General features: G+C 44.4%; 42 protein-coding genes (1 of these 42 running past the window's edge). 23 read left to right on the top strand and 19 right to left on the bottom strand.

Features of this window, described 5'->3' with window-relative positions; genetic code table 11:
* The 5 genes from CS948_RS20425 to ppdK form a co-directional block, all read right to left on the bottom strand.
* Window positions 1–1,068: the 5' portion of a hypothetical protein gene (locus CS948_RS20425; RefSeq protein ID WP_099294114.1), read on the bottom strand. It extends 9 nt beyond the left edge of the window; the window shows 1,068 of its 1,077 coding nt (coding positions 1–1,068); the start codon lies at window positions 1,066–1,068; its stop codon lies off the left edge, out of view.
* A gap of 40 nt (window positions 1,069–1,108) precedes the next feature.
* Window positions 1,109–2,575 (bottom strand): DUF3868 domain-containing protein, encoded by a 1,467-nt coding sequence (locus tag CS948_RS20420; RefSeq protein ID WP_099294112.1) that lies wholly within the window; start codon window positions 2,573–2,575, stop codon window positions 1,109–1,111.
* A gap of 14 nt (window positions 2,576–2,589) precedes the next feature.
* Window positions 2,590–3,162, bottom strand: coding sequence for a DUF3575 domain-containing protein (locus CS948_RS20415; RefSeq protein ID WP_099294110.1), 573 nt, complete (start codon window positions 3,160–3,162; stop codon window positions 2,590–2,592).
* Window positions 3,163–3,802: 640 nt separating this feature from the next.
* A complete protein-coding gene (locus tag CS948_RS20410; protein ID WP_099294108.1) occupies window positions 3,803–5,002 on the bottom strand; it encodes a site-specific integrase in 1,200 nt (399 codons plus the stop codon).
* Window positions 5,003–5,149: 147 nt separating this feature from the next.
* The gene (gene ppdK, locus CS948_RS20405) at window positions 5,150–7,882 is read right to left on the bottom strand and encodes a pyruvate, phosphate dikinase (RefSeq protein ID WP_099294751.1); all 2,733 of its coding nucleotides are present in this window, start codon (window positions 7,880–7,882) and stop codon (window positions 5,150–5,152) included.
* Window positions 7,883–8,156: 274 nt separating this feature from the next.
* Here ppdK and CS948_RS20400 point away from each other — a divergent pair, with 274 nt between their 5' ends.
* The 14 genes from CS948_RS20400 to CS948_RS20335 all read left to right on the top strand — a co-directional run bounded on the left by CS948_RS20400 (window position 8,157) and on the right by CS948_RS20335 (window position 30,404).
* The gene (locus tag CS948_RS20400; RefSeq protein WP_099294106.1) at window positions 8,157–9,083 is read left to right on the top strand and encodes a TIGR01212 family radical SAM protein; all 927 of its coding nucleotides are present in this window, start codon (window positions 8,157–8,159) and stop codon (window positions 9,081–9,083) included.
* Window positions 9,084–9,211: 128 nt separating this feature from the next.
* On the top strand, window positions 9,212–9,709 hold the full coding sequence (locus CS948_RS20395) for a prolyl-tRNA synthetase associated domain-containing protein (protein ID WP_099294104.1): 498 nt from the start codon (window positions 9,212–9,214) through the stop codon (window positions 9,707–9,709).
* 48 nt (window positions 9,710–9,757) lie between these two features.
* A complete protein-coding gene (locus CS948_RS20390; RefSeq protein WP_099294102.1) occupies window positions 9,758–10,417 on the top strand; it encodes an aspartate kinase in 660 nt (219 codons plus the stop codon).
* Window positions 10,418–10,533: 116 nt separating this feature from the next.
* Complete coding sequence (gene ffh / locus CS948_RS20385) at window positions 10,534–11,859, top strand: signal recognition particle protein (protein WP_099294100.1); 1,326 nt, start codon at window positions 10,534–10,536, stop codon at window positions 11,857–11,859.
* Window positions 11,860–11,954: 95 nt separating this feature from the next.
* On the top strand, window positions 11,955–12,830 hold the full coding sequence (folD, locus tag CS948_RS20380) for a bifunctional methylenetetrahydrofolate dehydrogenase/methenyltetrahydrofolate cyclohydrolase FolD (RefSeq protein WP_099294098.1): 876 nt from the start codon (window positions 11,955–11,957) through the stop codon (window positions 12,828–12,830).
* Window positions 12,831–12,919: 89 nt separating this feature from the next.
* Window positions 12,920–14,152 carry a nucleoside recognition domain-containing protein gene (locus tag CS948_RS20375; RefSeq protein ID WP_099294096.1) on the top strand — a complete coding sequence of 411 codons (1,233 nt, stop codon included), beginning with the start codon at window positions 12,920–12,922 and terminating at the stop codon, window positions 14,150–14,152.
* Window positions 14,153–14,274: 122 nt separating this feature from the next.
* Window positions 14,275–14,817, top strand: coding sequence for an RNA polymerase sigma-70 factor (locus tag CS948_RS20370; RefSeq protein ID WP_141561002.1), 543 nt, complete (start codon window positions 14,275–14,277; stop codon window positions 14,815–14,817).
* A 279-nt stretch (window positions 14,818–15,096) separates the two neighbouring features.
* Window positions 15,097–16,260 carry a FecR family protein gene (locus tag CS948_RS20365; protein WP_099294092.1) on the top strand — a complete coding sequence of 388 codons (1,164 nt, stop codon included), beginning with the start codon at window positions 15,097–15,099 and terminating at the stop codon, window positions 16,258–16,260.
* Window positions 16,261–16,419: 159 nt separating this feature from the next.
* The gene (locus tag CS948_RS20360) at window positions 16,420–20,091 is read left to right on the top strand and encodes a SusC/RagA family TonB-linked outer membrane protein (protein ID WP_255302095.1); all 3,672 of its coding nucleotides are present in this window, start codon (window positions 16,420–16,422) and stop codon (window positions 20,089–20,091) included.
* A gap of 10 nt (window positions 20,092–20,101) precedes the next feature.
* Window positions 20,102–21,571, top strand: a complete 1,470-nt coding sequence (locus CS948_RS20355) for a RagB/SusD family nutrient uptake outer membrane protein (RefSeq protein ID WP_176555150.1) — start codon at window positions 20,102–20,104, stop codon at window positions 21,569–21,571.
* A gap of 23 nt (window positions 21,572–21,594) precedes the next feature.
* A complete protein-coding gene (locus tag CS948_RS20350) occupies window positions 21,595–22,512 on the top strand; it encodes a hypothetical protein (protein ID WP_099294086.1) in 918 nt (305 codons plus the stop codon).
* Between the two features lie 119 nt (window positions 22,513–22,631).
* Complete coding sequence (locus CS948_RS20345; RefSeq protein WP_099294084.1) at window positions 22,632–25,220, top strand: zinc-dependent metalloprotease; 2,589 nt, start codon at window positions 22,632–22,634, stop codon at window positions 25,218–25,220.
* Window positions 25,221–25,231: 11 nt separating this feature from the next.
* Window positions 25,232–27,742 carry a zinc-dependent metalloprotease gene (locus CS948_RS20340; protein ID WP_099294082.1) on the top strand — a complete coding sequence of 837 codons (2,511 nt, stop codon included), beginning with the start codon at window positions 25,232–25,234 and terminating at the stop codon, window positions 27,740–27,742.
* Window positions 27,743–27,749: 7 nt separating this feature from the next.
* On the top strand, window positions 27,750–30,404 hold the full coding sequence (locus tag CS948_RS20335) for a zinc-dependent metalloprotease (RefSeq protein WP_099294080.1): 2,655 nt from the start codon (window positions 27,750–27,752) through the stop codon (window positions 30,402–30,404).
* Between the two features lie 40 nt (window positions 30,405–30,444).
* Here CS948_RS20335 and CS948_RS20330 read toward each other — a convergent pair whose 3' ends face one another.
* Entirely contained in the window at window positions 30,445–30,972 is a 528-nt protein-coding gene (locus CS948_RS20330) for a DUF4251 domain-containing protein (protein WP_099294078.1), read from the bottom strand.
* A gap of 136 nt (window positions 30,973–31,108) precedes the next feature.
* Here CS948_RS20330 and CS948_RS20325 point away from each other — a divergent pair, with 136 nt between their 5' ends.
* Together CS948_RS20325 and CS948_RS20320 are read left to right on the top strand one after the other, a co-directional pair.
* Entirely contained in the window at window positions 31,109–31,465 is a 357-nt protein-coding gene (locus CS948_RS20325) for a BlaI/MecI/CopY family transcriptional regulator (RefSeq protein ID WP_099294076.1), read from the top strand.
* Window positions 31,466–31,476: 11 nt separating this feature from the next.
* Window positions 31,477–32,997, top strand: a complete 1,521-nt coding sequence (locus CS948_RS20320) for a M56 family metallopeptidase (protein ID WP_099294074.1) — start codon at window positions 31,477–31,479, stop codon at window positions 32,995–32,997.
* 63 nt (window positions 32,998–33,060) lie between these two features.
* On the opposite strand, the gene CS948_RS20315 is transcribed toward CS948_RS20320, so the two are convergent.
* The 9 genes from CS948_RS20315 to CS948_RS20275 all read right to left on the bottom strand — a co-directional run bounded on the left by CS948_RS20315 (window position 33,061) and on the right by CS948_RS20275 (window position 42,643).
* Window positions 33,061–34,329, bottom strand: coding sequence for a pitrilysin family protein (locus CS948_RS20315; protein ID WP_099294749.1), 1,269 nt, complete (start codon window positions 34,327–34,329; stop codon window positions 33,061–33,063).
* A 7-nt stretch (window positions 34,330–34,336) separates the two neighbouring features.
* Window positions 34,337–35,578 (bottom strand): pitrilysin family protein, encoded by a 1,242-nt coding sequence (locus CS948_RS20310; protein ID WP_099294072.1) that lies wholly within the window; start codon window positions 35,576–35,578, stop codon window positions 34,337–34,339.
* Window positions 35,579–35,580: 2 nt separating this feature from the next.
* Window positions 35,581–36,528, bottom strand: a complete 948-nt coding sequence (locus CS948_RS20305) for a nitronate monooxygenase family protein (RefSeq protein WP_099294747.1) — start codon at window positions 36,526–36,528, stop codon at window positions 35,581–35,583.
* A gap of 16 nt (window positions 36,529–36,544) precedes the next feature.
* A complete protein-coding gene (locus CS948_RS20300; protein ID WP_099294070.1) occupies window positions 36,545–37,738 on the bottom strand; it encodes an ATP-binding protein in 1,194 nt (397 codons plus the stop codon).
* A 112-nt stretch (window positions 37,739–37,850) separates the two neighbouring features.
* On the bottom strand, window positions 37,851–38,429 hold the full coding sequence (locus CS948_RS20295; protein ID WP_099294068.1) for a GrpB family protein: 579 nt from the start codon (window positions 38,427–38,429) through the stop codon (window positions 37,851–37,853).
* A gap of 64 nt (window positions 38,430–38,493) precedes the next feature.
* A complete protein-coding gene (locus CS948_RS20290) occupies window positions 38,494–40,152 on the bottom strand; it encodes an MFS transporter (protein ID WP_099294066.1) in 1,659 nt (552 codons plus the stop codon).
* A gap of 68 nt (window positions 40,153–40,220) precedes the next feature.
* Window positions 40,221–41,168, bottom strand: coding sequence for a glycosyltransferase family 2 protein (locus tag CS948_RS20285; RefSeq protein WP_099294064.1), 948 nt, complete (start codon window positions 41,166–41,168; stop codon window positions 40,221–40,223).
* Between the two features lie 2 nt (window positions 41,169–41,170).
* Window positions 41,171–41,710, bottom strand: coding sequence for a DUF4199 domain-containing protein (locus tag CS948_RS20280; protein WP_099294062.1), 540 nt, complete (start codon window positions 41,708–41,710; stop codon window positions 41,171–41,173).
* Between the two features lie 15 nt (window positions 41,711–41,725).
* Window positions 41,726–42,643 carry a glucosaminidase domain-containing protein gene (locus CS948_RS20275; RefSeq protein ID WP_099294060.1) on the bottom strand — a complete coding sequence of 306 codons (918 nt, stop codon included), beginning with the start codon at window positions 42,641–42,643 and terminating at the stop codon, window positions 41,726–41,728.
* Window positions 42,644–42,693: 50 nt separating this feature from the next.
* Here CS948_RS20275 and cdd point away from each other — a divergent pair, with 50 nt between their 5' ends.
* The gene (cdd, locus tag CS948_RS20270) at window positions 42,694–43,170 is read left to right on the top strand and encodes a cytidine deaminase (protein WP_099294745.1); all 477 of its coding nucleotides are present in this window, start codon (window positions 42,694–42,696) and stop codon (window positions 43,168–43,170) included.
* Window positions 43,171–43,399: 229 nt separating this feature from the next.
* On the opposite strand, the gene CS948_RS20265 is transcribed toward cdd, so the two are convergent.
* Together CS948_RS20265 and CS948_RS20260 are read right to left on the bottom strand one after the other, a co-directional pair.
* Window positions 43,400–43,879, bottom strand: coding sequence for a DUF3990 domain-containing protein (locus tag CS948_RS20265; RefSeq protein WP_099294058.1), 480 nt, complete (start codon window positions 43,877–43,879; stop codon window positions 43,400–43,402).
* Entirely contained in the window at window positions 43,876–44,325 is a 450-nt protein-coding gene (locus CS948_RS20260) for a DUF3791 domain-containing protein (RefSeq protein ID WP_099294056.1), read from the bottom strand. The genes CS948_RS20265 and CS948_RS20260 overlap by 4 nt, the downstream gene beginning before the upstream one ends.
* 456 nt (window positions 44,326–44,781) lie before the next feature.
* On the opposite strand from CS948_RS20260, the gene CS948_RS20255 reads away from it, so the two are divergent.
* From CS948_RS20255 to CS948_RS20230, 6 genes are all read left to right on the top strand, one after another.
* Complete coding sequence (locus CS948_RS20255) at window positions 44,782–45,594, top strand: hypothetical protein (RefSeq protein ID WP_099294054.1); 813 nt, start codon at window positions 44,782–44,784, stop codon at window positions 45,592–45,594.
* A gap of 16 nt (window positions 45,595–45,610) precedes the next feature.
* Window positions 45,611–48,571 (top strand): FimB/Mfa2 family fimbrial subunit, encoded by a 2,961-nt coding sequence (locus tag CS948_RS20250; protein WP_099294052.1) that lies wholly within the window; start codon window positions 45,611–45,613, stop codon window positions 48,569–48,571.
* Between the two features lie 36 nt (window positions 48,572–48,607).
* Window positions 48,608–49,756, top strand: a complete 1,149-nt coding sequence (locus CS948_RS20245) for a FimB/Mfa2 family fimbrial subunit (RefSeq protein ID WP_099294050.1) — start codon at window positions 48,608–48,610, stop codon at window positions 49,754–49,756.
* A gap of 417 nt (window positions 49,757–50,173) precedes the next feature.
* Entirely contained in the window at window positions 50,174–50,974 is an 801-nt protein-coding gene (locus tag CS948_RS20240; RefSeq protein ID WP_099294048.1) for a hypothetical protein, read from the top strand.
* 17 nt (window positions 50,975–50,991) lie between these two features.
* Window positions 50,992–53,892, top strand: a complete 2,901-nt coding sequence (locus CS948_RS20235) for a FimB/Mfa2 family fimbrial subunit (protein ID WP_099294047.1) — start codon at window positions 50,992–50,994, stop codon at window positions 53,890–53,892.
* Between the two features lie 39 nt (window positions 53,893–53,931).
* Window positions 53,932–55,071 carry a FimB/Mfa2 family fimbrial subunit gene (locus tag CS948_RS20230; protein ID WP_099294045.1) on the top strand — a complete coding sequence of 380 codons (1,140 nt, stop codon included), beginning with the start codon at window positions 53,932–53,934 and terminating at the stop codon, window positions 55,069–55,071.
* Window positions 55,072–55,156: 85 nt separating this feature from the next.
* Here the strand turns inward: CS948_RS20230 and recR are convergent, their stop codons facing one another.
* Together recR and recJ are read right to left on the bottom strand one after the other, a co-directional pair.
* A complete protein-coding gene (gene recR / locus CS948_RS20225) occupies window positions 55,157–55,774 on the bottom strand; it encodes a recombination mediator RecR (RefSeq protein WP_099294043.1) in 618 nt (205 codons plus the stop codon).
* 2 nt (window positions 55,775–55,776) lie between these two features.
* A complete protein-coding gene (gene recJ, locus CS948_RS20220; protein WP_099294041.1) occupies window positions 55,777–57,498 on the bottom strand; it encodes a single-stranded-DNA-specific exonuclease RecJ in 1,722 nt (573 codons plus the stop codon).
* Window positions 57,499–57,671: the final 173 nt, after the last annotated feature.

The raw sequence follows: 57,671 nt of genomic DNA, 5'->3' as shown, positions 1-57,671 counted from the left end.
TTCAACGGTTACATCCTGGATAACCCAAGGTTCAACCACAATCGTGGCGTTAACCGCGATTGAGGTATTACCGGTGATATCTCCGGTGATATTTTCATCTGTTACTTCTAATTTGGTGATTCGATATAGCTTCCCGGCTTCGAATTTGAAATTTTCTTTTCCGTTATATTTCGAAACTACGGCAAAACGAATCGGTGAGCATGAGCCTGCTTTTAAGGTTGCGTCGGTAAAGGCTAATGTGATGATTGGTTTGTTGTTGTCTGCATTTACAAAGAAGTTGTATGCATAGCATTTTTCTGTTGTAGGGAAGGTGGCGTCAAAAATTGTTGCAGGTGTTTCTAAAAAGTCTCCCATGGACAATGCTTTGGCTGCGGTTAAAACAGTTTCCGCATCATCTGATTCAATGACTTGTGGGTTACTCGCTGTTACGATGTTATTCGCTAATGTACCATTTTCGCAGTATCCATTCAGGAAAATTCCGGCGAAATTAAGAGTGGCATATTTTGAAGTTTCCGTTGTTGCCGATAGGGAGGGATTTTTTGTTTGCATTAGTTTGATCCCGGATGCTTCAATACGGGCCACGATGGGTTTAACGGTAACTGTTGTTTTGTAGAGGTCATATTGAAGAGTTCCGTTTTCTTTCGTTGCTACCCCGTCGGGGGTTAGTGTTGTTGAAGAGCCGTAGCAAGTAACATTTGTTTCTTTGGCGGTTTCCGCCGTGGCGGTGGAGTTATAAGCGGAGTAGTTATTGATGATAACTTCCACTCCGGTACAGCTTGTCGGTACATCAAAGAACGTGTATGTATTGGCTTCCTCAAGGCTTGTGAAAGTTGCTGACATAACCGGCTCCGTCCCTAATAATTTTACGAAAATGTGAGAGGGGGTAATTGCTAATGTCCCTCCATGCTCTCCGGTCGTGGGAGTCTGTTCAGCTCTCGACAATTCGGGATTTACGATGTTTAAAGAGATTGCTTTCAGACCGCTGGGAGTGGCTTCTTCTTTGTCATTGTTGCAGGCAAATAGTCCTAGACTGGCAACTGCGATTAATAAGTACTTGTTTAATTTCATAATCTAAAAATTTAATGTAATTTGATGTCAATTCAATCTTTTATGGTTCTTGTATATATGTTTCTAGTTTTTGAAGATTCTCTCGAGCCTCGTTATCGCCTTGCGTAGTGGCTTTGACGAGGTACTGTTTGGCAAGTTCCCATTGTTCGTCCCGGGCATAAACCACGCCGAGCGCACCCCACGTGTCCGGATCGGCTTTGGCTTTTTCAAGACGGTTGATTGCTGCCCGGATATTGCCTTTTTGCAAATCGAGCCGGGCGGCATTACTCGCCGCGATTCCGTTCTCCGGATAGGCCTCGGCTGCCGTGTGGATAATTTGTTCTTGGAGGACAGGGGCGTTCCCGTATGCTTGGGCTACGAGGTATATCTCGTACAGGCTTAATAGTTTCGGGTTGGTTTTAATTACTTGTTTCGCCTCTTCCAAGTTGAAATTTCGGACTTCGTATTGTACGCGATAGTCGTTTTTCCGTAACGGAGGATAGCATTCATTTAGCAACCGTTTGTAGATTTCCCCGTTATCATCCAATTCTTTGAAGATTTCTTCACATTTATCCGGATCTGTACAATTATCGATGATAGCGAGCACTTTGTTCTGGTGCAGGAGTTTCGGGCGTTTTTCTACCTCTTCGCGCAGTCCTTGCCAGTCTTCACCTTTCCAGTCTGCGTGAATCTGTTCCGGAGCGATTTTGAGTTCGTCTTGCAGGTATCGGGCAAGTGCTTCGGCTCTGGCCTTGGAGATGGTGAGATTATATTCGCGGCTACCTTCCGGGGAGGCGTATCCCGTGATGTAGATAGCCTTGATCATGACGTTCTTATCATCTTGGACTTCTGTTATAGATTGTTTGATGGCAGCCAGTTCTTTATGATTGTTTTTGTATTCCGGTAGAATTTTCCGGCTGTCTTGACGGAACTGTAATCTGGCTTCGCGGCTCTTTTCCCTTGTTTTGATGATTTCCTCTTTCGGTTGCTTGAAATCGAGGGTAAATATCGGCAAGGGCGAAGCGAGGCAAGACGAAGCGATGGTATCTGTCGCACCTTGATTGTAACCGGCTGCCATGCAATCGGTACACCCGCTTACTTCTTCCCGGATGATTAATTTGCTGCCTCTCATCCATTGTTGGAAAGGGATTGAGGCGGTGTAGTTTATTTCCTGTTTTTCCCGGTTGTAACGGCGTATAACAGTTTGTGCCTTGTAAGGATAAGGTTGCCCTGTGAGCCGCTCTATGCGTTGATGCACCAGAGCACGTGTACGCCCGTTGATGATAATAGCCGGTAATTCCTGACTCTTGCTTTCGTTTTTCGAAATAATGACAGGAATCAGCCGGATGCTGTGTTGTCTGCGGACTTTTATTTGGCTTACATCGAGATTTATACAGACGTCCACATCGGCTTTATTTTTTTTCATTTCGTTATTCAATACCCGAATATTTCTCAGGTATTCTTTCTGACTCCACGCGCTGCCACTTCCTAAAAGCAATATTAGTATGGTATATATCATTCTTTTCATGGTCGTGTCTTCTATTATTTAATGAGGTATATAATGGATATGGCGACTTTGGTGATTCCCCAGTAGTTTTTATGTCCCTTGTATTTCCACTCGCCACATTTTTCGCAATTATATTTGTCATAGTTCACGCGGATGTAACCGCCCCCGATGCAGGTTTCAAGGTTTAGGCGTTTGCTTAACAACCATTGATAACCGTAAGTTAATCCTCCTCCGTAGAATCCTCCCTCGTACCTTTGATGTTTCAGCCCGGGGAGTAGCCCGAACGGAAGTTTTACATTGCCGGCATTGAGTTGTCCGCCAAGCAGATGTGTGCCGAAAAAATGACCGTTGAAATTCTCGCAAAGCCAATAGCGAAATTCGGGTTGAACGAGCCAATGTTTCCACTTTTTATTATTAGAAAAGGACCATGGGTTATAATTCCCTGATAAATCAAACGTGGTCTTTTTACCTAATTTGAATTCTATGCCGATATTGGCGGTTGCTGTAGCCCAATAGACAGCATTTGTCTTTATCCCGACTTTTTGAGAGAAAGTTTGCCCGCTACTTAAAAGTAATAGACCTGTTACTAATAATAACCATCTTTTCATTTCCTGTATTTTTAATCTAATGAACTTTGCGATTATCTTCTGGACGATTTTGATGCAACCGAAAAAATGACCATACTGCCTTGTGATATGTATAAATACATATCATTGCAAATAATAAACTTTCGGTAAACATATAGCTGATTCTCATATAGTTAAATTAAATAAATTTTAAACACCGCATTATTAAAATCATTCCGACTCTTTGTAAGAGGCGGAATAGATAGTTGTGTTTGTTTTAATACACTGTAAATTACATATTTATGAATTTGAATAGAAGTGTTGATTCCGGTATTGTAAACAATCTGGTATTTATTGGATTGTTTGAGGATATAATGATTTTGTAATACGCTATATTTCAGTGTAATATATAGTAATGATGAATTTCATGATATTAAATCATGAAACTATATTGCAAACGTGTTGATACATAGTAGATAATGATTGTTTGCTGCTCTTTTTTTTACAGTTGTATCAAGAAAAGTTAGGTTAAATAATATTAAATCACAAGAGTATTTATCATATAATGATGAAAAATATTTATTTTTACACCACAGAAAAGGAATATTCCGCCTCTTACAAAGAGGCGGAATGTTAATATATATGAAGAGCAAAATGTTGCTGTAAAAGAATGGAAAGCAGGCTACAGGGCGATAATCTCTTCATTTGCCTTATCTATCACGGAATGGTCAAGTGATGCAAGATAGATATTTGTTGTATGTGTGGATGTATGTCCCATGCCTTGACTGATGACCGATAAAGGAATCCCCTTGTGATGTGCAATTGTGGCCCATGAATGACGCGCAACATAGGATGTTAGTGCAGGAGATATCTGAAGGATATCTGATAATATTTTGAGTCGTTTATTGTATAAACGTTGTGCGCTTTCATACTGACGATGAATGGGAATATGAGTTTTGGTTATGATGGGTAACAAATAATGTTTATCGGTTATTGCCGAGTATTTTTTTATGATATCTAAAATTTCCGGGACAAGCTTGATTGTTAATGTTTGGCGTGTCTTATGTCTGGTGTATACGAGATAATTATCTTGTATAGAAGATTTCAATAAGAAAGCCATATCAATAAAAGCCATACCGCGAGTGTAGAAGCTAAAAAGGAATAGATCACGGGCAAATGAAAGACTCTTGTTGCTGGATAGATGCAGTTCTATTAACTGTTGAATTACAGATGCATTAACCGCCCTTTTTTTTGTTTTGGGTATACCGGTATAGACGAAACGAAACGGATTTTCATCTTTTAACAGGTGATCCTCAACCAGAGCTTTGTTATAGACAGCGCGCAAAGTTCTCATGTAAAAAGAAATCGTGTTTGGTTGGATGTTTTTTTGTTTGAGGTAGTTTTCAAATTTCTTAATCATGTTTGAGTTTATATCCTTGAAGTAAATTTCCGACCGTTCACAAAAAGATTGAAATGTACGTAAGGTGGTTTGATAATTTCGTGCCGTATGATTTTTTCCTCGTTGGAGCAGTTCCTTGATTTGTTTTTGCATAAAGGGGAAGAAATTGCCACTCTGACGGTTATTATAGTGTGAAAGAATGTCGTTTGTCGTGAAAGAATGTCGTTGCTCAAGTTGATAAATGATGGAGTGTAATAATTGTTTTGATTTAAGAATTTCTTGTTGGACTTCTTTTAAATAATTGAATCGCGTATTATCGTTTTGTAATATGATCTCTTCATTTAAAGGTTCCCATTCATGAGAATACAATTTGTAAGGGAGGGTGATTGTTTTCACTCGTCTTTGGTGAATAAGTTGAATATAGAGAGAGGCTTGTTTCCCTAGTTTTATTGATGTCCTGAGTTTGAATTTTATTGATGCCATGGTTATTACTTGTATTAGTTAATATGTATACGGGAAAATAATTGTACTGATTTGATAATCAGGTTAATTTTGTTGAAAAGATGCTTTTTGAAAGCATAAAAAAAAGCTTGGGGTTACCCAAGCTTTTAGAAATATGTCGTTTAGACTTTATTTTTTCGCATGCATAATTGCAGCCTGCGCCGCAGCCAAGCGGGCGATTGGAACGCGGAAGGGTGAACAAGACACGTAGTCCATTCCCACTTTGTCGCAGAAGATGACGGAAGAGGGTTCTCCCCCGTGCTCTCCACAGATTCCGAGTTTCAGTTTGCTGTTAGCTGAACGTCCTTTTTCGGCACCCATTTGAACTAATTGACCAACACCTTCTTGATCCAGTACGGCGAACGGATCGGTTTTCAGAATGCCTTTCTTGATGTATTCGGGTAAGAATTTACCGGCGTCATCACGAGAGTATCCGAATGTCATCTGAGTCAAGTCATTCGTACCGAACGAGAAGAACTCGGCAACTTCGGCGATCTGATCGGCTGTCAAAGCAGCGCGAGGTATTTCGATCATGGTTCCTACCATATAATCTACCTTGATGCCCTTTTCAGCGAATACTACGTCGGCAGTGCAACGGATGATGTTAGTTTGTTGTTTCAATTCTTTCACGGTACCAACCAGCGGAACCATGATTTCCGGTTTCGGGTTCAAGCCTTTCAATTTGAGGTTACAAGCGGCTTCGATGATGGCACGAGCCTGCATCTCGGTGATTTCCGGGTAGGTAATACCCAAACGGCAACCGCGGTGACCTAACATCGGGTTGAACTCGTGTAGGGCGTCTACTTTTTCTTTCACCACTTCTACAGAGATACCCATTTTCTCTGCCATGTATTTTTGTGATTCCGGCTCATTGGGAGTAAACTCGTGCAATGGCGGGTCTAACAAACGAATGGTAACACCAAATCCGTCCATGGCTTCAAGGATTCCCTCGAAGTCGCTTCTTTGCATCGGGAGGATTTTTGCCAATGCGATACGGCGTTCCTCGACAGTGTCCGAAAGGATCATCTCGCGCATAGCGTCGATACGGTCACCTTCGAAGAACATGTGTTCCGTGCGGCACAGACCGACACCTCTAGCCCCGAAATCACGAGCGACTTGCGCATCGTGGGGAGTATCGGCATTTGTTCTCACGTACATACGCGTGTGTTTCTCTGCCAGTTCCATGATAGCCTTGAAATCCTTGTCCAAAGATGCTTCTGCTGTAGCCACTTTACCCAAGTAAACTTCTCCCGTGGAGCCGTTCAATGAAATCCAGTCACCTTCATTGATGGTAATGCCTTTCACTGTGAACGTGCGTTTGTGGTAGTCTACCACGATTTCTCCGGCACCGGATACGCAGCATTTACCCATACCGCGGGCAACCACGGCAGCGTGGGAGGTCATACCCCCGCGAGCGGTAAGGATACCTTCGGATACGTTCATACCGCGCAAGTCTTCCGGAGAAGTCTCCAGACGAACCAGAATTACTTTTTCTCCTTTGGCTTTCCATTCTTCTGCCTCGTCGGCGAAGAATACGACACGTCCTGTCGCGGCACCCGGGGACGCGGGTAATCCTTTGGTTAATACTTTTGCTTTTGATTGTGCTTCTTTGTCGAATACCGGGTGAAGCAATTCATCCAGTTTGGCTGCTTCCAGACGGAGTAGTGCAGTCTTCTCGTCGATCATTCCTTGTGCCAACATATCGACGGCCATTTTTACCATGGCAGTACCGGTACGTTTCCCGTTACGGGTTTGCAACATCCATAATTTACCGTCTTGGATGGTAAATTCAAGGTCTTGCATATCGTGGAAATAGTCTTCCAGTTTTTGTTGAACGGCGTCCAACTCCGCGTAAGCGGTCGGCATAGCCTCTTCCAATGAAGGATATTTGGATTTACGATCTGCCTCGGAGATATTTTGCATTTTTGCCCAACGGCGAGAGCCCTCGATCGTGATTTCCTGCGGGGTACGGATACCTGCAACCACGTCTTCTCCTTGTGCGTTGATCAAGTATTCACCGTTGAAGATGTCTTCTCCGGTAGCGGCGTCACGAGTGAAGGCAACCCCGGTAGCGGAATTGTCACCCATGTTCCCGTAAACCATAGCCTGCACGTTCACGGCAGTTCCCCATTCCTCCGGGATTTGATTCAATTGACGATACAGGACGGCACGTTCCGTCATCCATGAGTCGAACACGGCACAGATTGCTCCCCATAATTGCTCCCACGGGCAGGTTGGGAAATCTTTACCAGTTTTTGCTTTAACGACACTTTTGAAGCGGCGAACCAGTTCTTGCAGGTCTTCGGCGGTGAAGTCCGTGTCGTTGGTAATATTTTTTTCTGCTTTTAATTTATCGATCTCGACTTCGAACGGGTTGTGTTCTCCTTTTCCGGCAGCAACGCCCATTACCACATCTCCGTACATTTGCACGAAGCGACGATAGGAATCCCAAGCGAATCTGGCATTACCCGATTTCTCGGCAACGATTTTAACGGCGTCGTCATTCATACCCAAGTTAAGCACCGTGTCCATCATACCCGGCATGGATACTCGGGCTCCCGAACGCACGGAAACCAAAAGAGGGAATGCTTCTCCCTTTGATCCGAATTTGGCGTTCATTAACTTCTCGGTGGCCTCGATACCGGCTTTCACGTCATTTTCGATTAATTTGATAACAGAGTCGCGTCCTTCTTGGTTGTAAAGGGTACAAACTTCTGTCGTGATAGTGAATCCTGCAGGTACAGGAACTCCGATGAGATTCATTTCGGCAAGATTGGCGCCCTTACCTCCAAGCAGGTTTTTCATGTCTGCTTTTCCTTCTGCTTTTCCGTCGCCAAAGGTGTAAACGTACTTCGTACTCATAGTTCTGTTAGATTTTTTGCGTTTACCTCCTGACATTCAGGAGAATTTGTTTATATGATCATTCTTTGTTAAATATTCCTATCTTGGGGGTGCAAAGATAGTTCTTTTTCTTGAATAATGGAATAGAAGATTTTAGTTAAAATTTACGCGAACGTTTGTTATTATTCATAAAGTGAAAGAAAATAATTGTCGTGAATAAAAAATAGTGTCCGATGTTAAATTCTAAACAAATAAATGTTTATTTTCGCGGGCTGTTAATTATTGCGATAAACTAATGTTTGAACGAGATCAAAAACGATATAATGACTACCCGACCTATTTCCGAACGCTTTTTGGCGAAAGGGTTCAGAAATTGTCGATCGACGGGGGATTTACCTGTCCTAACCGGGACGGGAGTAAGGGTATCGGGGGATGCTCGTTTTGCAATAATGACAGTTTCAATCCTGATTATTGCCGTGCCGTGGAGGGTATTACCCGACAGATCGAGGAAGGTATCCGTTTTTTTGGCCACAAGTACAATAAACAAAAATATCTAGCTTATTTTCAGGCATATTCGAACACGTACGCACCGTTGGAAGTGTTGAAACAACGGTACGAGGAGGCTTTGGCGCATCCGATGATAGCGGGGCTTGTGATTGGCACGCGACCGGATACGGTGAATGATGAAGTGTTGGATTACTTGGAACTATTGGCCCGGGAATATTATGTTTGCGTGGAGTACGGGGTGGAGTCGGTAAACGATGAAGTGTTGCAAAGGGTGAACCGGGGACATGGTTTCGCGGCTTCCGAAAGGGCGATACGTGGCACGGCGGGACGGGGAATTGCCATTGGCGCTCATTTGATATTCGGTTTGCCGGGAGAGAGCCGGGAGTCTATGTTGGAGGGAGCCATACGGTTGTGTGAGTTACCGATACAAGTGTTGAAATTGCATCAGTTGCAGATCGTGAAAGATACCCGTATGGCGGAGGAGTACGCCGAGAATCCGTCGGCATTCCAATTATATACACAAGAAGAATATTTGGATTTCGTGGTGGAGGTGATTGAACGGATACGTCCGGATGTGTATTTGGAGCGATTTGTTAATCAGTCCCCTCCGGAATATTTAATTGCTCCCAAGTGGGGAATTAAAAATTTCGAGTTCACGGCGAAGTTGGATAAACGGTTGAGGGAGTTGGATACGTGGCAGGGGAAAGAAAGATAAAAGTTAAAAACTAAAAAAATGAGAAGATTCTGTGAATGCCGATGGAATGATTCAGTGATGATGAAAAAAGAGTGTAAGAATTGTGCGGTCGGAATCTAAAATCTAAAATCTAAAATTTAAAATCTAAAATGGATAAGGTTGGACAGGAAAAAGTGTATGAAACGTTGGCGGCATTGGGAATAGAGTATGATTACGAGGAACATCCTGCAGCTCCGACAATAGAGATCGCGAAACAGTATTGGAAAAATTTGGATAGTACGCATTGTAAAAATCTGTTTTTCCGGAATCACAAGGGGAATAGGCATTATCTGATTATTTTGCATTGCGACCATGCAATGGCAATTCATGATATAGAAAAAATGCTGAAACAGGGGAAGTTAAGCTTTGCCTCAGAAGCACGTATGGAGAAATACTTGGGGGTGCGTCCCGGTTCTGTAAGCCCTTTCGGGTTGCTGAATGACGAGGAGCATCACGTGTATGTCTTTCTGGATAAACATTTGCAGGAAGCAAAGAAGTTATCCTTCCACCCAAACGATAACCACGCGTCTTTAGCGATAAAACTGGAAGATTTTGTCCGTTACATGGATTACACGGGTAACTCTTACGAATGGATAGAATTATATTAATTATGGAAAGAATCATTTTCAATTTTCAACTTTCAATTTTCAATTAACATGATGAGTGTAGCACAAGCAGTAGAAGGAATCATAAAACATAAACCTTATTTGTCGGAGGCTTTGGCATCCGGGATTATTAATATTTCGGCATTGGCGAGGCAGATTCAGCCGGAATTGGAGAACGTGTTGGGGAAACCGCTTAACGCGGGAGCGATCGTGATGGCATTGAATAGATTGGCTCCTTACCTGCAGGTACGGGAGCAGGTGCAATTGAAAAAGTTGCTGAACAACATGGGGGATATTATTTTGCGGAGTAACCTGTGCGATTACACGTTTAAAAATTCCAACACGTTGGTTGATTGTCATATCCGGGTACTGAAATCCATATCCCGTCGGGAGGAAGTGTTCTACACGATGGTGCAGGGTGTTTTTGAAACCAACCTTGTCGTGAGCGAGGTGATGGGGGAGCTTGTGGACGAGTATTTCAAGGAGGAACAATGTATTTTCAAGCAGAACGGTCTTTCGTCCGTGACGTTGAAATTGCCCAAGGGAAATATCCTGCAACCGGGTTTTTATTATTGCATCATGAAAGAGTTGTCGTGGGAGGGTATCAACCTGACTGAAGTTATTTCTTCAACGAACGAATTTACCGTGGTGGTGGATAACTCTTTAATAGATAAAACGTTTGTGGTTTTAAAAAATATCAGCCGGAAGTAATTGAAAATTGAAAATTGAAAATTGAAAATGAAATGCAATGTGTTTTCCGTTAAAAATACTAATTTTGCGGGGAATGAATAAATTAGGAGTAAAGAAATAATTTTCAATTGATAATTATGTTTGAGAATCTATCAGATAGGTTAGAGAAATCGTTTAAGATTTTAAAAGGGCAGGGAAAGATTACCGAAATTAACGTGGCAGAAACGTTAAAGGAGGTAAGACGTTCATTGTTGGATGCCGACGTGAACTATAAGATCGCGAAGGAGTTTACCAACACGGTGAAAGAAAAGGCTTTGGGAATGAATGTGTTGACTGCCGTGAAGCCGGGACAAATGATGGTGAAGATTGTTCACGATGAGTTGATCCGGTTGATGGGCGGTACCCATGTCGATATTAATATAAAAGGGAATCCTGCGATTATTTTGATGTCAGGTCTTCAAGGTTCCGGTAAAACGACGTTTTCCGGTAAATTGGCGAATCTGTTGAAAACGAAACGGGGGAAACATCCTTTACTGGTTGCCTGCGACGTGTACCGTCCGGCTGCTATCGAGCAGTTGAAAGTGTTGGGAGAGCAGATTGGGGTGCCGGTATACAGCGAAGTGGGAAATAACGATCCCGTGAAGATTGCCCAAAACGCCGTGAAAGAAGCTCGAGCTACCGGAAAAGACGTGGTTATCGTCGATACTGCCGGACGTCTTGCTATCGACGAGCAGATGATGAACGAGATTGCGGCAATCAAAAAAGCGATTGAACCGGAAGAAACCCTTTTCGTGGTGGATTCCATGACCGGACAAGATGCCGTGAACACAGCGAAGGAGTTTAATGACCGCTTGAATTTTGACGGGGTTATACTGACGAAATTGGACGGTGATACTCGCGGTGGTGCCGCTTTGTCGATTCGTACGGTTGTAAACAAACCGATCAAGTTTGTCGGAACGGGCGAGAAACTGGAAGCCTTGGATGTATTCCATCCCGAGCGTATGGCAGACCGTATCTTGGGTATGGGGGATATTGTTTCTTTGGTGGAGAAAGCACAAGAGCAATTTGATGCTGAAGAGGCTATGAAATTGCAGAAGAAGATAGCCAAGAACCAGTTTAATTTTAACGACTTCCTGAGCCAGATACAGCAGATCAAGAAAATGGGTAACATCAAGGATCTGGCATCCATGATTCCCGGTGTGGGCAAGGCATTGAAAGACGTGGATATTGATGACGATGCGTTCAAGGGTGTCGAAGCAATCATTCACTCCATGACTCCTGCCGAACGCGAGAACCCCGAATTGCTGAACGGCTCTCGCCGAAAACGTATTGCCATGGGTAGCGGAACCACTATTCAAGATGTAAATCGCCTCTTGAAACAATTTGACGAATCGAAGAAGATGATGCGTATGTTGTCCAAAGGCGGTAAGATGATGGGAAAGGCGCCAATGAGGAGACGCTAGGAATTTTAGATTTAAGATTGACGATTTCAGATCATGTAAGTGGTTGAGATTGGAAATCATAAATCGTAAATCATAAATCATAAATTTAAAAATTGATGGAAATTATTGACGGTAAAAAGATTGCAGCACAAATAAAACAGGAACTTGCGGACGAGGTGGCTCGTTTTGTGGCGGAGGGAAAGAAAGTTCCTCATTTGGTGGCTGTGCTTGTAGGAAATGACGGTGCCAGTGAAACTTACGTGGCTAGTAAAGTGAAAGCCTGTCAGGCGGTTGGGATGAAAAGTTCGGAACTGAGATACGGTAATGATATTACAGAAGAGCAGTTACTGGAAGTTATAGACAAGTTGAACGATGATCCGGATGTAGACGGGTTTATCGTGCAATTGCCTCTCCCGAAGCATATTTCCGAAGAGAAAGTCTTGAACCGTATCAATCCGGATAAGGATGTCGATGGTTTTCATCCCTGCAACGTGGGACGTATGGTGTTGGATTTACCAACCTATCTGCCTGCTACTCCGGCGGGAATCGTGGAGTTGTTAGCCCGCTACAATATACCGACGGAAGGAAAACATTGCGTGGTGGTAGGACGAAGTAATATCGTTGGCACCCCGATGGCTATATTGATGTCACGCAAGTCCAAGCATGCCAATTGCACGGTAACCCTGTGCCATAGCCGCACGGCAAATTTGAAAGAGATTACTTTGCAAGCCGATATCTTGGTTGTCGCGATCGGTGTGCCTCATTTTTTGAAAGAAGACATGGTTAGAGAGGGAGCCGTGGTGGTAGACGTGGGTATTCATCGTCTGCCGTCCGAAACGAGCAAAAACGGCTGGCAACTCGTGGGGGACGTGGATTACGAGCACGTGGCTCCTAAATGTTCTTATATAACTCCGGTTCCCGGTGGCGTGGGACCGATGACTATTGTAAGCCTGTTGCAAAATACGGTGAAGGCTTGCAGGGCAAAACATTAAACAATTGAAGATGGAGAATTGAAAGTTGAAAATGGCTTCCCTAGTCATTCCAATTTTCAATTTTCAACTTTCAATTTTCAATTCGTGTTATGGTTCTCAATTATATCTGGATATTCTTTTTTGGTGCGGCATTTCTGGTGGCTCTCTGCAAGTTGCTCTTCATGGGTGACACGGAAGTTTTTTCTGCTATCGTGAAAGCTACTTTCGATATGTCGAAAACGGGTTTTGAAATCTCGTTAGGTCTGACAGGAGTATTGACTTTGTGGATGGGAATCATGAAAATCGGAGAACGAGGAGGGGCGGTGAAAGTGATGTCATGGTTGATCAGTCCTTTCTTCCGGAAATTGTTCCCGGAGTTACCGCCTGATAGTCCGGCATACGGTTCCATCATGATGAATATAGCTGCGAATATGCTGGGACTGGATAATGCGGCTACGCCCGTGGGATTGCGGGCAATGCAACAGATGCAGGAGGTGAACCTGCGAAAGGACAGGGCGTCCGATGCACAGATCATGTTTTTGGTGTTGAATACTTCCGGGCTGACGATTATTCCCGTGTCGGTGATGGTCTACCGGGCACAGATGGGAGCAGCCAACCCGGCGGATATATTTATCCCGATTCTTTTAGCCACGTATGTTTCCACAATTGCCGGGTTGATTGCGGTGGCGATTTATCAGAAATTGAACTTGTTCAACCGGGTAGTAATGGCTTATCTCGGGGGAGGTACTTTGGCCGTAGGTGGCTTGATTTGGTACTTTTCGGGTTTGGATAAAGAAACGATCACTACTGTCTCAACGGTAGCCAGTAATGTGATTTTGTTTTCGATTATCGTGTCTTTTATCGGCATGGGGGCATGGCGTAAAATTAATGTATACGATGCTTTTATCGACGGGGCGAAAGAGGGATTTTCCATTGCGGTAAAGATTATTCCTTACCTCGTGGCGATACTTGTCGCCGTGGGTGTGTTCCGGGCAGCCGGGGCAATGGATATGCTGATGGGCGGTTTGGAGCGTTTGTGTTTGGCGTGTGGCTTGGATGCTGATTTTATCCCCGCTTTGCCGACAGCGTTGATGAAGCCTTTAAGCGGTAGCGGGGCGCGGGGATTAATGATTGATACGATGAACACTTTCGGGGCGGATTCTTTCGCGGGAAGACTGGCTTCGACTTTTCAAGGTGCCACGGACACAACCTTTTATATTATAGCTGTTTATTTTGGGGCAGTGGGAATCAAGAATACCCGATACGCCATTCCCTGCGGGTTGATAGCCGATTTGGCAGGCATTATAGCAGCTTTGGTGATGGCATATTTGTTTTTTGCATAATTCGCAACAATCGGGTAAATAAATTACATTTGTCGTAATGATTTTATGACTTATTTGTATTATTATTGTATTGCTAATTTTATATACACGAAAAAGTGGCTTTGCATTGGGATGAACAATTTATGAGACAGATCAACTCGAAAGAGCCGAAAGCTTACCGGGAGGTGTTTAATGAATTTTACAATTCATTGGTCTACTTCGCCATGCGTTATGTTGAGCGGGTGGAGATAGCCGAGGATCTGGTGCAGGAACTTTTCGTGAATTTATGGGAGAGTAAGACCGTTCATACTTCTTACAATGGTTTCAAAACTTTTCTTTACACGTCCGTGAAACACGCTTGTCTGGATTATTTGAAACACAAGAACGTGGAAGGGAAGTATATTTCATATATGTTGGAGCATCCCGAAACGGAAGAGGAACTGGCGACAAAGATTACCGAGGAGGAGATATATCGCTTGTTCCTAAAAGTGCTGGAGGAATTGCCGGAGCGTCGTAAAATTGTTTTTAAATTACATCTTCAAGGGAAAAAGAATGAGGAGATTGCCCGCTTGTTGCGAATATCGATAGAAACGGTAAAAACGGCAAAAAAAGAATCTATACGCTATTTCAAGAAGCGTTTGGGCGATGCTTTTTACATGTTGGGCTTTCTAGCAGGAGGAATATAAATTTAATAGGAGAACCTAGGGGATTTTTCTCGAAAACGATTCCCGATCGTCTGTTACCGGAAGCGTACACGGGGAATAAACCATGAATAAAGCCGATAGGAGTCGGCTTTAACTCGGTTTTGACTTGACTTTAACTCGGCTTTATACGATGATCGCGGGACGTCTTCTTTTAGATTCCGGTAGAAAATGAGTATAAAGATAAGTTGTAAATGTTAAATTTTTGCCTTTCCGATCCCCCTAAATTGAATGGTTGTCGTTCTAAGTATAAAATAAGCGAAAATGGATAATAGTAATTACAGAATAGTAGAACTTATTCAACGGTATTTTGCCGAGGATTTGGATGCCGCCGAGAGAGAGGAGTTGGAGAAATGGTTGGCTACACATCCCGAGGACAGAGAGATGTTTGAAAAGATCCGGGAAGGGAAAGCTTTGGAGGCGAGAGAGGTTGCATGGGACAAGATGGATCGAGTGAAGGCTTTGCGGCAATTCGAGAGAAAGGTCGGATACAGAAAACGTTCTTTGACTACGCGTGTGATGAAATACGCGGCTGTGATTATGATTCCGTTGTTGGGAGTGTTGGCTTGGAATCTGACGAGGGAGGTGAAACAGGTGAACTCGTCGGTGTCGCTGGCAATTGTGCCGGGTGCATCCAAGGCTGTCCTGATACTGGAAGACGGGGAAGAGGTTGCCTTGGAATCTATGGAGGGCGATCGTTTGGATATTTCGCAATCCGGGGTAAGGGTACAAAGTATGGGAAGCGGTATAGTGTATTCCGATACGGTCAAGAAAAGGAGTGGTAAGAGTTTTAACCGCTTGAATACGCCGAGAGGTGGAGAGTATAACGTGATACTGGCTGATGGTACGCGGGTGTATTTGAATGCGGCGTCGAGTTTGAAATATCCGGTCGTGTTCGACGAAAAAGAACGAACGGTATATCTTTCGGGAGAGGCTTATTTTGATGTGGCGAAAGATGCTAAGCGACCATTTTACGTGATAACGGATGTCACGAAACTGGAGGTTTACGGGACGTCGTTCAACGTGAATACCCGGTACGGGAACGGGGTACAGACAGTTTTGGTTTCCGGCTCGATAGGGGTAGAGGGGCGTATGATAAAACGGGTGTACCGGGTTGAACCTTCCGAGTTAATCGAGTTTTCGTCAGACGGGGAGTTTGTTAAACGGGAGAAAGTGGATGTGGCTCCTTACGTGGCTTGGAGATACGGGCAGTTTATGTTCGAAAACGAGAGCTTGGAGCATATCATGAATACGCTTTCGTTGTGGTACGACGTTGATGTGTTTTACTCGAACGAGAGTGTTAAAAAACATCGTTTCACGGGGCATATGAAGAAATACGAAGATATTGATACGATTTTGGATGCGATAAGTAAAATTATGGGAGTTACGTTTATAATAAAGGACAAAACAATTACAGTGATGGAATAAAAACGGAAGGTGTTCCACCACCTCCCGTTGAAAGTATGCCTTAGTTATTGTTCCACCAATGCGTAAGGCTAGTATTAATGATTAATCTACAAATTTATGAAAAAAAGTCGATTATGCCCTCACCCCTATCCGGGAATAGGACGAAAAATTTTTCTGATTATGAAGTTATGTCTATTTCTATTGGTTTTCTTTACTTTCTCGTTGACCGCTAACGTGCGGGCACAGAAGGAAAAGGTGAACTTGAGTTTGAAAGAGGTATCGATGAAAACTTTGTTTGAAGAGATACAACGGCAAACAAGTTTTTATTTCGTGTTTAGTGCAGAACAAACCCAAAGATTGGGGATGTTTACCGTTGAGGCAAAGAACGAGAATCTGGAAAATGTATTGAACCGGATTTTTGCCAATACAGGATTTGTTTACGAGTTTAATAAGGATTTAATTATAATACGCCCGAAAGCTGATGTTGCGCAAGCGAAGAAAGAGATTCGGGTAGTAGGGAAAGTTACGGACGAGAAAAAGTTTCCGTTACCCGGTGTGACCGTGCAGTTGAAAGGTTTGCAACTGGGTACGGCGACGGACAAGGACGGGAATTATTCCATCCGTTTCGTCGAGTCGGACAAAGGCATGATTCTGGTATACTCGTTTATCGGAATGGAAACCCAAGAAATTAAGTACACGGGCAAGGACACGATCAACGTGGTGATGCGGGAAACCGTGGCGGAATTGGAGGAAGTGGTGATCAACACAGGATACACGAGGGTGGATGCCCGCAAGAATGCCAGTGCGATCACAACGATTAAAGCGGAAGATATCATTACTCCCGGTTTGCAGACGATTGACCAAATGTTGGAGGGATATGTCCCCGGTATGATCTTTATGCAGAATACCGGACAGATTGGTGCGGCTCCCCGTTTGAGAATCCGTGGTACTTCTACCGTGTTGGGTTCGCAGGAACCGCTTTGGGTCGTGGACGGGGTTGTGGTGAAAGATCCGGTGGATATAGACCCGCAGGATATTAATGACCTTGATTTTGTGAACTTGTTAGGTAACGCTATTTCCGGATTAAATCCGGAGGATATCGAACAGATCGACATCTTGAAGGATGCTTCTGCCACGGCTATTTACGGTAAAGAGGCTGCGAACGGTGTAATTGTGATTACGACCAAAAAAGGTAAGCAAGGACCTCCGACGGTGAGTTACTCGCTTTCCGGTTCATTTACACAACGCCCGAGTTATAATGACAGGAGCGTGAATATGATGAACTCGAAGCAGCGAATAGATCTTTCCCGGGAGATGATTGAAAAAAAGATGGCTTATCCTTCTAACACGATGTGGGTGGGGTACGAGGCGGCTTACCGGGAGTATCTGAATGGCCGGATCAGCTACGAAGAGTTTGAACGGCAAGTGAATTATTATGAAACGCTGAACACGGATTGGTTTGATATTTTGATGAAGAATGCTTTCTCTCACAAGCATACTTTAAGTCTTTCGGGAGGTTCGTCCGCGTTGCGTTATTATGCTTCTTTGGGGTTGAACAACACGGAAGGAAATGTACGCGGAGAGTTGAACCGGGGGTACACCACGAATCTGAATTTATCAGGGAGTTTCGATAAGTTTACCGTGAGTTTCGGGTTGCAGGGGAACGTGTCTAAGAAAAAATACACACCGAATGATGTGGGTGTTACCGAATTTGCTTATAACACGAGTAGGGCGGTGCCTGCGCGTAATCCTGACGGGAGTTACTGGTATTATGGGAAAGAAGCTACTATTGACGGGGAGGATGCTTCCTCGTATTTCCCGGTGAATATTTTGGAAGATCGTGATAATTCTTCACAGGAGATTAACCAGAATGGGTTGACTTTTCAGGCAACTGTGGATTACCAGATTTTGCCGACCTTGAAATTAGGCGTGTTGTTATCATATGCTTTCTCGAATTCCAATTCGGAAGTTTGGCACGGGGAGAATTCTTATTATTCTCGGAGCTTGGCGAAGTTTGAAGGAACTACCGAGACGTATTTTAAAAATAATAGTACTTTGCCGATCGGAGGTGAACTTAAAGAGAGCCGCACGGATCGGAATGCTTATACGGCTCGCGGACAGGTGGAATACCGGGAAGCATTGGATAAGGATGAGTTCCACGTGTTGAATGTAAACGCCGGGGGTGAGATCAAGTCGAACAAGTATAATACTTACGCTAAAACAACCCGGGGATACATGAAGGAGAGAAGCAGGGTCGTGGCATCTGTCGATTTTTCGGAATTCCCGAAGTACTTGGAGTGGCTGAGGACTCCTGCGGCTTTGGGGCAATACACGACGCAAAATTCACATGATGTTTCAGTTTATCTGACCGCGGGATATAGCTATAAGAATATATATAATTTCAGTTTTAATGCTCGTGCGGATTTTTCTAATGAATTCGGAAGCAGGGCGAAGGATAAGTTTTTCCCGATATGGGCGGTTGCGGGACGTTGGAATTTGTCGGAGAATGTGTTGAAGGAGGTGTCGTGGATTAACGATCTTTCTTTACGGGCTTCTTTCGGTTACCAAGGAAATGTACCTCGGGTGTCGTCCCGGTTGGTTATTAAAAAAGAGGCAAGTAGTGTACTTTTCGGCGAGTTATATTCTTCTGTGTCACAATTCCCGAATCCCAATTTGAAATGGGAGAAGACGGCAAGCACGAACGTGAGTCTTGATTTCGCTTTGCTGAAAAGAAAGGTAAACGGGTCATTATCTTATTATTATCGGAAGACGACGGATGCTTATATGCAAAAGAGTATTTCGGAGGTAAACGGGGTGACAGGGTATACTGTGAATCAAGGAACGATCACGAACCAAGGTATAGAGGTTTCTTTGAATTTTACCCCGATCAATTCGATGGGTGCTGACGGTAAAGGTTTCCGTTGGCGGTTTGACCCGCAGTTAGGGCAAGTGATGAATAAATTGATCGATAAAGCGGTGAAGACGAAGGATAAGACTGTACGGGATGATAAGGATATTACCTATCAGGATTACTTGAACGGTACGGTGCAAACGGTGAAACGTTCGTTGAATGGTTTCTATTCTTACCGTTTTATTGGTTTAGACTCGAAAGACGGGCGCCCGATGTTCCCGAATCTGGAACAAACGATAGGAGAGGGGGATGATGCTGTTGATTACGGGGAACAGTTTAAGTTGATGTCAAATGAAGAGCGATATATGTCGGTTATGGAATATTCCGGTACTCGGGTACCTTATTTGCAAGGTGGTATATTGAATAGTATCTCGTATAATCGATTTACACTTTCGATAAATTTGTCGTATAGCCTTGGGTCCAAAGTACGGTTATTGAGGTTGTACTCGGGTGTTTCAGGTGAGAATTCAACTTTAGCTCCGAGCCCGATGGAAAATGTTCGGAAAGAGTTTTTGAAACGTTGGCGGCAGCCTGGTGATGAACAACGTACAAATATCCCGGGTATATTGAATAACTCGGAATTTATGCTGACTACCAGTTCGCTTGGTGTTTGGTGGCTGAAAGATGCATATAATGGATCTGTTGATAGAAAGAAGATTGGAGAGAATATCTGGCAAATGTATGATTACTCGAATATAAGAGTCGTAAGCGGTAATTATTTGAAGATTCAGAATATTTCAATCCGTTATAATTTGCCGGAGGCTATTTGTAAGAAAATACACATGAAATCAGCTTATGTATCTTTGACTGGAACGAATCTGCACACGTTTTGTAACAAAAAGTTGAAAGGTCAGGATCCGGCTACACAATCGGGAAATGCCTCCACGATATCAATGTCGTTGCGACCGACGTATTCATTTAGTTTGAATGTTTCATTTTAATAGAAAGAATATGAATAGAATATATCTATATGTGATAGCGTTACTTTTGGTAACGACTTCCTGCGGTGAATTTCTGGAGGAGGAGTCACAGAATTTGAGTTACGTTCATTCGACTCAGGATTTGGATGAGTTGTTGATAGGAAACGGATATTTGCAAAAGAATAAGACTGGAGATCCATATCGCTTTTTGTGGCTGGATGTGATGGATGATGATGTGACGCATTTTTTGGCAAAAGCACCGTCGGATGTTGTTGCGGCGATGTTTAATCATATGCGTTATTTTTATCGGTGGGATGCCTATCCTTTTAATGATGACTCTCCCAATATGTGGGCTGGTCCCTCGGGATGGGATAAACTTTACTCGTGTATCGGGATGGTGAACGTGATTCTAGCTGAATTAGATCGATTTAAGGACGAGAAGGAGCATGACCGGATCATGGGGGAAGCTTATTTTTTGAGAGCGTTTTATTATTTTTATCTAGTAAATCTTTGGGGACATCCTTACAATACGGTGTCGGCGTCAACAGATTTGGGGGTGCCGATTAAGTTGACAGAGTATATTGAAGACAAAGGGTATAGCCGGAACAGCGTGGAGGAGTGTTACCAGCAGATCGTAAGTGATGCGAAGGAAGCGGTCGTTTATTTAGAAGGCGTGACACAACCATCGACGCGCAGGGCAAATCAGAATGCTGCCCGGGCTTTGCTTGCCAAGACTTATTTGTACATGAACGAGTACGAATTGGCATTGGAACAATGTAATGCTATTTTGGAAAAGCCGGGGGATCTGGTGTTGTATAACTTGAATGCGATGACTCCGTCTGCTTTCCAGACTGCATACCGGAAACAGGTATCAAACGAGTGTATTTTTACTAATAGTTATTGCTCGCTATTGTTTCAAACGACATACGAGTCGGTTGCAGTTTCTACCGATTTGATTAATTGTTATGATGACCCCAATGATTTACGTTTTGTTTCGGGTGGCAATTCTCATTTTTTTAGGTATTATTTGGGGAATTATTTCGGTATGGTAAAGGCCGGGACAGGCGAAACTTACAGTATTAGCTTGGTGTTCTCGGAAGTGTATTTGAATAAGGCGGAGGCACTGGCGATGTTGGGTAGGACAGATGAAGCGATCGAGACATTGCAGAAATTACGTGAGAATAGAATGACCGACGCGGGAACGATAAATTTGACGGGAGAAGATCTGGTGAAATTCATCAGGGCAGAGCGTCGTCGTGATCTTTGTTTCATGGGACAACGCTGGTTTGATTTGAAACGTTATGCTGTACACCCGAAATATCCGCAAAAGACAAGGATCGAGCATCCTTACTATACTTGGACGGGAAGTAGTGCCATACTTGAGAAAACGTATGTCTTGGAGGAATATCCCGGTGATGGAGGTTGGTTGATGCCATTCCCGAGTAGTGCGCTTATATCGAATGAGGGTGCCTTGAAAAACAATGTACGTCCGGATAGATAAATGTGAAAATATAAAATAAGAGTATGAAAGCGAAAATATTATTTTTAGGATATATATGCGGAATGTTTCTTTTGGGCAGTTGTTATAAAGAGAGTGATATAAGTCCGTCATATATGGATCGGAATTGGTATATTTTGGAAGATTCTGAAAATCCGTTGGACCATCAGAGATATCTGGTATATAAAGAATATGGGATTCCTATCTTTTATAAAGATACGATAGGGGTTCAAGATCGAGGTGTAGATGCTTTCGGGGAACCGGTGATATATTACGAGGTGATTGACCCGGATTACACGATCGAAACAATGTATAAGAAAACGACATTTGAGTTGAGCGATCAGGAAGATGCTTTGATAGAAGGTGTGAAGTTTATAAAAGATCGAGTGATACCGGAATTGATTTCTCCGGTATTATACCCACGGTGTTTCTTGTTGGTTAAAAAAGTAACCTTGTCAAATTTGTCTTCTTATGAGGGAAATTGTTTCCGTGGTATGATGACAACGTTGGTATCTCACGTGGAAAAATTGAAGGATATGAGTGATGTCGAATTGAACCGATTAGCAGTGGAAGTGGTCGGGGAACAGATCGGGGCGTATTTGGCGGATAGCTGTATTGTTGAATTAGAATCATTCATTAATGTTTCGAGGAAAGAGGTGAACCCGAACGGATCATTGTATGCTTTTAGATTGACTGGCGGTACGACTCCTAAAATGGCTCCCGTGGCGAATTTCGGATTCTTGTCTTTTGACCGGAAAGAGGCTAATAATGCAAACACTTGCCAAACTGTAACGGAACAGCGGGACGTGATGGATTACGTGACCGAGGTGTACATGAATGACGACGCGGCTTTCAAGGAGAAATATAAAGATTATCCTTACGTGCTGAAAAAGTATGACTTGATGAAGAAAGTCGTGGCGGATATGAAAGCTAGATTTAAATAGTGTTGAGTTTTATTGATATGATGTTTTTCAAGGTGTTATCCTAAAGATAACACCTTGAATTAAAAACTCTTTGTGTTTAAAAAGAGGGGTGTTTGGTTCGACGTATTAAAAAAAGATGTATGAGTAAATGGTTAGTATGGGGTGTGTGGTTCGTGTATTTGTTGGCTTGCCCTTGTTCCGCGGATGCCGGATTCTGGAAAAAGAAGAAGAAAGGCAAGGCGGAGGTAAAGGTGGAGTTGAGCGAGTACGATAAATTATTTAAAGGGAAAAGATATGAAACCGCTATCAGTAAATTTATGGCGGTACATAAAATGGACGGAAAGGTTTATTTGGAATATCCTTTGCGACTGATGGGGAGAGAGTTGTTACTTGCTTCTACGACTACGGTTTCCACGGATAACACAGTATGCACGAATGGTTATAAAGAGAATACTCCCTTGCATGTCCGGTTCACGTTGGAGAACGGTATGGTACAGTTGAGGAAGGTGAATGCTTGGATAGCTGCGGATGGGGATAAAGAGAAGATGGAACAGATTATTCGACAGAATTACAGTGATCCGGTAGCGGCGGCTTACAAGGTATTGGCGTATACGCCGGATAGTTTGGCGGTGGTGTTCGAGATGACGGGGATGTTTTTGAACGAAGAACCTCAGTTGTCACCGATACCCGACGAGAGTGGGGGAATGAAGGTGACGGCTTCTTATAATGGTAATCTGTCTTCTGTGCTGGAATTAAAGGCGTTTGAAGATAATGTGTCTGTGAAATCACGATTGATGTATAATTATTCGGTTACTTATGACCGGATGGCGTTGGTGAAAGATCAACCGCTGAACGTGGAGGTAACCCGGACTTTGTTGTTGTTACCGGAAAAGAGGATGCGTCCCCGGATTTCTGATTTGAGATTAGGGGTATTTCTGACGCAAAAGCGTTATCTGTCGGAGCGGGGTGAAGAGGTAAGAAAATGTACTTATGCCAATCGTTGGCGTTTGGAGCCTCGGGACGAAGAGGCTTATCGACGGGGAAAACCGGTAGAACCCGTGAAGCCTATTGTTTTTTACGTGGATACACTTTTCCCGGAGGCTTGGAAAAAGCCGATACGGGAAGGGGTATTGAAATGGAATCGTGCCTTTGAGAAGATCGGTTTTAAAAACGTGATGCAAGTACGGGATTTTCCCCGGGATGATCGTTCGTTTGATCCCGATAACTTGACGTATTCCTGTATTCGCTACGTGCCGACAGGGGTGGCTAATGCCATGGGACCCTCGTGGGTAGACCCGTCTACCGGAGAAATATTGAACGCGAGTGTATTGATTTATAATAACGTGATCGAGATGATTCGGGGCTGGCGCTTCGTGCAGACGGCACAGGTAGACCCGTCGGTACGGGGAAAGGTGTTGCCAGAAGCGGTATTACACGAATCGTTGAGTTACGTCGTGGCACACGAGGTGGGACATTGTTTGGGACTGATGCATAATATGGCGGCATCGAGTGCTTATCCCGTGGATTCATTGCGTTCGGTCGGGTTCACGGGGAAATATGGTACGACACCTTCGATTATGGATTATGCCCGCTTTAATTACGTGGCGCAGCCCGGTGATGCGGGAGTGAAGCTGACACCTCCGGATTTAGGAGTGTATGACGAATTTGTTATCCGGTGGTTGTACACGCCTGTTTACGGGACGACTTCGATATGGGACGAGGCGAAGGTATTGGAAAGTTGGGTGGACGAGAAAGCGGATAATCCGATGTATCGTTTCGGAAGACAGCAACTTATGGGGCGTTATGATCCGTCCGCAATCGAGGAGGACTTGGGAGATGATCCCATGAAAGCGGGAGAATACGGTATACAGAATCTGAAATATATCCTTGCCCGGTTGAATGAATGGATTGAAGATGATCCGGCGGCGGAGTATCGTCAGCAATTGTATGATCATATTGTAAATCAATACTATCGCTATATCCGGAACGTGACCTATAATATAGGGGGAATATATCTTTCCGACGCCAAAGAGGAAAGTTTTTATAAACGCTATCGACCGGTATCCGCTGAAATACAAAAAGCTTCTGTGAAATGGGTGTTCGAGCAGTTGAGGAATATGGCGTGGTTGGATGATCCGCTTGTGTTACGGAAATTCCCGTTGGGAATGGCTTCGTCCGTGAATTTGACAGAGATTATCGGCAAGCAACTGATCGCCTCGTGTAGCCGGGTTACCTTGTCGGCTTCACTCGCGGGAGGATATCCGGTCGGGGATTATTTCAATGATCTGTATGCGGGGATATGGGCGAGTGCTATCGAGGGACGGGAATTGACGGCGGGAGATATGATCCTGCAATCGCTATTCGTGAAACAGTCGGAGGAACCGATGAAAACGATGGTTGGAAGTCGGGTTGGCTTGACAGATGGAGATTGTCCGACGTTGTTGGATACGTGGTGTTATGGATTGGACCCGACGGGAATGACGGAGCGGTATATCGGCGTGATACGGCAACATGAATTGTCTCGTTTCGGGAATGGGTACGGGTGGCAACGAGTGGTGGATACCCGGGCGTTGGAAGAGATGCCGACTTATTATTTAGAGGCTATGTTTAAAATAAAGCGTTTGCTGGAGGAAAAGATGGAAAGTTTCACGGGAAAGGATCAAACGCATTATCAAGCGATGCTGTTCATGATAAAGCAGGTTTTGGGTAAACAGGCGGGAATGAATTAAAATAGATGATTATGAGAAAGTGGATAATACCTTGTGTAGTTTTGGTTGCTCTGGGCTTTTGGTCTGTTTCTACCGTGTCTGCTTCCGAACGAAAGAAGCGGAAAAAAGAGGAGACGGCGCAACCGGGGAAATACGAGAAACTGTTTCAAGGTAAAAAATATATAACAGTTTCCGGTGATTTTATGACATTGCATAAGATGGACGGGAAACTTTATTTCGAGATGCCGTTGAAGTGGATGGGACGGGATATGTTGCTTGCCTCGGCTACTTCCGGGACGAGTGACAATCTGGCTGCCGTGAGCGGATATGCGCCCGGTGGAGGGATGCACATGCGCTTCATGATACAGGACAGCACGGTGCAATTGCGACTGGTGGCAACTTCCGTGACAGTAGACGAGAATAATCCCCGGATGAGGCAAGTGATGGCACAGGGGTATAGTGATCCGATATTGTATGGTTATAAGATTTTGGCATATAATCGGGATAGTTCGGCAGTTGTTTTCGATGTGACATCTTTATTTATTTCGGACGTGCGGGAGCTTACCCCGATCGTTCCGGCTTCCGGGCAATTCCGGATCACGGGAAAGATGACGCCTGCTTATTCTCATTTGGGTGAGGTCAAGGCATTTGACGATAACGTGTCGGTAAGGTCTTCGCTGTCCTACTCGATTAGTGCTTACTATTTTATATTTCCGGTGATGAAGCAGGAGCCGGTAACCGTGGAGGTAACCCGGACATTGATGTTGTTGCCGGAGGATAAGATGCGTCCCCGTTTGTCGGATTCCCGTCTTGGGTTGTTTCTGACGGAACGAGAACATATTCCGGTCGAGGGTGAGGCTATACGTTCCTATTCGCTTGCCCGGCGGTGGCGTGTCGAACCCCGGGACGCGGAGGCTTACAAGCGGGGTGAACTCACGGAACCGATGAAGCCGATCGTCATGTACGTGGACAATCATTTTCCGGAAGGGTGGAAAGAACCAATCAAGAGGGGGATATTGAGATGGAACAAGGCTTTCGAGAAGATCGGTTTCAAGAACGTGATTCAAGTGAGGGATTTCCCGACGGACGACTCTGATTTTGCTCCCGATAACCTGAAATACTCGTGTGTGAGGTATATTCCTTTCACGTTGGAAGAGGGTGTCGGTCCTTTTTGGGTAGACCCGTCATCGGGGGAGATATTGAATGCCCGGATATTGATATTCAACGACGTGGTAAAAGCGATTCAGCGGGATCGGTTCGTGCAGACGGCACAAATAGACTCTAACGTGAGGGCAAAGAAGATACCGGACGAGGTGATTGGCGAGTCGTTGGAAGCTATGGCAGCACAGAAAATGGGGAACTGTCTGGGGCTGATGAATAATCTGGCTGCTTCTTACGCTTACCCGGTCGATTCGTTGCGTTCGGCTTCTTTTACCTCGAAATATGGTATTACACCTTCGATCATGGATCGGTTGCAATATAATTACGTGGCTCAACCGGGAGATCGGGGTGTACGATTAACTCCGCCGGATTTGGGTGAGTATGATGAATTTGTTATCCGGTGGTTGTACACGCCTTTGTGGGATATGGCTTCTTTCGAGGAGGAATCCCGGGTGCTGGAAGCATGGATAGATGAAAAGGCGGGAAATCCGGTCTATCGTTTTGGGAAACAGCAATGGATGAGTGCTTACGATCCGTCTTCATTGGAAAATGATTTGGGGGATGACGTGTTGAAGGCGGGTGATTATGGGATAGCGAATTTGCGGTATATTGTTTCACGTTTAAAGGATTGGATAGAAGATGATTCGGATGCCGCTTATCGTCGGCAGTTGTACTCGGCGTTGGTGACGCAATACGAGCGCTATCTGATGAGCGCTCTCGTTCACGTGGGCGGGATATATTTAACGGAGGTAAAGGAGGGAACCCCCGGAGAGCGTTTCTGTCCGGTGGCTAGAGAGCGGCAGAAGTGCGCCGTGCTGTGGATTATGCGGCAATTGCGAGATAGTGAATGGTTGGACAACCGGGAATTATGGGAAAAGTTCTCTTTGGGTTTGCCCGATTCGTGGAGAACCCGTTCCAATGTGATTTCCCGTTTACTCGCCCGTAAATCTTACGTGGCATTGTCTGCGCATTTGTCTGATGATCCTTACCCGATGGAAGAGTTTATGCAGGACGTGTATGATGAGGTGTGGAAAACGGTCATGGAAAACAAGGAGTTGACGCTAGTCGATAAATTGATGCAAACGGAATGGCTTGGGGCTTGCCAGTCCCGGGTGGCTACTATCGGGGGAAAACAGTTTTCGGCTGCCACTTTACTCGCTTCGGAAGAGGTGGATTTGACGGCATTCGGTAATGGCTACGGTTGGCAACGGATGATTGAAACCCGGGTGTTGGAGAACGAGGCGATTTATTACTATAAACTGGTGAAAGAGTGCAACAGGATGTTGAAACAAAAGGTTGCCGCAGTACGGGATGAAGAACGTCCGCACTACCGGGCGATGCTTTTGGTTACGGAGAAAATATTAGAAGAAAAATATAAATAATAGTACTATGAAAAGATGGATGATATTGTTGGTCACTGTGGCGCTCGTGGGTTCTTGTTTCCAGAACGCCAGTGCATCCGAGGATAAAAAGAAAACAACCAAAGAGGAGGAAAAGACTGCACCTCGTCCCCCGGTAAAGAAACTCTCTAAATACGAGAAGCTTTTTAAAGGAAAAGCCCACGAAATGGCCAAAGGAGGTTTTATGACCTTGCATAAGGTGGATGGAAAGTTGTATTTCGAGATACCCTTGAAAGTGATGGGACGGGATATGCTGCTCGCTTCCGCCACGACCGAAACAAGTGATAACACGATAGCCATAAACGGGTATAAACCGCAAAGCCCGATGCATATCTGTTTCACGCTGACGGATAGTACCGTGCACATGAGGCGGGTGAATGCCCGGATTAACTATGATGCCGGGGATGTCCGTTTGCAACAGATCGTGGCACAGAATTTCGTGAATCCGATTATAGAGGCATACAAAGTGTTGGCTTTTTCCCCGGATAGTTCGGCGGTGGTTTTTGATGTGACGGCTTTATTTAGTGGCGGCGAGGCTGCCCTTTCTTCTGTTTCCGAGGGTTCCTACCCGTTGACCTACACGGCCTCGGTGAATCGTTCCTTGTGTTCGTTGGAGGATATCAAAGCTTTCGAGGATAACGTGTCGATCAAATCATCGCTTTCTTATAGCGTGAGTGCTAAATTGTTGACAAGAATGCTGTATAGCAATCGTCCTTTGACGATCAAGGCTACCCGTACCCTGTTATTATTACCGGAAGACCGGATGCGTCCCCGTTACTCGGATGCCAGAATGGGGGTATTTCTTACTTTCAAACAACAGATTTCCAACGAGGGCGATCAGTTGCAGTATTATACTTTAGCCAATCGTTGGCGCTTGGAGCCTAAAGATGTGGAGGCATTCAAGCGGGGAGAAACGGTGGAACCCGTGAAACCGATCGTGTTCTACATGGACCCGCTTTTTCCCGAGTTGTGGAAAGAACCTTTACGTATGGGTTTGATGAGATGGAACAAGGCTTTCGAGAAAATTGGTTTTAAGAACGTGGTGCAAGTGAAGGATTTCCCGACGGACAATCCGGATTTCGACCCGGATAATTTGAAATATTCTTGTATACGCTACGTGCCTTCCGCCGTGCAGAACGCTATGGGGCCCTCGTGGGTTGATCCGGTCACGGGAGAAATATTGAACGCGTCTATTCTAGTGTATAACGATGTCGTGAAGATGTTGACGAGTTGGCGCTTTATCCAGACGGCACAGGTAGACCCGCGAGTGCGAGGTAAGAGATTGCCGGACGACGTGTTGAAAGAAGCATTGGCTTACGTGGTTTCACACGAAATGGGACATTGCCTCGGTTTGATGCATAATATGGCGGCGTCGAGTGCATTCCCCGTGGACTCGCTACGTTCGGCTAAGTTTACCCGCGAATACGGTACGACACCTTCTATCATGGACTATGCCCGGTTTAATTACGTGGCTCAACCCGGTGATAAAGACGTGCGTTTGACTCCCCCGGATTTGGGTGTTTATGATGAATTTGTGATCAAATGGTTGTATTCTTATTTTCCGGAAAGCACTTCCTTGAAGGAGGAAACTCGGGTATTGGAATCGTGGATTGATGCCAAAGCGGGCGATCCGATGTATCGTTTTGGTAAACAGCAGCTTGCCAGTCGCTATGATCCGAGTGCCTTGGAGGAAGACTTGGGGGATGATCCTATAAAAGCCGGAGAATACGGTATCAAGAATCTGAAATATATCTTGTCGAATCTCAACAAATGGATTCAAGATGATGAAACGGCGGAGTATCGTCAGGCTTTGTATGGTCAGATCGTGAGCCAGTATAGCCGTTATCTACAGAATGCGGCGTATTGTATCGGTGGTATTTATTTGAACGATGCGAAAGACGGGACAGCTGCCAAGCGTTATACTCCGGTTCCTAAAGCCAAACAAAAAGCTGCGGTAGCTTGGGTGATCGGGCAACTGCAAAATAACGAGTGGCTGGATAACCGGGAGGTATGCTCCAAGTTCGGGTTACACTCGAAAGCGTCGGCAACGTTGAATAGTGCTGTCGCCGATTTGTTGACGAAGATTTATATGAACGTGACATTGTCTTCTTATTTGGAGGAAAAGAATCCTTACACGATGGCGGAATTTTTTAATGACTTGTATGTTGGAGTATGGGATGCCGCTATCAGAAATCGGAAGTTGTCGCACGGCGATAAGGTGATGCAGAAAGCGATGGTGAATATGATGGGAAAATCCTTGACCTTTATCGGGGGTAACAAGATCGGGTTGACCGCAATCTCGGCAGAGGTCGCTTATGCTCCCTCGATACAGGAAATATGTCTTTACGGTTTGGATGAAACGGGAACGATCGCACGTTACTCCAAAGAGTTGACGGAATTGGAAGCACGGGAAGGAAAGGCTTATATGGCAGAACAAATGCGACTGTCCGGCTTTGGCTACGGGTACGGGTGGCAAAGTCCCGTGACATGTGATGCGATAGATGAATCAACGACGTATTATTATGACTCGGCATTGAAGATCAAATCTTTGCTGGAACGAGGGATAGTAACGACAAATCCGGCTGATAAGGCTCATTATCAAGCCATGTTGTTTACGATAAATCAGATGCTCGGTGTGAATTGAGAGCGTGGCCGGGGACTGTACGAATAGGTGGTAGTATTCGTCAGTCCCTTTTTACTATCTGACCGACATAGCTGATCGGGGAGCGTCTTCGGTCGCTGAGATAGAGATAGCAGGTTCCGTCGTATTGAACGTGCATGTTCAAGTAGTACACGTTCCCGCCGGACATAACGGTAAGCTGGTACGCTATCGCTTTTTTCTTGCCTTCCCAATAGACTTTCACCGTCCGGCTGAACAAGATATTTTGGAATGAAATGGAGTCTAGTTGTGAACCGGATTTCACGACTCCGCTACCGAAATAAGGGATTTTTACTCCCACGAGGGAATCTTTTACCCACAAGTAACTGTTCTTAGGCTCAATATCAATATTGTTCCCAGCTCCGGGAGGAGTGAAAAGGGTTTCCACCGTGGGCGTGGCAATATAGAATTTCACGATAAATTTATCACTGTTGACAAGTGCCAGTGTTTTCTGAAACTCTTTCTCGAATCGAATTTCTTTTTTGCTTTGCGCTTTGACCGGAATAATTATAATAGCGAGTAATAGTCCGGTGATAAATAATAGTCTTTTCATGTTTCCCGTTTTAGGAGGTATACGGGAAGGGAGAAAAATGGTTTTATGAAAAATAATATGTGATTTTTCTTTACGAAAAGTTTGTAGTATTACGAAATATTCGTAGATTTGCGAAAGAATCGTAAAAGAAAGATGTATGGAAAAATTGACATATCAGGAAGAAGAAGTGATGCTGATCATCTGGCAGGTGAAAAACGGAGTCATAAAAGATTTTCTAAATCAGATGGAAGAACCGAAGCCGCCTTACACGACGGTGGCGTCAATCGTGAAGAATTTGGAGAAAAAAGGATTTCTGACAAGTAAGAAGCACGGGAATATTTACGAGTATATGCCGCTCGTGGATGAAAACGAGTACAAGACAAAGTTCATGTCGGGAGTCGTGAGAAATTATTTCGAGAATTCTTACAAAGAGATGGTGACCTTTTTCGCTAAAGAACAGAAAATTTCGGCAGAAGACCTGCAAGAGATTATCAAATTGATCGAGAAACAATAAAAATAAAAACCATGTTCACGAGTGAAACATTCATCTATCTGATGAAGATAAATATAGCGTTTATCGTGTTTTATCTTTTTTATAGACTATTGTTTAGTCGGGATACCTTTTTCACGAGCCGTCGGGTTTGCTTGTTGACGATTCTTGTTTTGTCCTTGTGTTACCCGTTGATTCCTTTTACTTTCGGGGAAGAACAGAGGGCGGTCATTCAAGAAACTGTTTCTCAATACACGACTGTTTTCTTACCGGAAATAACGGTGAGACCGGATGAGGCGGTAACGCGATTTACCGTAACGGGTATCGTGGGGTTGTGTTATGGCTTGGTAGCGAGCGTTTTGTTGATTCGTATTTTATTACAAATATTTTCTATATTCCGGTTGATGGGTAAAGGGGAACGCGTGCTCTGTCATTCCACTCCCGTTATAGCTTTATCGGCTCATGTTACGCCATTCTCTTTTTTCAAGTGGATATTCATTAATCCCTCCCTGTATGAATCCCATGATTTACAGGAGATTCTGACACACGAGAAAACACATGTCGATCAATGTCATTCTGTCGACGTGATGATTTCCGAATTGTTGTGTGCATTATTCTGGATTAATCCTGCCATGTGGTTATTGAAACGGGAGATTCGACGTAATCTGGAATTTTTGGCGGATAAACAGGTTGTGACTTCCGGTTTTGATCGGAAAGCCTACCAGTATCATCTTCTTCGCCTTACTTGTACTTCGGCTGCAGCTCAAATAGTTAATAAATTCAACGTGACACCTTTAAAAAAACGTATTATGATGATGAATAAAAAAAGAACATCAAAAATGGGACTGGTCAAGTATGCCTTGCTGTTTCCGGTAGTGGGACTGTTGATCTTGTCCAGCAACGTTCAGGCAATTGTGCAACAGAACGGAGAGTACGCAAGCGTGGTTGGGAAAGATTCTATTGTGGCAAAAGGAATTGTGATGGATGCTGATAATAAACCATTGAAGAATGCTATTGTGGTCATTCGAGGGACTAATATCGGAACTTTTACAAATGACAAAGGCGAGTTTACGATCACCGTAAAACCCGGTGCGGAATTGTTTTTCTCCTATGTCGGGAAGAAAGGGCAACTTCGTGATGTGAAAGATGAACAAAAATTAGTTGTAAAAATGCAGGATGGCGTGTTTGCTATAGATGATCTTCGTTCGGTTTCTGTAGATTCGACTACAGCCAGTATAAGAAATTCCAATGATATTTTTCAAGTTGTGGAAAGTATGCCTCAATTCCCGGGAGATCTAAATAAATATTTGGGAAGAAATGTAAAATATCCGGAGGAAGCTCAAAAACAAAAGATCCAAGGTCGGGTGACGGTTCAATTTATTATTGAAAAAGATGGAACAATTACGGGTGTGACTGTTCTTCGTTCTGTCCATCCTTTGTTAGATAAGGAAGCGATCAGAGTTGTGCAAAACATGCCCAAATGGGTTCCGGGGACACAAAGAGGAGAACCCGTGAGAGTATCATATACAGCACCGATTAATTTCAGATTAAACTAGAATGAACAAGTAGTAGAGGAGGCTGGTCAAAATGACAAAGACAATTCAACCAGCCTCTTCCCTTTATCTCCCCGCCGTGATAATATACATCTCTTCCGGTCGGAGGTATTTGTTTGCCATACGCGTGATGTCTTCTGCCGTGCAGGTACGGATGCGGTCGATAATCCGGAAATAGAACGAGTTGTCTGTCCCGTAATTGAGTTTATGTTTCAGGGCATCCGATTGGGCGAATACGCCGTCGAGTTCCCGCAACAGTTCACCGTTAAAATAGCTCTTCACGAGGTGTAATTCCTCTTCCGGCACGGGTTCGGTTTGCAGGCGTCGGATTTCTTTCATACATTCGTCAATAGTCGCCTCGGCTTGGTCTGCATTGACGTCCGTGGCGATCATCCAGTAAGCTGCCAGAGGCAAATTGACGTTATAGGAACCGATGCCGTAAGTATAACCCTTCTCTTCCCGGATATTAGACATCAGCCGGGAGCCAAAATAACCGCCGAGTATCATGTTGAGTATCTGAAAGTCCGTGTATTCCTCGTCAAGCAAGGACACGCCCGATTTACCAATACGGATACTCGTTTGCACGGCGTCGGGCTTTGACACGTGGTATCTGCCCGGTGTGTAAGGATGCATGGCAAATTGTTCTATTTCGGGCAAGGGCAAATTACCCATGGGAGCGAAGGCTTCACTGACTTCCCGGAGGACGGCTTCGTTGATATTACCGCAAAGCATGATCCGGCACCGGGAGGCTTGCATACGCTCTTTATAGAAATTCATCAATATCTCCGGTGTTACCCGGTCAAAGTCTTCCAGCGTGAAGCGATTGGCGTAAGGATGCGTATCCCCGTAAAGGCGATAAATAAATTCCATGCGTGCCAGATAAGCGGTCTTCTCTATATTTACCAGATGTTGCTGCTTCCTGTTGCGTATGTAAATCTCCAGTTCTTTTCGCGGGAAGACGCTTTCGAGTATCATTTCCGCCACCATTCGGATCGTTTCGTTGGCGTATTTATTCAAGGAGATCATGCTTATTTCCGACTTGTGTACCCCGCAGTTGAAATCCACGTAAGCCCCGTGGTAATCGAAAAGTTCGGCAATTTCGTCGGCTGTATGCTTTCGGGTGCCCTCGTTGAGCATGTTGAGCATGGAGGACGCCACGACGGGTTGCGGTTGATTGTAACTCCCGGCGGGTACTACCATGTCAAGTTTGAACACTTCCTGATTCGGGTCGTGCAGGTACACGATTTCCAGTCCGTTGGGAAGTGTGATTTGTTGGTGTCCCCACAAGGTCGGGCGGGAAATTTCGGTAATAGGCGGTTCTATATTTCTGTTCATGATCATATTATTTTTCTTTGAGATACCATAACGTGGAGCAATTGTTCGGGGAGAATAATTCCCCGGCAGTCTGCTTCAGCGTGTCGAGGGATACTCGGGCGTATCTCTCGCTCTCGGAATTGATAAGTTCGATATCTCCCAGATAATCGAAGAAGGCGAGATTTGCCGATTTATTCTGGTAGTTTATTTCGCTGTACGAGATGCGGGCATCCGTTTTGTTGATTACTTTTTGTAATTCCCGTTCGGTGATCGGGTCTTCGATAAAGTGGTCAATCTCGTTTTGTATGGCGGCTTCGGCTTCTTCGATTGCCACGCCTTCGGATAGTTTTCCCGAGAAGACGAATAACCCGGGGTCCATATCCCCGGTGATATAAGCGTCGATTTCCGAGAATAATTTTCCGTTTTTGATTAAATTGATATACAGGCGGGAGGATTGTCCGTTGGATAAAATATCCGAGATGATATCGCAGGCATAGAAGTTGTCCGAGCGGCGATCTCCCATGTGATAAACCTTGTAAATCGCGTCAGCGGGTACCTTGTTATGTTCGCAAACCAAGCGACGCTCCTCGGTTTGTCGCGGTTCAACGGGTATGGCTTGCCTCGTGTAACGGGCAGGGGCGATATCCCCGAACCATTTCTTCACCAGTTCCAACGCTTTCGTGTCCGTGATATTACCGCTGATACTGAGTATCGCGTTGTCAGGTGCGTAGAAACGATGGAAAAAATCCTTCACCTCTTCCAACGTGGCTCCGGTAATATGGTCGATATTCTTCCCGATAGTGGGCCATTGGTACGGGTGCACTTTGTATGCCAGCGGGCGTAGTTTTAACCAGATATCCCCGTAGGGATTGTTGAAATAGCGTTGTTTAAATTCTTCGGTCACGACATTTCTTTGCACGTCAAGTGATTTCTGCGAGAAGTCGAGAGCCAACATCCGGTCGGATTCGAGCCACAAGGCTGTTTCGATATTGGATGCGGGAATCGTGATATAGTAATTCGTGTAATCGTTATTCGTGAACGCGTTGTTCTCTCCCCCGGCTTTCTGCACGTGAGTGTCATAGTCCGGGATATGTTTTGAGCCCCCGAACATCAGATGTTCGAACAAGTGCGCGAACCCGGTACGGTTGGGATCTTCATTTTTTGCCCCTACTTTATAAAGAATATTCACGGAAACAAAAGGGGTACTCGTGTCCGTGTTGCAAATAACGGTTAAGCCGTTATCCAGTACGTGTCGGGTGTATTTTATCATTTTTACATTTTTATATTTTCGAATCTCTTCATCGTGTCGTTGAAGTCGGTTATCAGGTTTTGCATCGTTTCCGCCACGTTTTGTTCTTTATGAAGCATGGATGCGATTTGTCCGATTTCTAGTTCGCCTTCCACCATATCGCCCTCGAATATACCTTTTTTCGCTCTGCCTTTCCCTAGCAATTGGGTTAATTGTGCGACGTCTGCACCGGCATCCTCGAGCGCTTTTACTTGCTCGAAAAACTCGTTTTTAATCAAGCGGGTAGGGGCAAGTTTCTTTAACGCTAGCATCGTTCCGCCCTCATCGGTGTTCAGTACCCGTTGTTTGAATGCCGGGTGTGCGGATGATTCTGTCGCCACGGCAAAAAGAGTCCCGATTTGTACGCCTTCGGCACCAAGTGCCATGACTGCTGCCATGGATTTACCCGAGGCAATTCCTCCGGCGGCGATCACGGGAAGGGTGGTGGCTTCCACCACGTTCGGGATTAAAGTCAGTGTCGTCGTTTCTTCCCGTCCGTTGTGTCCTCCCGCCTCGAATCCTTCGGCAACCACGGCATCCACGCCTGCTTCCTCGCATTTTTTGGCGAACAGGGCGCTACTGACCACGTGTACCACCGTGATTCCGTGTGATTTTAACAAGGGTGTCCATTTTTTCGGGCTTCCGGCAGAGGTGAATACAATTTTTACCCCTTCGTTGATAATGATCTCTATAAGCCGGTCGATTTCCGGATAAAGCAGGGGCACGTTGATCCCCCACGGCTTATCGGTCGCCTGCTTCATTTTGTGAATATGTTCCACTAGAGTTTCCGGGTGCATCGAACCTGCGCCCAATAGTCCCAACCCACCGTGATTACTTACAGCTGAAGCCAATCGCCAACCGCTGCACCATACCATACCCCCTTGAATGATCGGGTATTTTATATTGAAAAGTTTTGTTATTCTGTTTTCCATGATATTTATTTTGTATTTAGTATAAGAATCCGAATAGCCATAACGGGATTTTGATATCGTGTCCGAATTCAATTTCATCAGCAGCAATATAAGCCTCTGTTAATGATGAGATTTGTTTTTTCGTTTTATTCTTTCCCCCGATTTCAAACGTGTATTTATTATCAACAAAGAAATCACTTTCTTGTGATGAACTCACTGGAAACAAGTAAGCGAGTTGGTTCAGGAAAAATGTTTCCCTGATATTCCCTATGTTGGGTTGAGTAGAAGATAAAGTGAACATCAGATTCGTGTTGTCCAGATATATCTTTTCCGGTTTTTGTAAAATACCGATTCCGTTTGTCGCTCTCGTCAAGTTGTTCGTGATATGTACTTCTTGTAAATAGTTTAAATAGGTGATCAGGGCATTCCTGCTGATACCTATTCTTTCGCTTAGTTTGGCGATATTCGGGGAGAAGGGTACGGCATCGGCGATAATTTTTAGCAATTGTTTGATCTTTGGAACGTACGATATTTCGACTCCCCGCAACAGGGGAAGTTCTATCTCTAATGTCATGTTGATAATCTCTTCTATACGTTGATAATATAGAGGAGGGAGTTCTTGGTAAAACGGGTAATATCCGTTTTTTAAATAGTCGGGGAAATATTGTAAAGGTTTTATTTTATCGGTTATTTCAGCCGCTAGAGACACGTGTTTATTTAAAATGTCCCCCAACGATAGAATCGGGAATTTTGTTTTTTGATAAAAATTCAGATACTCGCGGAATGATAATCCCTGCATTTCATAGACGATAGCACGCCTGCTTAAGTCTGCCCTTGCATTTAATATTTCCAGTAAAGAGGAACCCGTGAAAATGATATATAAAGTGGGGAAATCGTCATAAATATTTTTAAGTTCTTGAGACCAATTCGGGTATTTATGGACTTCATCCAAGAATAGATATTTTCCCCCTTTTTTCGTGAAACTATCGGCAAGATCGTACAAAAGGTGGTTAGAGAACCAAATATTATCCAAACTGACATATAGTGTGGAATTGTCAAGGGGAAGATGTAATTTAATGTGTTGTAATAGTAGTGTTGTTTTTCCGACTCCTCTGGCACCGCGAATGCCGATAAGTCGTGCTTCCCAGTGAATTTGCTCTATCATTCCACGGGTAAAGGAAGTATCTGTATATTGTAATTTTTGGTAAAATCGTTCAAATAGAGATTCCATGATTTTTATCTTTTACGGCAAAGATATTAAAAATGCTTTCTGTAGACAACATTTTTCCATTAAAATGCTTTCTGCAGAAAGCATTTTTAATATAGTATATGAAGATTTGATTTTATTGCATATTAGAGGCGGCAAGGGCACGCTCCATGATATCCTGTATGATGGTGGATTTTGCGTCAGCGTAATGCTGCACGTCCTTCCAAATTCGGTGGGCTAGCTTTCGTTTGGTTTGTTCGTACAGTTCCCGGTCAGCCCTATTTTCTCTGAGTCGGTCACGAAAACATAGCATGCGATCGACTTCAGAACAGCCTTGACTGAACACGTGCAGGTTAATATCCGTGTCGGGACCTTTTAGCATACGATGTTCGAACCACTCCGGTTCCCGGATGCGTAGCGTGTAACCAGCGGCTTCGAGGTAGGGAACATAACTAGCCTCGTTAGCAGAATCGGCTACAACCAGTATTATATCGATAATCGGTTTGGCACATAATCCCGGGACTGAGGTTGAACCGACGTGTTCAATTTGTAAGGCATTGTTACTAAGAATATGATATATTCTTTGGGCTTCTCGGGCGAACAGAGTTTGCCATTCCGGGGTGTATTCTGCCAGAAAAATGGGAGCGTTGTGCGGGATACGTTTGCCAATCGTCGATTTTTGCAACTCTTCGTCACTTCTTAAAGGTATTTCCATGTGAGGTATAGATAAAAAGAGCCTTCGAAAACTTCGAAGGCCCGTGTATATAAAAATAATTCGTTTACTTCTGGATATTCGGTAATTCCAAGCCAAGACCTTTCTTCTTGTCTACTGCTTTTAGTATGAATCCCAAAATCAGGGCGGCTCCACCCAAGCAAGCCAACATCACCAGCGGAGCGGTGTAGTTGTAAGAAATGGCGGCTTCTTCGGGGGTAATGATTCCGCTTTTCAAATCGGCTACCAGTTGAGGGTTAGTTTTATCCAATACCTTACCGATGAGTAGGGGGAACAACCACAACCCGATATTCTGAACCCAGAAAATCAAAGCGTAGGCACTACCGATAATTTTGGAGTCCACCAATTTCGGTACGCTAGGCCACAGTGAAGCGGGTACCAAAGAGAAGCTGGCGCCGAGGACGAGGATCGTGACATAGGCAACGACGACACCTCCGATGGCATTTCCTTGGAACATGGGTAAAATGAAGGCAAAAGTGAGGTGGCAAATGATAAGCAGGATGGAACCGATGACAAGCATGGATGCTGCTTTACCTTTGTGATCCACGTAATTACCCAAGATAGGAGTGATACCCACTGCCAACAACGGGAATACGGCAAAAATGGTTTCTGCGCTCTGACGCATGTAACCCATGTAACAGAATATAATCAATGACACGATTGCCAACGCCAGTAACCCGTACTTCATGCCTTTCGTTTTCGAGAAGTTGCTGGCAAAAGCGGCAGCAGCTACAACAAGCATGATACAATATTGGATAACGGTAACTGTGTTCGTTGCCCAGAATGAATTGGGATCCACGCTAGTGAACGATAAGTTACATTGCAACATATTCACGGCATATTTCTGGAAGGGGAAGATTGCCGAGTAGTAGAGTACGCAAAGCAAGGCTACCAACCAGAATCCCATGCTCGACATAATTTTGCCCAAGTCGCTGATCTTGAATGGATCGTCTTTCTCTTCCGCTTCTCCGGTTTGTGCATCAAGTTTCTTGTCCATGAAGAAATAGACAATAAACATGATAAGCGCCACGAGCAGCAAGATAACCCCGAAAGCTACTGAACGGGAAACGTCAATATTGCCGCCCAGTTTGGCGAATACCGGCGAGAAGATCATACAGGAAGCTACTCCCAAGCGGGCTAGAGCCATTTCGGACCCCATGGCCAAAGCCATCTCGCGACCTTTAAACCATTTCACGATTCCGCGAGAAACCGTGATTCCTGCCATTTCAACACCACACCCGAAGATCATGAAGCCTACCGCTGCGAATTTTGCTGACGCGGGCATTCCTTTATAGAAAGGAGAGATACCCAATTCGTCAAAACCGGGGATGTAATTCAAGTTGTTGGTAAACCAAGTGTCTAATCCGCTACCTTGAAAACTTTCGGTCACGGCATACCAGTTAATGGTGGCACCGACCAGCATCACGACCCCGGAAAGGATTGCCGTGAAGCGAACTCCCATTTTGTCAAGGATGATTCCCGCGAAAATGAGGAAAAAGATAAAGACATTCAAAAATGTTTCCGATCCTTGCATTGTTCCGAATGCAGTGGAGTCCCAACCTCGGGTGGATTGCATTAAATCTTTAATGGGCGATAGAATGTCCATAAAGATATAAGAACAGAACATGGCAAAAGCTAGGAGTAAGAGAACCGTCCAGCGCATGGCTGCTGAATCTCTAAGGGTTTGTTGAATTTTTTCTACCATAATTATTTATTTAAAAAAGTTGATCTTGCACACAAACGCCCAAAGGTAAAATAAAATATGGAAAATCTTTAAATTTTTTTCTCAATTCTGTACACATTTCTGTCGCTGGCACTTCGGGACACCAGTTCTGCCAAAAACCCGGCTAGGAAGAGCTGGCTACCTATAATCATGCAAGTCAGTGCGATATAGAAATACGGGTTGTTCGCGACCAGCGGTGCCCGGAGTCCGTTTGAAAGCGCCATGAGTTTTTCGATACCGATCCATCCGGCGGCACAGAAACCGATGATGAACAGCAGTGTGCCCAGCGCCCCGAACAAGTGCATGGGTTTCTTGGCGAAACGCGTGATAAATGTTACCGTGAGCAGGTCTAGGAAACCGTTTATAAAACGGTTTAACCCGAACTTGGTAACGCCGTACTTGCGTGCTTGGTGGTGTACCACTTTTTCCCCGATGCGGGTAAATCCGGCTTGTTTTGCCAGTATGGGAATATAGCGATGCATTTCCCCGTACACTTCAATGTTTTTCACCACGGCACATTTATAGGCTTTCAGCCCGCAATTGAAGTCGTGCAGTTTGATACCCGAGAAGCGTCGGGCAGTGGCGTTGAAAAGTTTCGTGGGGACTGTTTTCGTGATTGGATCGTGTCTTTTCTGTTTCCAGCCGGACACGAGGTCATAATCCTCTTCCGTGATCATCCGGTAGAGTTCCGGTATCTCATCCGGGCTGTCCTGTAAATCCGCGTCCATGGTGATCACTACTTCGCCTTGCGCGTCCTCGAATCCGCAGTGTAAGGCGGCGGATTTCCCGTAATTGCGGCGGAATTTGATTCCCCGTACGCGATTGTCTTTCGCGGATAACTCTTCTATCACTTTCCAAGAAGAGTCATTGCTACCGTCATCAACCAGAATGATTTCGTAAGTAAAATGGTTGGCTTCCATCACCCGTTCGATCCATGCGGCGAGTTCCGGGAGCGATTCTTCTTCATTATATAACGGGACAACAACAGATATATCCATGACTAAAATTGTTGAGGGTTAAACGGGGGCGTCTTTCTTTTCACCAGTCCGGCTATAAAGAGAGTGAATGCAGCCCCTACCAGTATTCTATTGAATAATTCTCCAAAAGCGATCACGACGGGAGAAAAGAACAGGTCGCTCAAACTCGTGTTGAATAATTCCTGTAAATTCATGTTTTTGTACACTTCGTTCATCATCGTGAGCATGACCTTTTTATAGGTAGCCAGCAATTCCGTGTCCGAAGAGTAAAGAATAAACGTGTAAACGGCGTAACAAACTGCCGCGACGGCAAGGATATATATGCCGGTGGAAAGGGCTTTCCCGTAGGATATGATTCCCGCCAAGTGGTCGTCCCTGTATTTTTTTATCCCGATGAAAACCCCGAAAATGGTCAGCATCATGATAATATTATTGAATTGCGGGTTCGCCACGACTCCTTTGCCCGCGTAGGCGAAGAGCAAAGAGGCAATGATGAAACTGCCGCCGATGAGTCCGCCGAATAACGTGTTTGGTTTAAAGAATGATTCGTTTGTATTTTCCATTATTCACGACTCCTTTCAATATAGTTGTGCTGCCCCTCTCAAGGAGATCATTTCTCCGGGTTGCGGCTTGTCCCCGTTCTCCATGTAATTGTATTGTAATAATTTCGCCAGTTTAATACCGTATATTTGTGAAATCATGTACATCGTGTCACCCGGTTTGCACTTGTGGAAGGTGTAACCTTTGGGTGCTTTGTTTTTCTTCTTTTTCAAGAAGATGTGCATACCGTTACGCGTGGAGAGTTCGTTTTTGTCGTTGTAAGCCAGAAGACGTTTCAAGGGAATTCCGAAATACTGGGAGATGCCTTCAAACGTGTCGCCCTCCTGCACCTTGATGCAAGGGATATTGTTGATGTAGACTACCCGGCTTTGGTAGTTCTTCGTGTCCCCGAGTTTATAATTCAGTTCGCCCGGGCTTTGACGATGCCTTTTCCCGGGTTTGTCGAATTGATACAGCTCTTCTTCTTCTATGATCTTGATTAATTTCTGCGCGTAATCGGGAGCCGTGGCGTATCCTGCCTTTTTCAGTCCTTTCGCCCAACCCTTGTAATCCGTCTTGGAAAGTTTGAACAATGGGGCATACCGGGAGCGGGAGGTCAGAAATTCGCTATGGTCTACCCACGATTCCTCGGGATTCCGGTATTTGCGGAAACACTCGTTCCGGCTGTCGTCGTCCATGATAAAACTTGCCCCGTTCCAGTTGTGGCATTTGATACCGAAATGATTGTTCGCGTTTACCGCCAGTTGGGATTTGCCGCAACCGGACTCCAGTATCCCTTGCGCCAGCTTGATACTGGCAGGTATTCCCGTGCGATCCATTTCCTGAATGGCGATGGATTTGTATTTTTTGATGAATGCTTTTCTACTGTCGTTCGTTGCACCACATATGTTGACACATATAAAAGTAAGAAATAAAATAGCGTAAATCTTGCTCATGATTCGTGATAAAGTTTTATATTGGCGGTAAAATTACGAAAAAAATTAGAATGGAGAAAGCGGAATTAAAGATAGATTACATCTTGTGCCGGGAATCTTACCCGGAAGGGTACGAGGAATTGTGTCGTGCCGCCTTGGAAATCACGGAAAATGCTTATTGCGTGTATTCCGGTTTTGCTGTCGGGGCAGCCGTTTTGATGAATAACGGGGAGGTGGTTCGGGGCACGAATCAGGAGAATGCGGCTTACCCCTCGGGGCTCTGCGCGGAGCGCACCGCCTTGTTTTATGCCTGTTCCGCTTACCCGGAAGCTGGGGTGAAAGCCATAGCCGTTGCGGCACGGGACAAGGGTGTCGAGGTCGACGAGTATGTCACGCCTTGCGGGGCTTGCCGGCAGGTGATGTCCGAGATTGTCGGGCGCTATCATGCTGATTTTGATGTAATCCTTATCGGGCGCACGAGTACCTTGCTGGTGAAGGCGAGTCAGCTATTGCCTTTCTCCTTCAAATTAGGGGATACCCGCCCGTGATACTCCCGCATAGGGCTAAGATAGGTTTTCGAGAGCGATATTATTGATTCGGAGGACGTGCCACGCGTGAGTTTTAAATTTCCTTATATTTCGTTAAAACGTGGGCTAAGTGTGGGCGAACATCAGGCGAAGAGTGGGCGATGCCGCCTAATAGTCACTTGAATCCCGCCCGAAACTCGCTCAAAATTTTAGGAAAAGGGTAGGAAAGGGGTAGCTTTATTTCATGATTTTAAACTTCGATTGATTCTACAAATTTTAGTAATGAAGCAACTTCAGTTGTATGGAATGAAAGTTGATTGAATAGTTTGTGTGTTTTTAGCATTTCTATTGCCGCATCAGCTGTAATAACACTTTGTTCGTATAGACGGATGGTCGCGTATAGTTGGTCGTTTGCAACGGGACCCATGGCCAAATCATATTTTTGGGTGTTTTTTCCTCTGCGGTTATTTACAACAAATTTTAGCCATTCTTTTGTGGCTCCCGAGAATCGGAGGACGGAGTAATCACTATCAAGGATATTATCCGGAACTTCGTAAATAGAAACTATTGCTTTATCGCTTTGCTCTCGGTTCTTTTTGAGTAAAGCCCATTTTTTTGCTTGTTCAAAATTGGTTGTCGTATAGAAACCTTTCCCGAAGTCTGTCGCTTTTCGTCCTCTTTGTATATTGGGATGTTTTACGACAACGGTTGAGCCATGATATAATTTCATTTCTTTTTGTGGATATATGTTGTTATAGTATCTAATATGTATTCGTTATCCTGCGTGTGAAGCATTTCAAATGTTTCTTCCAAGAAATCAAACACATGATATTTGGAAAATAATAATAATGTTTCTTCCGGGGATAGTTTTTTTGAATTTTTGTAATTCTCTAAACAGAATACTTTGAAAAGAAGCGTCTTTTCATCATTGTTCCGGTGGCGTTTTTCTTCTGATTTCTCTTTTTCTAATGTTTCATATAGCAATAGTGTGCTTGAATACCATAGTTTTGTATTTTCATCCAATAAAGATTTATATAAATTGCTCGTGTATATATAGTACAATGCATCATCCAAAGGCAATGATTTTTTTTTCATGACCATACCAACCAATTCTCGTATGATAAACGGGAGCATAGATTGGCTTAGGTCTTCATGATGAGTTTTAGATATTTCCATGGTTATTTGTATTATATCATATCACAAATGTAATATAAATGTTTGGATATTGGTTCAATACTTATTACAAGGATTTGTGCGTGCATGCTTAAGTTTTTTCCGAGAAGAGGAGGGGGCAAAGGATATTATCACGGACATGTACGGGTATATCCGGAAAAATTTCATGGACTCGGATACTACTATTGCGTTATTTATTGAAATCAAATAACGATCGTTTAATAATGTACAAATATAAGACTTTTTTCATTATTAGTAAATGATAGCTATTTTATTTTCGAAATTCACAATCAAATAGTTGTGAATTTGTTGATGATCGTCGTGCGTTGCGAGCCGAATTATCAATAAACGATCCTTTTTTGAGCGTGTGTTTTGGGGGTAATCGTTTGATTGTTAGAGTGTAATATTGAGTGATTGAAAAATAAATGAAATTACAAGTTTTAATTTAATCGTAAAATTATGAGAAAAGTTCTAGTTGCAATTTTGTGTTTATTTTTTCTAGGGGCTTGTTCCCGAGAAAATGAAAAAGGGCAACCGGAAGTTACCGGGAGTCGCTTGGAATTGGGAGTGCGATCTGTTGATAGTATGATTATCACAGGAATGCCTGCTTCTGTGTATAAACTTACGGGATTGCCTGCGGGAGTTCATTTTGAAGTGAAGTATTTTGCGGCAGGAGAAAAGATTGTTTATCAAGATTTACAACCGGGCGAACACACGTTTTTCGTGTTAGGAAACGGAAGGGAAGATGATGGAAGTCATTTTTCTATTCGTGATCGTGAACAGAACGTGTTTGAATTTGGATGGTGGAGCGGTCGTAGGCTTCCCGAGCTTTTGGGAGGTGTGATTAAGGCAGACGGTGCAAGTGAGATGATGTTTGTAGAAATGAATCGTTTGGTTGGCGGCTTGAAAGTGAATGTAGTCAATCAGTCGGAGTTTAACAATATACGTGTGAGATTGGATGCTTCTTGCTATGATTCGGAACAAATTTTATTAGGTGACTATACTTTTATACCGTTAATGTCGCATTCATGGGAGGAATTTGAGGTTGGTGAAGATATTTATCTCTTTCCTTCGAAAGGAGCAGTATTCGGAGAAGTCGTTGTTTATGACGAATATTGGAATGAGTATTGTTTCGATTTTGAAGCGAAAAACAGTATACAACGGAATAAGAAGTTGGAATTGAATTTGACCTTGACTAAGGCGGCGCCGCATGGTCGGTCGATAGATGTTGTGAACTCGGTAATTTGCGAGGAAAAGGTTTTGGAGTTGTAATTTAAATGCGGAAGAAATGAAAAAAATATTATATACTCTTGTATTGTTGTCAGCTGTGTTTTTCACGGGATGCCGGGAAGAGCAATTGGAAGGTGAAGTTCCGGTGAAGGATATTGCTTTGACTTTTAGTAGCAGGTCTTCTGAATTGTCTGTAGAGGAGTTAACCAAGGAGGTTGAAAAGTTACATTTGTTAATCTTTGACGAGAGTGGCGTCTTTTATCAACAAAAAGAGTTTGCCGGTTTAGCGGACGTGAAGCCCGTGAAATTGCCGTTGGGGGCTTACACGTTTGCTTATCTTTCTAATATTGACGAGAACCAGATTAGCGGGTTAAAAGAGGGAGCGAGTTTGGATGATGTGGTGGTTGCCTTGGAAACGGATGCAAACGGAGATGTTGTTATGCCCGGTAGTATTTTTTCTGGTACAGATGAAATCACGGTGGGGGAAGATAAGTCTAGCGAAGCCCGATTGAGTCGTATAGTAGGGCGTTTGGATATAAACGTGAGCGGGTTGAAAGGTGGTGTCGAGTTGCGGAGTGTGGCCTTGTTGGGGTCTCCGAAATCCGTGAGTTTTAACGGAACCCCCAAGGATACGAAAGCACGGTTGAATGTGCCGATGAATAAGGAAGGCGAATTAATGAAAGGTCGGGCGATAGTATTTCCGACATGTGTTGATTCTTTAGCTCGTTTGGAGTTTGTGATCGTGGAGAACGGTGTTGATAAAATATATGTGGCAGAGTTGAAGAATAAAGTGGAGGCAAATAAGATTCACTCTATTAACGTGAAAGTGAATGTTATGGGTGATATTTTCGACGTGGAAATCGAGATGAGTGTAGAGGAATGGGGCGAAACGATGAGCGAGGATATTATTGCGAATGAGAAATTGTATGCCAATGGATGGGTGGTGAGATTAGCCACGGGAAACGTACTGGAGAATTTGGAGCAAATACAAGAGGTTACTGTCAGTTTTATTGATGGAAAAAATAAAATATTTGGAATCAATGGAAGAAAAGATGATGAAATGCAAAAACTTGAGGTGTTTGGTGATACTCTTGTCATATCTTCTTTTGGGCGGCAAGAGTGTGGAAATTTCACGATTCGGAATATTGAGATATTGGATTCGGAGATGAATCGGTTGTATGCTTTACCTGCTCCGGTGAAAAATGTGGTGCTCGATACGATGGGACTCGTGCATGTCGCTTTGCCCGCGATGCTTGAGGTGGCAGAGAATGACAAAACGGCTTTGCTGGAGTTGCGGGATGCGATGAGAGAGGCTGGTGTCGATTTACCCTCGAGTTGGGTCGGGAATAATATTAATCTGTGGTATGAAGTCGAGTTGAACACCGAGGGACGTGTTGTCGGGATCGGTTATTCCAATTTGGATGATTACGATTATGATTATGACCGGAGCCGTTTTGCTAAAACTGCGTCCACAACAATGTCGAGGGCAGTATCAAGAACGGCGGACATGCAGTCTGTTTGGGTAATGCCAGCGTCGTTTAAGAATTTGACTGCGTTAAGATATTGCAATATCTCGGATGAGGAATCTGATTATGGCGTTTTGTCGGAAATTCCCGCTTTTATAAAAGAAATTCCTAATTTGGAAGAATTGGCGGTTACTGTAAATAGTACCACGCTTCCAGAATTGCCTGCCGGGTTGAAATATTTGGAAGTTAGGAGTAAGACGCTGACACGGATTCCGGCTCATATCGGGGATTTGACGCGATTGCAAGTGTTGATTGTTACGGTTCCCGATTACGAGGAGAATGAAGAGTATGATTATGATTATTTGCCGGCATTGTCGCAGGCGAGTGTTTCATCGGTAGAGATGAGTTTTGATAAATTGACGGAGTTGAAGGCGTTGTGCCTTGTAGGGGCAACGAATTGTGAGCTTCCGAATGGGATATGGGATTTGCCGGGCGGTGACCTGCACGAATTAGGGCTTTATGGTTTTAGCCGTATTCAAGTACCGGCTTCGGTAAGTAAATGGAATGTGTTGGAGGATTTGACATTTGGGAATGCCAAGATGACACCCGTGGATATAGAGGCTATAAAGGAGTTGAAATTGAACGATTTGATGATTTATTCACCTGTTTTCGGACAAGGTGGACTTCCGGCTTGGTTGGGTGGAATGAGTTGGTTGGAATATTTGACGTTGTATGATTGCGGTATCACGTCTATTCCGGACTCTTTTGACGGTTTAGTGAATTTGCATGATCTTGATATGCCGCGTAACCCTAATTTGACAGGGAAGTTGCCTTCTGTATTGTTGAGGCGGTATAATGATGGTATGCTGTCTGTTTACGCTCCGGAATCAAAAGAATTTACTCCTGATGGACTTTGGTTGGAAGTAACACCGGAACGGATTTACGCTCCGGTCGAGGGAGGAGTGTACACGGTTGATATTAAGACTAATTCAGAGTGGAGTTGTCAGTTGAATGCTAGTATGAATGATTTTGTAACAGTGATACCGGAGCAGGGAGAATTTTTCCAAAATGATAGTATTGTCGGAACAGGGGTATTGTCGGGGAGTGGAAATGCGACATTGAAAGTAATAGTGAAGGAAGCTATGTTTTCGGGGTGGTCATATAGCGGGCATCTTCAAGTGCGTGTTGGGACTCAGCATTCTGCTTATATCTCTATTGAACAGGAAATGGCGCAAGAAGAAAGACTCGAAACGAGTGTTAAAGATTCGTGTTCTTTGATGGCGGGAGATATGTTTGTGCTGGATGTGTCTTCTAACACGGAATGGGAGGTTCGTTCAGAACTTATTGACGGAGAGGGATGGTTGAACATGGAACCGAGTTATGGAACTGGAAATGGAACTTTAACGGGCGTGCTTGAGATGCCGGACGGTGTTGCGTCATGCACGATACTGGTGATTTTGAGGTCATGGGGAAGTGGAGAGGAGAGAGTGATTACTGTAATAGGACGTTCTCATTCCGGGGAGATTCCGAGGGATTCCACGAATATGAAGTGATGAAGCGTGCGAGTAGTAACCGTTAAAATGTATAGTATGAAAAAATTGATTTATATATTCATGGTGTTGTCGCTGTCGCTGGGATTCTGTGGTTGTGGCGGTAGCGGAGGGGATAGTCCAGAACCGGAGCCAGAACCGGAGCCAACGCCGGGAACGGGAAACGTGAAGGTTGAATTTGTCTTGAAGAGCGGTATCGGCAGTCTGGATGATGCCGGGTTGAAAGGGATTATCTCGCACGTGCGTTTGTACGTGTTTGATCAGGCGGGAAAGTTGTTGAAGAATTATAAATATAATTCCGTGGCGGACATCAAGAGCGTTGAATTGGAGAAGGGAAGCTACACGGTGGCATTTGTGGGGAATGTGCCGGAGGATGGGAATATTTCCGGGGAAACGGTGGGTACGGCTCTTGCCGATATGAAGATTCAATTGACGAGGAAGGAGAACGCCGCTAATTTCACCCCGCTTGGAGATGTGCTTTTCGCGAAAAATACGTTGATGGTAGGCGAGGAGGAGGTCAAAGCGGAGCTTACCGTGAAACGAACGCTCTCGACCACTAAAGTACAGATGACGGATAATTCCGGGAAAATTGCGGAGGCGGGAGTGCTTATCCCTAATGTGGGAACAACGCTGGCTTTCGGGGACACGGAGTGGAAGAATCCCGGAACGGTGTTCGTGACCATGACGAAAGGCGGAGCGGCAAGAAGTTTCTCGCGGGCGGATGACGAGAATAAGAACTACTCGGCGACGATGAATATCGCAGTGGTGAGCGAGAGTGGTAGTGGCAGTACCGGGGAGAATAATAATATCCAGTGTAATATCATCGCAAAGGATGCTTCACAAGAGGTGGTGTTGGCTCAAGTGATAAATGTTGTCGCGGAAACCAAACCGGACACGGAAGTTTCCATGAACGTGGAGGTGAACGAGAGTGATTCCGGTGACGGGCAACTCGAATCGACCGTGAACAAGGTGGAAACGAAAGATGAAACTGGGAAGACGGAGGAATTGCCGGACGAAAAGATTAAAGTCAAGGAAACCGACGTGACGCTCGAGGTGTTCCCCGGTGATTGGGAAACGGGAAATTCGGAGGACGTGGAAATTGGTGAGCGGGAAGATTTTATTCGACCGGGAGGCTCGGAAGTGGATTGGGAGCAAGGAGAGGAAGAAGATGTCGTTGTGACCGATTAGTTTTATAGATAAATTTTGAAGGCCAACTGGTTTATTGCAAATTAGTTGGCCTTTTTTTTATTGTGATATTTATAATTATCTATAAAAGTTTATATGATAATTTGTTGAGAATCAAATAACCTTCGTTTAATGATTCACAAATATAAGACATTTTTTATTATTTGTGATTATCCATCTATTTATTTTTAAAATTCATACACAGGGAGTTGTATTTCTATTAGGCGTGCTGTCTTCGGATATTATTAAGTTATCATTAATTGAACATTTTTTGATATGTTTTAAGACTGTAATCATCTGATATTTAATATATGAAACATTGTTTTGTCATTATTAAACAAAATGAATTAGTTTATTGGTTGATTGCTAAATAATTGAGAGACAGATAGAATTACAAGTGTAAATTTTAATTGCGAAATTATGAGAAAAGTTCTAGTTGCAGTTTTTTGTTTATTTCTTTTCGGGGCTTGTTCCCAGAAGAGTGAAATGGAGCAAACGGAAATTCCGGAAAGTGGTTTGGAGTTGGCTGTGCGTTCCGGTGAAGGTGTGGTTCCGGAGGAAGGGATGTCTGCTTCGGTGTATGACCTTACTTATTTGAAGTCCGATGAAGTATGTGAGCCGGTTTATTTTGCCGCGGGAGAACCAATAGCGTTCAAGGATTTGGATGCCGGCGAACATACGTTTTTCGTGTTGGGTAATGATAGAGAGGAACAATCGAACTATGTTGTTTTGAGAGATAAGGACAAGAATGTGTTGTTTTTGCAATCTGATTATTATACTCTTCCCGAATTGTTTGGAGGTGTGGTTCGAATGGACGGTACAAATGTTTCCGAAACGGTGGTGATGAACCGTCTGGTTGGGGGACTTGTCGTGAACGTGGTGAATGAGGATGAATTTTACGCGATGCATATTTTTTTCGATCGTCCGGAATTGGACGAGATTCAGGTGAATGATTATACTATTATTCCCCAATGGGATTCTTATAACCTTGAGCGAGGCTACGAATGTTATTGTTTCCCGACAAAAAATGTGGTGAGCGGGACGATTGTTGTTTATGATGAGTACAAGAACGAGTCTTATTTTGATTTCAAGTCCGAGAAATGCATCGAACGCAACAAGAAGCTGGAGTTGAATATCACGTTGGTGCCCGGTTCCTCGATAGCTCGTTCCGGGGATGCTGGAAATAAGGCGGTTTGTGAGGAAAAAGTATCTGATTTATAATCTAAAATGATAGCGAAATGAAAAGAATATTATATACTCTCATTGTATTGTCGACCGTGTTGTTCACGGGATGCCGGGAAGATCAGCTCGAAGGTGAAGGTCCGGGTAAAGAGGTTGCCTTGACGTTCAGCAGCAGGTCTTCTGATTTGTCGGCGGACGCGTTAAGCAAGGAAATTACTGGTTTGCATTTATTGATTTTTAACGAGGACGGTACTTTCTCGCAACAAAAGGAATATGACGGGTTGGCTAACGTGACTCCCGTGAAATTGCCTTTGGGTACTTATACTTTTGCTTATCTTTCCAATATTGACAAACAACAGATTAGCGGGTTGGCAGAGGGTGCTAAACTGGATGATATTGTTGTCACGTTGCAAGCGGATGCTAACGGTGATATTATTTTGCCCGGTAGTATTTTCTCCGGTACGGATAAGATCACGGTGGGTGAGGATAAGACGAGCGATGTCGCTTTAAGCCGTATGGTGGGACGTCTGGATATCAACGTGAGCGGGTTGAAAGGAGGCGTGGAATTGCAAAGCGTGACTTTGTTGGGTTCCCCAAAATCCGTGAGTTTTAACGGGACTCCCAAAGACACGAAAGCACAATTGAAAGTGCCGATGAGCAAGGATGGGGAATTGATGAAAGGTCAGGCGATAGCTTTCCCGACTTGTGTTGATTCTCTGGCTCGCTTGAAATTCGTGATCGTGGAGGATGGCGAAATAAAGACTTACGTGTCTGCATTGAAAAATAAGGTGGAGGCAAACAAGATTCACACGATCAATGCGAAGGTGAATGTCGTGGGAGGTGTTTTCGACGTGGCGATTGAAATGAGCTTGGAAGAGTGGGGAGCTTCGGAGAGTGAGGATATTACGGCAATTCAGAAAATATATCTTGATAGTTTGACTGTGAAATTCTTGGTGGAGAACGGTTCAACGGTGAATTTTAACCGGGTTCATCATCTGATGGCTGATATCGTGGATGGTAAAGGAGAGCACGTGTATTCTTTGCATGCCAATAAATATGACTCGTACAATTCCCTTTACGTTAGCAAGGATACGCTTATCGTGAAGTGTCGTGACCGGGTGCTTGCCGGGAATTATACCTTGCAAAATATTTCATTGCGGGATTCAGTGGATAATAATCTTTATGCACTGCCTGCCCCGGTGAAGAACGTGGTACTCGATACGACGGGCAACGTGGTGGTCGTGTTGCCGAAGATGCCGGATGTGGCAGATACCGATATAGCTGCCATGTTGGAATTACGGGATGCGATGAGAGCGGCAGGATTAAGTGTTTCGAATTGGAACGGGGATAATATTAATTTGTGGTATGACGTGGAAACGGATGCAGCCGGACGTGTCGTGAGAATAGGTTATTCTCAACTGGAAGATTATGGTAATGATGACGATTACGACCACGGGGGTGTTGCAAAGTCGGCAAAAATTGCGAAAACAAGTAACGGAATTTCAAGAAATGGAACTTTGGCGGTTTGGAATTTACCGGAGTCTTTAAAGAACTTGACCGAATTGAATTGTTTTACTATTGGCGAAAGTTCTTATGGCTGTCTGGCTGAAATTCCGGCATTTATCAAAGATATGGGGAAGTTGGAAGAGTTTTCGGTTTACACGAATGCCACGACTTTGCCCGAATTGCCTGTTAGTTTGAAATTGTTAGAGGTGTGCAGCGAGAGTTTAACCACCATTCCATCTCATATTGCTAATCTAGTAAACCTACAAGTGCTTATTTTTGAAGTACCTTATGAAGATGATGGCAAGGATGAGGATATCGATCTTTCTAAATCAGCTATTTCTTCGGTTGATGTTGAATTTAGTAAATTGACAAATTTGAAATACTTGTTCATTCAGGCGGGAACCAATTGTACTTTCCCGAATGCTTTATGGAATATGACGGGAGAATCGCTTACCGGTTTAGGACTTGCCGGGTTCAGTGGTATAGAGATTCCTTCTACCGTGACACGGTGGACTTCTTTGCGGGAATTGGCCTTGGCGAATGATAATCTTATTCCTACCAATATTCAAGCGATAAAGGATTTGAGATTGGAAGATTTGACTATATATTCTCCTGTTTTTGCACAGAACGGTTTGCCGGATTGGTTGGGACAAATGAGTACGTTGGAGTACTTGACATTGACGAATTGTGGGCTTACGACAATTCCGGACTCGTTTAACGGTCTGACGAATTTGGAGGATCTTGACTTGTCGAAGAATCCGAATCTGACAGGGAAGTTGCCTTCCGTGTTGTTGGAAAGATATATTAATAGAACATTGTATGTTTACGCGGAGGCTTCCCCGAATTTTAGCCCGGACGGGATCATTCTTGTTGTAACACCTCGAGATATTTATGCTTCAGGTGAAGGTCAGATGTTTGATCTTGAGATTAAAGCTGACGGAGCGTGGAGTTGTCAATTGGATATTTATCACGATAATTTCGTGACTTTGGCACATGGTGCCGATAGTGTCAAGTATAATGCTGGGGTTTTAAAAGGGGAAGGTGATGCTTCTTTGACCGTGAGGGTAAAACCGGGATTATTCGGGGAGCATAATTCCAGACACGGGAATATTATCGTTCAGTCCGGGACTCGTAGTGTTTATGTACCGATTTATCAAGAATCTGCAACGGTAGAGAAACTTGAAGTAGAGAGTGGGTACTCGTATAAAGTGGCGGCAGGCGATTCATTCACGTTTGAAATACTTTCAAATACGGACTGGTATATTGAAACGGAATGTATTGGAGGTGACGGTATCTTGGATATGGGACCGGCAGATGGGACTGGAGGTGCGTGGACGAAAGGGGAACTGGTGATGCCGGAAGGTGTGTCCTCGTGTGAGATTCTCGTGCGTTTGCGTTCACGTAATTCCGATTTGGAGAGAACGATAACGGTGAACGGGTATCGGAATTGATGATAAAGCGTTCTAGTAATAACCATTAAAATGTATTGAATGAAAAAGTTTATTTATATATTCATGGTATTGTCGTTGGCGCTTAATTTTTGCAGTTGCGGCGGCGGAAGTGGAGAGCCAGAACCGGATCCAGAGCCGAATCCGGACCCAACCCCGGGAACGGAAACCGTGAAGGTCGGATTTACCTTGAAAAGCGGTGTCGGCAATTTGGATGATGCCGGTCTGAAAGGGATTATCTCGCACGTGCGTTTGTACGTGTTTGACCAAGCGGGAAAATTGCAGAAAAGCTACAAGTATAATTCCGTGGCGGATATTAAAGACGTGGAATTGGATAAGGGAAGCTATACGCTCGCATTCGTGGGTAATGTACCGGAGGATGCCAATATAGCGGGTGATGCCGTGGGTACGGCTCTTGCCGATATGAAGATTCAGTTGACGAGGAAGAATAATGCAGCCAATTTCACCCCGCTGGGCGACGTGCTTTTTGCCAAGAATACGTTAACCGTGGGTGACGAGGACACGAAAGCGGAGCTTACCGTGAAACGGACGCTCGTGGCAACGAAAGTCCAGATGACGGATAATTCCGGGAGAATTGCCGAAGCGGGAGTGCTTGTCCCTAACGTGGGGACAACGCTTGGTTTCGGGGATACGGAATGGAAGAATCCGGGAACGGTATTCGTGCCGATGGCGAAAAGCGGTTTGGCGAGAGGGCTGGGTCGTGCCGAGGGAGATAATAATTACTCGGCAACGATGAATATCGCTGTGATAAATGAAGGCGGTAGCGCGGGAGATAATAATATCGAGTGTAATATTATCGCGAAAGATGATTCAGAGGAGATAATTTTATCCCATCTTTTCAGTCTTGCCGTGGAAACGAACCCGGATATGCAAGTTGTGATGGATATGGAAGTCAACGAGAGTACTTCCGGTGACGGGCAACTGGAGTCTACTTTGAATAAAGTGGAAACGACGGATGAAACCGGAAAGACCGAAATTTTGCCGGACGACAAGATCGAAGAGAAAAAGAATGATGTCGAACTGGAAATCTTCCCCGGTGACTGGGAAACGGGAAACTCGGAAGATATCGAGATTGGTGAGCCGGGAGAAACTGTCCGACCGGGAGGCACGGAAGAGGATTGGGAGAAGGGAGAGAATGAAGATGTAGTGGTAGGCGATTAAATAAATGGAGAGGCAGGAGAAAATTTCTGCCTCTCTTGTTTTTCTCGTGGAGGAGGATAGAAGGAGAGTATAGATGAGATTATATTTACCCGTTCAGCTCAAATCTTACCCGGTTCACGATGGAACGCCCCAAGGTGAGTTCGTCGGTGTATTCGAGGTCATTGCCAACGGCGATGCCTTTGGCGAGAGTGCTGACGAGTAATTCGTCTTTACGGGGTAGTTTCTTGAAGATGTAGTAACCCGTGGTGTCGCCTTCGATGGTGGCACGGAGGGCAAAGATAATTTCTTTCACGGGGGTGTTGGCTACCCGTTCCAGCAGGCTCGTGATGTTGAGGTCGGAGGGACCGATACCGTCCATGGGCGAGATGATGCCGCCGAGGACGTGGTAGAGTCCGCGATATTGTCCAGTGGCTTCGAGGGACATGATGTCCTTGATGTTTTCCACGACACAGATGGTCTGTGCATCCCGTTTGGGATCGGAGCAGATTTCGCAAATGTCTTCGTCGGAGATATTGTGGCATTGACGACATTCCCGGATGGATTCTTTCAAGGCTGTGATGCTATCCGTGAATTGCTTCACTTCCTCGGGACTTTGCCGGAGCATGTGCAGCACGTAACGTAAGGCGGTTTTGCGTCCTATTCCCGGGAGGGAAGCAAATTGTTCTACCGCTTTTTCCAGTAATTTGGACGATAAAGATTGCATGTTTACTCCTCTTCTTTGAATTTTATATCACGGATCATCATTTGTATGTCACTCCTGCCCATGAATTCATTTTCCTGCAGGGTATAGCATATATCGAAGTATTCACCTTTGCTGATGCGGGAGAAATCTTCCCCCATGCCGAAGGCGATACCGCTCCGGTCGTTGCATAAGCGGGTGTCGTCAACAACCACTAACTTGAGGTGTTCATTGTTTCTGCCCACTTGTTTCGAGCCGATAAAGTTTGTCACATTGTCGGTCATGAATACCGGAATCGTGTTGTTGGGACCGAACGGGGCGAATTTTTGAATCATCGTGTAGAGTTCCGCCGTGATATCGTTCAGTTTGATTTGCACGTCGATATTGATTTGAGGCGTCAACATCTCTTCGGTGATGGTTTCGCTCACGATTTTTTGGAATTTGGTTTTGAAAGGCTCTATGTTTTCCAGTTTCAACGTCAAACCTGCTGCGTATTTGTGTCCGCCGTAATTTTCCAGATACTCGCTACATTGCGAGATGGCGTAGTACAAGTCAAATCCTTCCACGGAACGGGCGGAGCCTGTTGCCAGACCGTTTGATTCGGTGAGGATGACTGTCGGGCGATAGTAGTATTCCGTCAACCGGGAAGCCACGATACCGATGACACCTTTGTGCCAGTTTGGGTTGTAAAGTACGGTAGCTTTTTGGGTTTGATCGTAGTGGGATTGGTTGATGTATTCGAGGGCTTCTTCGGTGATGTCGTGGTCGAGTTTTTTGCGTTGGTCGTTGAAGTTATTGATGCTTCCTGCAACTTCCGCCGCTTTTTTCTCGTCATCGGCAATCAGCAGTTCCACGGATTTGTTCCCCGATTCTACCCGACCTGCCGCGTTGATTTTCGGTCCTATGCGGAATACGATGTCGTTCACGGTTAGGTCTTTGTCAATACCGGAGAATTTCAATATGGTTTTCAGCCCAAGACTGGGATTCTGGTTCAATTGCAACAGTCCGAAATAAGCAAGAATACGATTCTCTCCCGTGATCGGCACGATATCGCTAGCTATGCTGACACAAACCAGATCGAGCAACTTGTACAAGTCGGACATGGAGAGGTTGTGTCTGAGGCTGTATGCCTGTGCTAGTTTGAAACTGACACCGCAACCGCTTAGCCAGCGGTAGGGGTAATTACAGTCTTTTCGTTGCGGATCGAGGACTGCCACGGCATCGGGAAGTTCATCTCCCGGCGTGTGGTGGTCGCAGATGATAACATCCACGCCTTTTGATTTGGCATAACGTACCTTTTCAACAGCCTTAACCCCGCAGTCGGTGACGATCATCAGTGATATGCCGTTCTCTGCCGCGTAATCAATGGCACGAATGGAAACCCCGTATCCTTCCGTGTAACGGTCCGGGATGTAATATTCCGGATTCTCGCATTTGTTCTTGAGATACTTGTAAAGTAAGGCTACAGCTGTTGTCCCGTCCACGTCGTAATCGCCATAGATCATGATCTTTTCTTCGTTGCCAATGGCTCTCTCCAATCGGGTGACCGCTTTATCCATATCCTTCATCAGGAATGGATCGTGCAGCATGTTAAGGGTTGGGTTGAAGAAAGCATGAGCCTCTTCTGCAGTATTCACACCCCGTTGAAGTAACAGGTTTGCAATGACGTAACTGCAGTCAAGATCTTTGGATAATGCGTCTATTTTTGCCCACTCGGGTGGGGTATTGATAACCCATCTTTTCTTCATTATTTACTTTCTCCTATTCAACTTACAAAGAAGCGGAATTTCCTCGGGATTTCAAAAGAATAGCGATTATATTTTTTAACAGGTTGTGGCGATGGGGGATTATGCGTTTGTATTTCAATCGGGTAGAGTTTGAAAAGTTCATAAAGTTTATAAGGTTTATAAAGTTCATAAAG

Origin of the sequence: Butyricimonas sp. Marseille-P3923 (genome assembly GCF_900184685.1) — a bacterium.
GTDB classification, from domain to species: domain Bacteria; phylum Bacteroidota; class Bacteroidia; order Bacteroidales; family Marinifilaceae; genus Butyricimonas; species Butyricimonas muris.
Note: the sequence above shows the minus strand (reverse complement) of the source record. Positions and strands in the feature narration are given on the sequence as shown.

Bases quoted from the DNA above. Each gene is read 5' to 3' on its own strand.
- CS948_RS20315 (WP_099294749.1), bottom strand. From the start codon at position 34,329: ATGAACAGAAATATAGAACCGCCTATTACCGAAATTTCCCGCCCGACC.
- CS948_RS20230 (WP_099294045.1), top strand. From the start codon at position 53,932: ATGAAAAAGTTTATTTATATATTCATGGTATTGTCGTTGGCGCTTAAT.
- CS948_RS20415 (WP_099294110.1), bottom strand. From the start codon at position 3,162: ATGAAAAGATGGTTATTATTAGTAACAGGTCTATTACTTTTAAGTAGC.
- CS948_RS20370 (WP_141561002.1), top strand. From the start codon at position 14,275: ATGAGACAGATCAACTCGAAAGAGCCGAAAGCTTACCGGGAGGTGTTT.
- ppdK (WP_099294751.1), bottom strand. From the start codon at position 7,882: ATGAGTACGAAGTACGTTTACACCTTTGGCGACGGAAAAGCAGAAGGA.
- recJ (WP_099294041.1), bottom strand. From the start codon at position 57,498: ATGAAGAAAAGATGGGTTATCAATACCCCACCCGAGTGGGCAAAAATA.
- CS948_RS20240 (WP_099294048.1), top strand. From the start codon at position 50,174: ATGAGAAAAGTTCTAGTTGCAGTTTTTTGTTTATTTCTTTTCGGGGCT.
- CS948_RS20395 (WP_099294104.1), top strand. From the start codon at position 9,212: ATGGATAAGGTTGGACAGGAAAAAGTGTATGAAACGTTGGCGGCATTG.
- CS948_RS20390 (WP_099294102.1), top strand. From the start codon at position 9,758: ATGATGAGTGTAGCACAAGCAGTAGAAGGAATCATAAAACATAAACCT.
- recR (WP_099294043.1), bottom strand. From the start codon at position 55,774: ATGCAATCTTTATCGTCCAAATTACTGGAAAAAGCGGTAGAACAATTT.
- CS948_RS20295 (WP_099294068.1), bottom strand. From the start codon at position 38,429: ATGGAAATACCTTTAAGAAGTGACGAAGAGTTGCAAAAATCGACGATT.
- CS948_RS20375 (WP_099294096.1), top strand. From the start codon at position 12,920: ATGGTTCTCAATTATATCTGGATATTCTTTTTTGGTGCGGCATTTCTG.
- ffh (WP_099294100.1), top strand. From the start codon at position 10,534: ATGTTTGAGAATCTATCAGATAGGTTAGAGAAATCGTTTAAGATTTTA.
- CS948_RS20400 (WP_099294106.1), top strand. From the start codon at position 8,157: ATGTTTGAACGAGATCAAAAACGATATAATGACTACCCGACCTATTTC.
- cdd (WP_099294745.1), top strand. From the start codon at position 42,694: ATGGAGAAAGCGGAATTAAAGATAGATTACATCTTGTGCCGGGAATCT.
- CS948_RS20360 (WP_255302095.1), top strand. From the start codon at position 16,420: ATGAAGTTATGTCTATTTCTATTGGTTTTCTTTACTTTCTCGTTGACC.
- CS948_RS20265 (WP_099294058.1), bottom strand. From the start codon at position 43,879: ATGAAATTATATCATGGCTCAACCGTTGTCGTAAAACATCCCAATATA.
- CS948_RS20420 (WP_099294112.1), bottom strand. From the start codon at position 2,575: ATGAAAAGAATGATATATACCATACTAATATTGCTTTTAGGAAGTGGC.
- CS948_RS20280 (WP_099294062.1), bottom strand. From the start codon at position 41,710: ATGGAAAATACAAACGAATCATTCTTTAAACCAAACACGTTATTCGGC.
- CS948_RS20330 (WP_099294078.1), bottom strand. From the start codon at position 30,972: ATGAAAAGACTATTATTTATCACCGGACTATTACTCGCTATTATAATT.
- CS948_RS20410 (WP_099294108.1), bottom strand. From the start codon at position 5,002: ATGGCATCAATAAAATTCAAACTCAGGACATCAATAAAACTAGGGAAA.
- CS948_RS20340 (WP_099294082.1), top strand. From the start codon at position 25,232: ATGAGAAAGTGGATAATACCTTGTGTAGTTTTGGTTGCTCTGGGCTTT.
- CS948_RS20260 (WP_099294056.1), bottom strand. From the start codon at position 44,325: ATGGAAATATCTAAAACTCATCATGAAGACCTAAGCCAATCTATGCTC.
- CS948_RS20235 (WP_099294047.1), top strand. From the start codon at position 50,992: ATGAAAAGAATATTATATACTCTCATTGTATTGTCGACCGTGTTGTTC.
- CS948_RS20320 (WP_099294074.1), top strand. From the start codon at position 31,477: ATGTTCACGAGTGAAACATTCATCTATCTGATGAAGATAAATATAGCG.
- CS948_RS20245 (WP_099294050.1), top strand. From the start codon at position 48,608: ATGAAAAAATTGATTTATATATTCATGGTGTTGTCGCTGTCGCTGGGA.
- CS948_RS20310 (WP_099294072.1), bottom strand. From the start codon at position 35,578: ATGATAAAATACACCCGACACGTACTGGATAACGGCTTAACCGTTATT.
- CS948_RS20365 (WP_099294092.1), top strand. From the start codon at position 15,097: ATGGATAATAGTAATTACAGAATAGTAGAACTTATTCAACGGTATTTT.
- CS948_RS20345 (WP_099294084.1), top strand. From the start codon at position 22,632: ATGAGTAAATGGTTAGTATGGGGTGTGTGGTTCGTGTATTTGTTGGCT.
- CS948_RS20300 (WP_099294070.1), bottom strand. From the start codon at position 37,738: ATGGAATCTCTATTTGAACGATTTTACCAAAAATTACAATATACAGAT.
- CS948_RS20305 (WP_099294747.1), bottom strand. From the start codon at position 36,528: ATGGAAAACAGAATAACAAAACTTTTCAATATAAAATACCCGATCATT.
- CS948_RS20285 (WP_099294064.1), bottom strand. From the start codon at position 41,168: ATGGATATATCTGTTGTTGTCCCGTTATATAATGAAGAAGAATCGCTC.
- CS948_RS20275 (WP_099294060.1), bottom strand. From the start codon at position 42,643: ATGAGCAAGATTTACGCTATTTTATTTCTTACTTTTATATGTGTCAAC.
- CS948_RS20355 (WP_176555150.1), top strand. From the start codon at position 20,102: ATGAATAGAATATATCTATATGTGATAGCGTTACTTTTGGTAACGACT.
- CS948_RS20290 (WP_099294066.1), bottom strand. From the start codon at position 40,152: ATGGTAGAAAAAATTCAACAAACCCTTAGAGATTCAGCAGCCATGCGC.
- CS948_RS20250 (WP_099294052.1), top strand. From the start codon at position 45,611: ATGAAAAAAATATTATATACTCTTGTATTGTTGTCAGCTGTGTTTTTC.
- CS948_RS20325 (WP_099294076.1), top strand. From the start codon at position 31,109: ATGGAAAAATTGACATATCAGGAAGAAGAAGTGATGCTGATCATCTGG.
- CS948_RS20335 (WP_099294080.1), top strand. From the start codon at position 27,750: ATGAAAAGATGGATGATATTGTTGGTCACTGTGGCGCTCGTGGGTTCT.
- CS948_RS20350 (WP_099294086.1), top strand. From the start codon at position 21,595: ATGAAAGCGAAAATATTATTTTTAGGATATATATGCGGAATGTTTCTT.
- folD (WP_099294098.1), top strand. From the start codon at position 11,955: ATGGAAATTATTGACGGTAAAAAGATTGCAGCACAAATAAAACAGGAA.
- CS948_RS20255 (WP_099294054.1), top strand. From the start codon at position 44,782: ATGAGAAAAGTTCTAGTTGCAATTTTGTGTTTATTTTTTCTAGGGGCT.